This window comes from Acidovorax sp. GW101-11A03 (assembly GCF_059424825.1).
This window is the reverse complement of the sequence record NZ_JBWKZU010000013.1, coordinates 1-56,846: the sequence shown is the minus strand read 5'-3', so window position 1 is coordinate 56,846 and position 56,846 is coordinate 1. Positions and strand designations below refer to the sequence as shown.

Here is a 56,846-nt window from a genome sequence, read left to right as displayed (position 1 = left end):
TCATCATCGCGATCTTCGTGATCGGCATCGTCGGGCTGGTGCTGGAGTTCGCACTCATCAAGCTGGCCACCGCATTTACTTTTGAAGAGGTGAAAGCATGAACACGACCACCACGGCAGCATCCACACACCCCTCCATGAGCACCAAGTTCATCGAGATCCACGGCGTTGAGCAGACCTTCAAGACCGCCAAGGGCCTGTTCCCGGCATTGCGTGACATCAACCTGACCATCGCCAAGGGCGAGTTCGTGGCGCTGATCGGCCACTCGGGCTGCGGAAAGTCCACGCTCTTGAACCTGATCGCGGGCCTCACCACCCCCACCAACGGCGCGCTGTTGTGCGCCAACAAGGAGATCAAGGGCCCAGGGCCTGAACGTGCCGTGGTGTTCCAGAACCACTCGCTGCTGCCCTGGCTCACCTGCTTCGACAACATCTATCTGGCCGTGGAGCGCGTGTTTGGCGCCAAGGAAACCAAGGCCCAGCTTAAGGCCCGCACCGACGCCGCACTGGCGCTGGTGGGCCTGACCCACGCGGGGCAAAAACGCCCCGGTGAAATCTCGGGCGGCATGAAGCAGCGCGTGGGCATTGCCCGGGCCCTGTCCATGGAACCCCAGGTGCTGCTGATGGACGAGCCCTTCGGCGCCCTGGACGCCCTGACCCGCGCCAAGCTGCAGGACGAGTTGCTGGAGATCGTGGCCCGCACCCAGAGCACCGTGGTCATGGTGACCCACGACGTGGACGAAGCCGTGCTGCTGTCCGACAAGATCGTGATGATGACCAACGGCCCCGCAGCCACGATTGGCGAAGTGCTGACCGTCAACCTGGCCCGCCCCCGCAAACGCGTGGAGCTGGCCGAGGACCCGCAGTACGTGCACTACCGCAAGGCAGTGATCGACTTCCTCTACACGCGCCAAGGGCACGTCGAAAAAGCCGCTTGAACGGACGGGTCGATGGCGGCCCGATATCCAAAACAAAGGGCTCTAACGCAACATCGTCAGAGCCCTTTTTCCATGGCCCACATCAGGTCAGAGCGGTAGCAAGCGCGCAGCCCAGACCAGTGTCCCCGCGCAAGGGCCGCCCCGCCGCGCCGGGGGCGTCCCCCTTCCCGAATGGCGCAGCCATTCGAGAGAAGGGGGAAGGCGCGCAGCGCCTCAGGGGGTTGCCCCCTTAATGCGTTCCAGTGATGTAGTGCTCCAACTGCTCGATGATGAATTTCTGCTCGGAGATGATGTCCTTGACCAGGTCACCGATCGAGATCATGCCCACGAGCTTGCCGTTGTCCACCACGGGCAGGTGGCGCAGGCGGCCCGTGCTCATGATCTGCATGCACTGCTCGCTGGTCTGGTCGGGCCGCACAAAACGCACGGCAGAGGTCATCACATCCCGCACCTGCGTGACGGACGAGGTGCGCCCCATAAGGGCGATCTTGCGGGCGTAGTCCCGCTCCGTGAAGATGCCCGCAATGGCCTCGCCCTCGGTTACCAGCAAGGCCCCGATGCCCTTGTCGGCCATGAGCTTGAGCGCATCAAACACCAGTGCCGTGGGGGCAATGGTGTGCACGGTGGTGTCCGGTTTGGACTGAAGAATCTTGGCGACGCTGGTCATGGAAACCTCCCTCGTGAGAACAGAAACAGGCCTGGGGAGCCTCCACGCGGACCTGGCAGTCCGCCCCAGTCTGCAGCGCACAGCTGCCACTCAATTCGGGCTGAAGCCCCCTGGAGAGATTTCAGCCCATAAGCCCCGCGCGCGCAACCCGCGCAAGCCCGATTTGCCAGGCTTTTTGCCCCTGTGTCGCAGCCGCGATGCATATGTTTCGCCACTGTTGCATTCGGCGGAACGCGAAACAAACTGAAAAGAACCGAAACGGTGACGAGACGACGCCAAGGCGCGGGCTGGGCACGATACATCCCATGTCCAACGCACTTCGAAAGGATCCACCGCCCACTTTCCTGGCCCCCGCGCCCATCGCTTGCGCCCCCAACGGCCTTGTGGCCGCACAGGAAACAAGCACCTGGATTGTTTCCAATACTGGAACAGTTAATTCGCGACCCAATGGTTTTTCTGTGAACACCATCGGCGTACAGTTCAACCCATCGATGAGCCGATCCCGCAAGGCGACTCACCGAACCCAGGGTTGAAGCAGTTTTTGTTTTGTTTTCCTCCTGGTTTTTTTGAGACGCTTTTTTTAAGGACTTATCCATCATGAACAACACCGCCCGTTTCCTCTCCATCGCCGCTGTCGCTGCTTTCGCCTCTTTTGGCGCCCACGCTGACGAAGCCGATGCTTCGCAGTTCGCCACCCAATTCGAAACCAACCGCACCCGCGCTGAAGTGCAAGCCGAAGCCGCCACCGTGGCCCAGACCCGCTCGATCGAACCCGCTGGTTCGCGTGTGGTGACCTACAAGAGCACCGCTGACCGCGCTGCTGTGCGTGCCCAGGCTGCCGACGCTGTGCGCACCGGCCAGATCGCTTACGGCGAGCGTGGCTGAGCTGAATCCGCTGGATTCAACACCCACATTCCCCGATCAATTAGTACCCTAATTTTCTGAATTTCACCGGAGTTTCACCATGAACAAGACCGCACGTTTCCTGTCCATCGCCGCTGTGGCTGCTTTCGCTTCTTTTGGTGCCCAGGCTGACGAAGCCGATGCTTCGCAATTCGCCACCAAGTTCGACACCAACCGCACCCGCGCCGAAGTGCAAGCCGAAGCTTCGGCTGTGCCCCAGACCAGCGGTGCCATCCCCGTCGGTTCGCGCGCTCTGGTCTACACCTCCACGGCTGACCGCAGCGCCGTGAACGCCCAGGCCGCAGACGCCCTGCGCACCGGCAAGATCTCGTCCGGCGAAATCGGCTCCCTGTAATTGATCCCGCCTCCACCGCCAAGCGGTGTGGGCAGGCAGTTGCCAATGCAAAAGGCCGGGGCCCCGAAAGGGGCTCCGGCCTTTTTTGTCTTGAACACGGTACAGGCGCAGCAAAAGCCAGCGCCCGCCTCCCCACCGGGGCTTACTTCGCTGCGCGTGCCTGCGCCACAGCGCCCTGCACTTCCTTCCACAGGGCCTCGCCCACGTTGGCGGCGATGCCAGCGTTCACGGCGGCAAGCTTTTCGCGCATGCGGCTGGCTTCGGCGGCGGGCAGCTCGTTCACCTGCATGCCCTTGGCCTTCAGGTCGGCCAGGGCCTTGTCGGCTTCCGCTCGGGTGTCCTGGCGCTCGAAGTCGCGGCTCTTCTTGGCGGCGTCCAGCAGCACCTTCTGCTCAGCCTTCGACAGGCCATCCCAGTACTTCTTGCTCACCAGCACGATCCAGGGGCTGTAGACGTGGTTGGTCACGGTGAGGTACTTCTGCACCTCATAGAACTTGCTCGACAGAATGGTGTTGTAGGGGTTCTCCTGGCCGTCCACCGTCTTGGTTTCCAGCGCGGTGAAGAGTTCGGAGAACGGCAGCGGCACGGCGTTTGCGCCCAGGGTCTTGAAGCTATCGAGGAACACGTTGTTTTGCATCACCCGCAACTTGATGCCGTCCATGTCTTCCAGCTTGTTGACGGGGCGCTTGCTGTTGGTGAGGTTGCGAAAGCCGTTCTCCCAGTACACCAGGCCGACCAGGCCCTTTTCCTGCAGCTTGTCCATCACCTTCTGGCCCACGGGGCCATCCAGCACCACGTCAGCTTCCTTGGCGTTGTTGAACAGGAAGGGCGTGTCCCAGATCGCCATTTCTTTGGTGATGCCGACCAGCGTGGCGGTAGAGCCCACCATCATCTCCTGCGCGCCGCCGATCAGCGCCTGCTGCATCTGCACGTCCGAGCCCAGTGCAGCAGCACCGATGGCACGCACCTTCATCTTGCCGCCAGAGGCCTTCTCGACCTCTTCGGCAAACAGTTTGGTGGCGCGGCCCTGGTTGGACACCTCGTTAAGGCCGTAGCCAAAACGGATGATGCGCGGCTTGAAGTCTTGCGCAGCCACCTGGAACGAGCAGGTGATGGCGGCCACCGACAGGGCGGCGAGCAGGGTACGGCGGAAAGTTTTCATGGTTGTCTCCATTGGCGAGGGGAAAGGAAAAAGAGAGTGAAGGGAAGTCAGCGCAGCCACACCACAGGCGCAGTCACGATCTGGGGAAACACGACCAGCAGCGCCAGGATCAGCACGTAGGTGAAAAGGAAGGGGTTCACCCCCTTGATGACGCTGTGCATCGAGATACGCCCCACCCCGGCCACCACATTGAGCACCGTGCCCACCGGCGGGGTGATGAGGCCGATGGCGCCGTTGAGCACGAACATCAGGCCGAAGTACACCGGGTCGATCCCCGCCTTGACGGCGATGGGCAGCATCACGGGCGCAAAGATCAGGATGGTGGGCGTGAGGTCCAGCGCCGTGCCGATGAGCACCAGCACGATCATCATCACGGCCATCAAGAGGCGCGGGTTCTCCACCAGCGGGCCCAGCCAGCTGGTCAGCACATTGGGCAGGTCGGCCAGCGTGATCATGTAGCTGGCCACCTGGGCGCCGGCGCACAAGAACATCACGATGGAGGTCGTCTTGGCCGCGCGCACCAGCACGCCGTAGATGTCGGCCACCTTCATCTCGCGATGGATGAACAGCGCCACCACCAGCGCATAAAACGCAGCCACCACGGCGGCCTCGGTGGGCGTGAACACGCCGGTCTTCATGCCGCCGATGATGATGAGCGGCATCAACATGGCCCAGAAGGCGCGGGCCGTGGCGCGCAGGCGGTCCTTGGCGGGCAAGGGCTCGCCCTTGGGCAGGTCCAGACCACGCAGCACCCAGCGCCAGGCAAAGATCAGGCCCACGCCCATCATCAGCCCCGGCACGATGCCCGACACAAACAACGCCGAGATTGAGGTGTTGGTAGTCACGCCATAGATCACGAACGGCATGGACGGTGGAATGATCGGCGCGATGATGCCACCCGAGGCGATCAGCCCCGCCGACGTGTTCATGGGATAGCCCTGCTGGCGCATCATGGGCAGCAGGATGGTGGCCAGCGCTGCCGTGTCGGCCAGGGCCGAGCCACTCATGCTGGCCATCAGCACCGCAGCGCCAATCGCCACATACCCCAGGCCACCCCGGATATGCCCCACCCAGGCCTGCGCCATGTCGATGATGCGGCGGCTGATGCCCCCCGAGTTCATCAGCTCACCCGCCAGGATGAAGAACGGCACGGCCAGCAGCGGAAAGCTGTCCACCCCGGCCACCAGGTTCTGCGCGAGCAGCTGCGCATCCCAGAAATCGAGCACCCAGGCCATGCCAGCGCCCGTGAGCACCAGGGCCAGGCCCATGTTCATGCCCGTACCCATCAGCACCAGCATGCCCAGCGAAAAGACCACAAAGGCCATGGCTTCCGGCGTCAGTCCCAACATCACTCCACCTCCGCGCCGTGGCCCAGGTCCAAGGGCTTGCGTTGAATCAATTCAATGGTTGCCATCACACCAATGGCCACCGCACACAAAAAGGCCGGCAGCGGTAGCAAGGCCGCCGGGTAGGCCATGACGACGGAGCGGCTGCCCATGCCCACCACCACCTGCTGCCAGGCGCCCCAGGCCAGCATGGCGCAGGCGGCCATCACCAGCAGCCGGATGACGGCGGTGAGCGAGGCAAATGCCATGGGGCGTTTGGCCAGCAAGCCCGCCAGGCTGGTGAAGGCCATGTGCTCACCCGCCGGGTAGGCCGCTGCGGCGCCGATGAACACCATCCAGACAAACAAGAGGCGCGACAGCTCTTCGCTCGCGGCCACGCCGCTGCCAAAGCCGTAGCGCAGCACCACATTGATGAACACGGCCACGGCCATCACGCCCAGGCAGCTGGCCATCAATACCTGGGAGACCCGGGCAAAGCGGCTCTGTGGCGTTGCGGGTTGTGCGGGGGAACTCATGCGGCCTCCTTCGTTGCCAGCCAGCTGGATGCCAGTTGCTGCAGGGTGGGCAGGTCCAGCAGCGCATCCAGGCGCAGCACGCCCGCCTCACCCACGGGTGATTCCAGCGTGGCGAACTGGCTGTCCACCAGCGCGCTTGAGAAAAAATGGGTGCCCGCACGGGCCGCCACACGCTGGCCTGCGTGCGCGCGGTCAATCTCCAGAAAGGCGAAGCGCAACCCCGGGCAAGCGCTGCGCAGGCGGTCGCGGTACGCCTTTTTGAGCGCCGAGCAGGTCAGCACCGCCCCCTGCGGCTGGGCCTGCAGCAACTGCCCGAGGGTGGCCAGCCAGCCTTCGCGGTCGGCGTCGGTCAGCGCAATGCCCTGGCGCATTTTTTCGCGGCTGGCGGGGCTGTGGTGGTCATCCCCTTCGATCAGGGGCAGGCCTTCGGCCTGGGCCAGCGCAGCCCCCAGGCTGGACTTGCCACAACCGGCCACTCCCATGACGACCAGATAAACCGATGACGGCGTAAAACTCATATTGGTAGCGCTATCCAATGAATCTAAAAAAATGCATCTCTACAGATGCCTCCAAAATACCAGTGCTGATCACGCCAATGCGCCAAAAAAGACGCTGGCTGTCTTGCCCGGGCGTTTGGACAGCGCTATCCTAACCAGATCATTACCCATCCCCATGAGGGTTAACCCTTGAACAAATCCGAGACCCGGCGCCGCTCCAGCGGGCGCATCACGCTGAGCGACGTGGCCAAGGCGGCGGGCGTCAGCCCCATCACGGCGTCCCGCGCATTGCGCGGCGAGCGCGGCGTGGCGCAAGAACTGGTGCAGCGGGTCAAGGATGCAGCCCAGCAACTGGGCTATGTGCCCGACCCCGCCGCCCGCGCGCTGGCCTCGCAGCGCAGTGTGCAGGTGCCGGTGCTGGTGCCCCTGCTGTCCAACGCCCTGTTTGTGGACGTGCTCGAATCCGTGCACCGCACGCTGTTCCCCGAGGGTTACCAGGCCCTGATCGGCGTGACGCACTACGACCCGCAGGAAGAAGAACAGCTGCTGCGCACCTACCTCGCCCACCGCCCGGCGGGCCTGCTCGTCACCGGCTTTGACCGCACCGAAGCCGCGCGCCAGCTGATCGCAGCCAGCGGCGTGCCTTGTGTGCACCTGATGGAAATGACCCCGGCCCCTGGCGTGTTCTGCGTGGGGTTTTCGCAGCAGGACGCGGGCCACAGCATGACGGCCCACCTGCTGGCGCGCGGGTATCAAAACGTTGCCTTCGTGGCCGCCCAGCTGGACCCGCGCACCATGCAGCGCGCAGAAGGCTACCGCCGCTGCCTGCGCGAAGCGGGCCGCTACGACCCCAAGCTGGAACTGCTGAGCCCCCAGCCCTCGTCCATGCGCCTGGGCGGCGAACTGCTGGAGGAGCTGCTGCGCACCCGCCCCGGCGTGGATGCCGTGTTCTTCTGCAACGACGACCTGGCCCAGGGCGGCCTGCTGGCCGCACAGCGCCTGGGCCTGTCGGTGCCCGGCCAGGTGGCGATTGCGGGCTTCAACGACCTGGCAGGCAGCGACCAGATGCTGCCGCCGCTGACCACCGTGCGCACGCCCCGCTCCGCAGTGGGCGAGGCCAGCGCGCGCATGCTGCTGGCGCTGATGCGCGGCGAGGTGCCGGCGCACAACTCGGTGGATCTGGGGTTTGAGCTGACGGTGCGCAAGAGTACATAAGCCCCCTGACCCGCTGCGCGTCGTCCCCCGAGGCGGGCGCCACCCGTGGCCAAGCGATGACGTCGCGCCTGTTTTTAAGAACGGCGGGAAACCTGGGCCGACTCATGCCGGCCGGTATCCCAAAAAACAGAACCGTTCACGCTGGGCTTGTCGAAGCGCCGCGCGAGGCTTCGACAGGCCCTGCCTGAACAACTCTGCCGGGTCGAACGCCAATCAATCAGCCTCACACCGCCGCCAAGGCGCGGCTGGACGACGACGCGCCCTGGCTGCCCTTCATCTCCTTGCGCAGCGCCACCGCATCGCGCACCTGCGCTGGCGCCGAGGCGTCGATGCGGAACACCTGCACGGTCTCGGTCATGGTCTGGGCCTGGCCGTTGAGCTGCATGGCCGAGGCGGCGTTTTCCTCGACCAGCGCCGCGTTCTGCTGCGTGATGGTGTCCAGCTGCGCCACGGCAGAGTTGACCTGCGAGATGCCGCTGAGTTGCTCGTTCGAGGCGCTGTGGATCTCGCCGATCAGTGTGTTCACGCGGCGCACCAGCTCCAGCGACTCCGCCATCGTCTTCTGCGCGGCGTCGGTCTTCTCGTGGCCCTCGCTCACCTTGTTGGCGGAGTCGTCGATGAGCTGGCGGATCTCCTTGGCGGCCGACTGCGTACGGTGCGACAGGCTGCGCACCTCCGATGCCACCACGGCAAAGCCGCGCCCCTGCTCGCCCGCACGGGCCGCCTCCACCGCAGCGTTCAGCGCGAGGATATTGGTCTGGAACGCGATTGAATCAATCAGCTGCGTGATCTCGCTGATGCGGTTGGACGCTGTCTGAATCTGCTTCATGGTGTCGGCCACGCCATCTACCGCGCTGCTGCTGCGCTCGGTGACCTGGGTGGCCTGCGTGGCCAGCACAGTGGCCTGGCGGGCAGATTCTGCCGTCTGCTTGACGGTGCCGGTGATCTCTTCCATCGATGCCGCCGTCTGCTGCAGGTTGCTGGCCTGCGCCTCGGTGCGGGACGAGAGGTCCTGGTTGCCCTGCGCGATCTCGCGGGTGGAGAGCTGCATGTGCTCACTTTCCTGGCGCGCATCCCGCACGATGGACAGCAGGTTCACGTTGAGCTGCGCCAGCGCCTTTTGCAGCTGCCCCATGGTGTCGGTGCGCGTGGCCGAGAACTTCTGCGTGAGGTCGCCCGCCGCCATGCGGTTGGCCCAGCGCAGCATCTCCAGCAAGGGCAGCACTGTGACCCGGTGCAGGTACACCGCCATGGCAATGGCGGCCACCACCACGCCCAGCCAGGCCACGCCCGCCCCCAGCGTCATCGCATGCCCGCCCAGCGCAGCGGCTCCCCACGACAACAGCACCAGCAGCAGGGTGCACAGGGCGATCTTGCCCAGGGGCCCGGGCTGCAGTGCCGTCATCAGGCGGCCCATGAAGGTGTCGGTGATCAGCTGCCCGCCGCGCAGCACATGCACCAGCTTGCCCGCCTGCTTTTCGGCCTGCATGGTGCGGTAGAGCTGATCGGCCGCCTGGATCTGCTCGCGCGTGGCCTCGGTGCGCACCGACATGTAGCCCGTGGGCTGGTCACCCTGCATGAGCGGCGTGACGTTGGCCATCACCCAGTAGAAGGAGCCGTCCTTGCGCCGGTTCTTGACCGGTGCCGACCAGGGGATGCCTTTGGCGATGGTCTCCCACATGTCGCGGAAGGCCTCTTCGGGCATGTCCGGGTGCCGGATCATGTTGTGGGGCTGGCCCAGGAGTTCTTCTTTTTCGTAGCCGCTGACCTCGATGAACATCGGGTTGCAGTACAGGATGCGGCCCTTGAGATCGGTGGTGGACACCAGAGTCTGGCCTTTGGGAAACGCATATTCGTGCGTGCTGACGGGCAGATTGACGCGCATGAAACCCCTCCTTATGGAAAACCTTGTCACCCCAGAAAAAAACTGAACTGAAAAAAGCCTCGGAAAAGTCGGGTTCATCCTATGGTGAAAAATTTGTTTCTCAAACAAATAAATCGCTGCGTGCTGCAGATTCACCAAAATGGTGCATTCATCCAACACTTTGCCCCAAAGCGTGGCAACCCCACTCCCAAACGCTCATATTTTTATAGCTACAAACTAAATATGGACGCGCGGTAATGGCTATTTTTTAATCAAGCCTTCGGAGCACCCTGGCTGGCATAGGCATTGCTTGCAGATTGGTGCGGCCAACGCTGGCCGTGTATCAGCCCGGTGCAATGGCGGATTGGGCGAACAGGACGATGGCGTCTTCATGGAATGCAACCTGGCCACAAGGCCTGCGCGATCCATGCAGGCGCCTTTTTGTTTTTTGCCCCGGCTGAGGCGCAGCCTCCAGCCTTCCCTATCTCCTTCTTGCGCGCGAACTGCGCACGATCGCCATGCTTCAATTCCGCGAGTTCCTCAAGTCCGGCCACGCCCCCACGCTGTGGTCGTCCTTCCTCTACTTCGGCTTCTCGTGCGCTGTCTGGGTGATCAACGGTGCCATGGCGCCGTTCATCCGCGACAGCTTCCAGCTCACGCCCACACAGATGGGCATGATGCTGTCCATCCCCATCTTTGCCGGTGCGCTCATGCGCTTTCCGCTGGGCATCCTGGCGCAGTACATCGGGCGCAAGAACGCCACGCTGGTCGAGATGGCGGGCATTTTTGTGGCCATGGGCTATGGCTACCTGTTTGTGCACGACTACGGCGACCTGCTGGCCATGGGCATCCTGCTCGGCGTGGCCGGAGCCAGTTTTGGCGTGGCGCTGTCGCTGGGCTCGGGCTCGTTCCCGCCGCGCTACAAGGGCCTGGCCATGGGCATCGTGGGCGCGGGCAACGTGGGCACCGCCGTGGCGGCCCTGCTGGCCCCGGCGCTGGCCCAGAAGTTCGGCTGGCAGGCTGTGTACGGCTTTGCCGCGCTGAGCGTGGCCGTGCCCGCCATCGTGATGGCGGTGTATGCCAAGGAGCCCTCGGACCTGCCAGCCCATTCGAGCTTCCGCGAACACATCGCCTGCCTGTTTGAAAAAGACGGCTGGGCATTCAGCCTGATCTATGCCGTGACCTTTGGCGGCTTCATTGGCCTCACCACCTTCTTGCCCAGCTATTTTTACGACCAGTTCAACGTGAGCAAGGTGCAGGCAGGCCAGCTCACCATGCTGGCGGCCTTTCTGGGCGCGGCGCTGCGCATCTTTGGCGGCTGGCTGTCGGACCACTGGGGCGGCGTGAACACGCTCACGGCCGTGCTGGCCATCACGGCCGTGAGCATGGTGCTGTGTGGCCTGGCCGAGAACTCGCTGCCCATCACCATGCTGCTGTTCCTGGTGTGTTTTGCGGCGCTGGGCGCGGGCAATGGCGCGCTGTTCCAGCTGGTGCCCCTGCGCTGGCCGCTGACCACGGCAGTGGCGGGTTCGATGATTGGCGAGATCGGCGCCCTGGGCGGCGGCCTGATCCCGAGCGGCATGGGCCTCTCGCGCCAGTACACCGGCACCTACCTGTGGGGCTTTGTGGGCATTGCGGTGTGCGCGCTGGCCATGCTGGTGCTGTTGCGCGTGATGCAGATCCGCTGGACGCGCACATGGGCGGAAAAGGGCGGTCGGGCACGCAGTGCCTGAGCTGGCGCAGCCAGCCAATGCGCAGCATTGCCCGCGCTTTCACTAGAAAGGTGGACGTGCGCGCAGCGCATGACCGGCGCAGCCGTTAAGGCGCACAGCGCCTTTCCATCTTTCGCATCCCCCAACCGTTCGGGCTGAGCCTGTCGAAGCCAGGTGCCAGGCTTCGACGAGCTCAGCCCGAACGGTGGGTCGATTTTCAAGAGGAAAAATGGCCTCTGCGCCTATCCAGCAAGCGCACGCAGCTATTCTTTTAGGAGTAACTCCAACGCCCCACCCTTACCTCGGCAAAAACAACAGCCAATAAATCAGCAGCAGATTCACCAGCACGCTCACCGCCAGCGCGATCTTCCACAGGGCTGTGGCGTCACGCTGCATCAGCGGCTGCGGGCCGGGGGCTGACAGGGGGCGGGATGCGCCGCGCTCCAGCGCCAGCAGCAGTTCCTCGGCGGTCTCGAAGCGCTGAGCGCGGCTGCGGGCCACGGCCTTCAGGGCAATCTGGTCCAGCCAGATGGGCACGCCGGGGTTGTGGCGGCTGGGGGGCAGCGGGTCGCGGTGGTAGCGGCCCAGTTGGTACTGCACCACCTCGCCATAGGGCAGGCGGCCGTGGCTCAGCAGCTGGTAGAGCGTGACGCCCAGCGCAAACAGGTCGCTGCGCGCGTCGGGCAACTGCCCTTCGGTGTCGCCGCTTTTTTCGTAGCCGGGCCATTGCTCGGGGTTCATGTAGCTGGGTGTGCCCGCGTGCAGCTGGCGCGTGGCCTCGGGCTCGCGGCCGGACAGGGCCACGCCCAGGTCCAGCACGCGCAGTACGCCGTCATCGCCCAGGTGCAGGTTGTCGGGCTTGATGTCGCGGTGCACCACCCCCTGGCGGTGCAGCCAGCCCAGCACGCGCGCGGCCTGCACCACCACCGACACGGCTTGCGGTATGGGCAGATGCTGGCGGCTGCGCAGGCGCTGGCCCAGGGTTTCGCCCGCGTGCCAGTCGTACAGCAGGTAGAACGCGCTGGCGCCCGGTCCGCCTCGCCCGTCATCGGCGGGCCAGGTGTGGAGCCACGCCAGATGGGCGGCGGCGTGGCCGGACTGCATGCGCCGCGCCACCCAGGCCTCGTGCGCGAGCGTGGCGCGCTCCTCGGCATCGTGGGCGCGCGTGGGCAGCAGGGTCTTGAGGGCATACAGGCGCTGCGTGGCGCCGTCGCGCACCTGGTACAGCCGGTGAATGCCGTTGTCGGCCACGATGGCCGTGACCGTGAGGCCGTCCACGGTATCGCCCACCTTGAGCAAGGGCAGCACGGGCAGGTCCTGTGCACGGCGGGATTCGTCCTGCAGCGTGGCCTCCAGCGCGCCCTGCACCCGCACCACCAGCGCGGTCACGTTGTCGCTGCTGCCCCGGCGCAGCGCGGCCTGCACCAGCTCGTCGCTGAGTGCCTGGGCCGCCACGCCCTCCTGGCGCAGCAGCTGCCGCAGCTCGCGCTCGGGCAGACTGCCGTGCACGCCGTCGGACAGCAGCACAAACAGGTCGCCGCTGTGCAGCTCGCCCTGGCTGTAGTCCACCACCACATGGTCGTCGAGCCCCATGGCGCGGGTGAGCTGGTGCGCAAAGTCGCGCTGCGCCATCACATGGTCGGCCGTGAGCAGCTGCAGCCGCCCGCCGCGCAGCAGGTAGGCGCGGGTGTCGCCCACATGGGCCAGCGTGTACGACTGGCCGCGCAGCACCAGCGCCGTGAGCGTGGTCAGCCCCACGGCGGGCTGGCGGCGCCGGTTCATGGAGGCGAGCCAGCCGTTGTGGGCATTCAGGATGCGGTCCAGCGCCACGGTGGTGTCCCAGGTCTCGGGGGTGGCGAAGTAGTCGCCCACCAGGGTGCTCACCGTGGTCTGGGCGGCCTCGCGGCCCTTGCCGCCCGTGCTCACGCCATCGGCGATGGCGGCAATGGCGCCGCGCTCGCGGTCGCGCCCCTGCCCCACCACCAGGGCGGCAAAGTCCTCGTTCACCTCATTGCGGCCGGCCAGCGAGACCTGGCCCACATCCAGTTCAAAGCTCATGCACCAGCTCCACGCAGGTTCTGTGCCCAAGGTGGTGCATGCCGGGGCGTGGCCGTCCGCACCACCCTGCGCCTTGGACGGCCCTCGCCCCGGAACACCCTCCTGGTTCACCCCAGTTCAGTGCAAAAAATCTGGCACGGCCATTGCTTAACAGGGGCAAGGGCCAGGCAGGCCCACGCAATTCAGCAGTGCAAAGGCGCACGGAGGAGTTGTACGGACGAAGGCGTCCCCACATGCGGTTTCGAGACCTCGAAGCAGCATCGTGTGGACGCCTTTTTTGTTTTGCGCATCGCTCCGGCGATGGAACCGATGGAGTCATGATGAAAAAGCTCAAACTGGTGATGGTGGGAAACGGCATGGCCGGTGTGCGCACGCTGGAAGAGCTGCTCAAGATCGCCCCCGATCTGTATGACATCACGGTGTTCGGTGCCGAGCCCCACCCCAACTACAACCGCATTCTGCTGTCCCCCGTGCTGGCGGGCGAGCAGACCATCGACGAGATCATCCTGAACGACTGGTCCTGGTATGCCGACAACCACATCACGCTGCACACCGGCTTCACAGTGACCGACGTGGACCGCGTGCGCCGCGTGGTCAGCGCCACCAGCAGCGACGGCACGGTGATCAGCGCCGAATACGACCGCCTCATCCTCGCCACCGGCTCCAACCCCTTCATCCTGCCCATCCCCGGCAAGGACCTGAAAGGCGTGCTGGCCTACCGCGACATTGCCGACACGCAGGCCATGATCGACGCCGCCGCCACCTACAAGCACGCAGTGGTCATCGGCGGCGGCCTGCTGGGCCTGGAGGCCGCGAACGGCCTCATGAAGCGCGGCATGACCGTGAGCGTGGTGCACGTGATGCCCTCGCTGATGGAGCGCCAGCTGGATGACGTGGCGGGCAAGATGCTGCAGAAGTCGCTGGAAGACCGTGGCATGCGCTTCTTGATGGGTGCGCAAACCCAGGAACTGGTGGGCAACGCCGAAGGCCGCGTGGCCAGCGTCAAGTTCAAGGACGGCACCGAGGTGCCCGCCGACCTGGTGGTGATGGCCGTGGGCATCCGCCCCAACACGGCTTTGGCCGAGAAGATGCGCTTGCATGTGAACCGCGGCATTGTCGTGAGCGACACGCTGCAGACCACCACCGACGCGCGCATCTACGCCGTGGGCGAATGCGCCGCACACCGGGGCATCGCCTATGGGCTGGTGGCCCCGCTGTTCGAGCAGGGCAAGGTGCTGGCCAACCATCTGGCGGAGTTCGGCATCGGTCGCTACCAGGGCTCGCTCACGTCCACCAAGCTCAAGGTGACGGGCATCGACCTGTTCTCGGCCGGAGACTTTCAAGGAGGAGACGACACCGAGGAGATCGTGATGAGCGACCCCTTCGGCGGTGTGTACAAAAAGCTCGTCATCAAAGACGACAAGCTGGTGGGCGCCTGCCTGTATGGCGACACGGTGGACGGCAGCTGGTACTTCAAGCTGCTGCGCGACGGCCGCAGCGTGAGCGACATCCGCGACAAGCTGATGTTTGGCGAATCGCACCTGGGCGACACAGGCCACCATGGCCAGAGCAAGGCTGCCGCGATGCAGGACAGCGACGAGGTGTGCGGCTGCAACGGCGTGACCAAGGGCGCCATCTGCAAGGCCATCAAGGACAAGGGCCTGTTCACACTGGACGAGGTGCGCAAGCACACCAAAGCCAGCGCGAGCTGTGGCTCGTGCACCGGGCTGGTGGAGCAGATCATCATGTTCACCGCCGGTGGCGACTACAGCGCCACGCCCAAGACCAAGGCCATGTGCGGCTGCACCGACCACGGCCACCAGGCGGTGCGCGACGCGATCCGCAGCAGCAAGCTGGTGACCATCTCCGACGTGTTCAAGTTCATGGAATGGAAGACACCCAATGGTTGTGCCACCTGCCGCCCGGCGGTGAACTACTACCTCATCAGCACCTGGCCCAAAGAGGCCAAGGACGACCCGCAGAGCCGCTTCATCAACGAGCGCAGCCACGCCAACATCCAGAAAGACGGCACCTACAGCGTGATCCCCCGCATGTGGGGCGGCGAGACCACGGCCGATGAGCTGCGCCGCATTGCCGATGCGGTGGACAAGTACAAGATCCCCACCGTCAAGGTCACAGGCGGCCAGCGCATCGACCTGCTGGGCGTAAAGAAGGAAGACCTGGTCAATGTGTGGCGTGACATCGGCATGCCCAGCGGCCATGCCTATGCCAAGGCGCTGCGCACCGTGAAGACCTGCGTGGGCAGCGAGTGGTGCCGCATGGGCACGCAGGACAGCACGCAGATGGGCAAGGATCTGGAGCGCGCCATGTGGCGCATGTACGCACCGCACAAGGTCAAGTTTGCCGTGAGCGGCTGCCCGCGCAACTGCGCCGAGGCGGGCATCAAGGACGTGGGCATCATCGGTGTGGACAGCGGCTGGGAGATGTATGTGGCTGGCAACGGTGGCATCAAGACCGAGGTGGCGCATTTCTTCACCAAGCTGAAAACCGCCGAGGAAGTGCTGGAGTACACCGGCGCGTTCTGCGAGCTGTACCGCCAGGAGGGCTGGTACCTGGAGCGCACCGTGCACTACGTGAGCCGCGTGGGCCTGGACTACGTGAAGAAACGCATTCTGGAAGACCACGCAGGCCGCAGGGCGCTGTGGGAGCAGTTGCAGTTTGCGCTGGATGGCGAGCCCGACCCCTGGTTTGAATTTGACAAGGCGGCCGTGGACACGCGCCAGTTTGCGCCCCTGGGCGCCTGATCGGAAAGAAGGAGCCCACCATGCAACGCCGTACCCTTCTGACCTCTGCGGGCTACACCACGGCCTGGGGCGCCCTGGGCCTTCTGGTGCCTGGGGGCAAAGCCCAGGCCGAGGTGGCCGACCTGAACGACGCCATCAACAAGGCCGGGCGCCAGCGCATGCTGAGCCAGCGCATGGGCAAGGCCTGGCTGGCCCTGGCCCACAAGTCCGACACCCCGGCGGCACGCGCCGTGCTGGAGCAGTCCCTGGCGCTGTTCGAGCGCCAGTTGGGAGAATTGAAGGCCTTTGCGCCCTCGCCTGCCATCCGCGACACCTACGTAAAACTCGAAGGCGCCTGGGCCGACCACAAGGCCACGCTGATGGGCACCACGCCCTCGCGCGACGGCGTGGCCGCGCTGCTGCAAGCCGACGCCAAGGTGCTGGCCCTGGCCCACCAGGGCACTTCGCAATACGAAGCCGCACTGGGCAAGCCCGTGGGCCACCTGGTGAACGTGGCCGGGCGCCAGCGCATGCTGAGCCAGCGCATGGCCAAGTTCTGCCTGTCGGCCATGCTCGGCGTGGACACGGCCGCCGCCACGACCGAGATCGCCAAGGCGCGCGACGAATTCCTGAAGGCCACCGAGTTGCTGCGCAACGCCTCACAGGCTACCGTGCGCATCCGCCAGGAGCTGCTGCTGGCCGACAGCCAGTGGGTGTTCTTCGACGCGGCCCTGCAGCGGCTGGGCAACGCCAGCAACACCTTCCGCCAGGTGTCCGAAGTGTTCGTGAGCAGCGAGAACCTGCTGGCCAGCATGGACCGCGTGACGGGCATGTATGCCGCGCTCGGCACCTGAGCACCGGCTACCACGTCCGCCCCACACCACCACAAAAACATCCCCCTAGACCACCCCATGACCACGAACCACCCCACCCCCGACTGGAAGCTGATCTGCAGCGTGGAAGACATCCCCGTGCTGGGCGCACGCCGCGTGGCGCGCCCGCTGGGGCTGGATGTGGCGGTGTTCCGCAACGATGCGGGCGGCGTGTTTGCGTTGCTGGACCGCTGCCCCCACAAGGGCGGCCCGCTGTCGCAAGGCATCGTGTTTGGCACACAGGTGGCCTGCCCCCTGCACAACTGGACCATCGGCCTGTGCGACGGACAGGCATCCGCCCCCGACGAGGGCTGCACGCCGAAGTTTGCGGTGAAGGTGGAGAACGGCGCGGTGTACCTGGACAGCCATGAACTGGCCACGCTGGCCACCGACCTCGCCCGCCCCATTGCAGGGCCAGCGCGGCGCACCGCCACGGCATGAAACGCCGTGGCCGCACCACAGGCCGCCAGCACCAAAATGCTATAAATTACATAGCAATAAGCGCTTTATAGACGCGCGTAAGCACCCAAAAAAGATCACAAATCCAGGCCCCTCGCCATGCAAGAAACCAAATCCACCTGCCCCTACTGCGGCGTAGGCTGCGGCGTGATCATCGAAAGCAACGGCCCCCAGATCACCGGCGTGCGCGGCGACCCGAACCACCCCGCCAACTTTGGCCGCCTGTGCACCAAGGGCTCGACCCTGCACCTCACGGCCAGCAGCCCCATCACGCTGCAGACCCGGCTGCTGCAGCCCCAGCGCCGCGCGCACCGCGCGGATGCACCCCAGTCGCTGTCGTGGGACGCCGCCCTGGGTCTGGCCACTGACCAGTTTGCCAGCATCATCCAGCAGCACGGCCCCGACGCCGTGGGCTTTTACGTGAGCGGCCAGCTGCTCACCGAGGACTACTACGTCTTCAACAAACTCGCCAAGGGCCTGATCGGCACCAACAACATCGACACCAATTCGCGCCTGTGCATGAGCAGCGCGGTGGCGGGCTACAAGCAGACCCTGGGCGCTGACGCGCCACCCGCCTGCTACGACGATGTGAAACACGCGCAGTGCCTGTTCATTGTGGGCAGCAACGCGGCCTGGGCGCACCCCATCTTGTTTCGCCGCATTGAAGACGCACGCGCCGCCAATCCCGGCATGAAGGTCATCGTGGCCGACCCGCGCCGCACCGACACGGCCGGCATGGCTGACCTGTTTTTGCCCATCCAGCCTGGCAGCGACGTGATGCTGTTCAACGGCATGCTGCACCTGATGCTGTGGGAGGGCTGGACCAACGCCGAATACATCGCCGCGCACACCACGGGCTTTGACGAGCTCAAGGCCCTGGTGCGCGACTACACACCCGAACGCGTGGCGCAGATCTGTGGAATTTCGGTGGCCGATCTGAACACCGCCGCGAAATGGTTTGCGCAGTCCAAAGCCACGCTCAGCCTGTACTGCCAGGGCCTGAACCAGAGCAGCAGCGGCACGGCCAAGAACGCAGCGCTCATCAACCTGCACCTGGCCACCGCACAGATCGGCAAGCCCGGCGCGGGCCCGTTCAGCCTGACCGGCCAGCCCAACGCCATGGGCGGGCGCGAAGTGGGTGGCCTGGCCAATCTGCTCAGCGCCCACCGCGACCTGGCCAACCCGCAGCACCGCGCCGAAGTAGCTGCGCTCTGGGGCGTGGCCGATGTGCCATCCAAACCTGGCAAGACGGCCGTGGAGATGTTCCAGGCTGCCGCCGACGGCGAGATCAAGGCGCTGTGGATTGCCTGCACCAACCCCGCGCAAAGCATGCCCGACCAGGCCACCGTGCGCCGCGCACTGCAGCGCGCCGAGTTTGTGGTGGTGCAGGAGGCCTTTGCCACCGCCGCCACCTGCGCCTATGCCGACCTGCTGCTGCCCGCCACCACCTGGGGCGAAAAAACCGGCACCGTGACCAACAGCGAACGCCGCATCTCCCGCGTGCGCACTGCCGTGCCCACCCCCGGCGAGGCCCGCCACGACTGGGCCATTGCGGTGCAGTTTGCACACCAGCTGGAGGCCCGCCTACGCCCCGGCCAGCCCACGCTGTTCCCCTACACCACTGACGACGCCGACCAAGGCGCCGAAACTGTGTGGAATGAGCACCGCGAGAGCACCCGAGGGCGCGACCTGGACATCACCGGTCTGTCGTGGGACATGCTCGAATCTGCAGGCCCCCAACAGTGGCCATTGCCTGAGGGATCCACCACGGGCAAGGCCCGCCTGTACGAAGACGGCATCTTCCCCACCGCCGATGGCCGCGCCCGTTTTGCCGCGCACGCATGGCAACCTACAGCCGAGCAGCGCGAATCGCGTTACCCCTTCAGCCTGACCACGGGCCGCCTGCGCGACCAGTGGCACGGCATGACCCGCACCGGCACCCTGGGCCGCCTCTTCGGCCACGTGGCCGAGCCCAGCGTGCAGCTGCACCCGCAGGACATGGAGCGGCGCGGCCTGAAAAACGGCGACCTGGTCTATGTGACGAGCAAGCGCGGCACCATCGTGGTGCCCGCGCAGGCCGACACCACGGTGGGCCTGTCGCAGGCCTTCATGGCCATGCACTGGGGCAGCGAATTCTTGAGCGGCTGCTCGTCCACCGGCGAGCGGCTGGCGGGCGTGAACACGCTCACCACGTCAGCCTACTGCCCCACGTCCAAGCAACCCGAACTCAAGCACGCGGCCGTCAAGGTGCTCAAGGCCGAGCTGCCCTGGACGCTGCTGGCCATGGCCTGGTTGCCCGCCGACAGCGCCCAGGCCACTCGCGAGGCGCTGTCTGCGCTGATGGCGCAGTTCCCGTTTGCCAGCTGTGTGCCCTTCAGCAACAACACGCCGTTGAGCGAACCGGGCCGCGAGCGCGTGGGTGTGCTGCTGCGCGCCGCTGCGCACGAGGCACCGCCCGACGCCACCGTGGAGCGCATCGAATCCCTGATGGGCCTGACTGGCGCCGACACGCTGCGCTATGCCGACAAAAAACGCGGCCAACGCCGCGCCGCGCGGCTGGCTCGCCATGGGGACACCACCACGCTCGAAGGCATCGTGCTCGCGGGCGACACCAGCGCCGAAGGCTGGCTCAAGACCCTGCTGCAGGAAGAACTGCCCGCCCAAACCTACGGCCGCCTGCTGCTGGTGCCTAGCGCCAAGGCGCCCGTGGCCGTGCAGTCGCGCGGCAAGTCGGTGTGCACCTGCTTCAACGTGACGGACGCGGCCATCACCGCCGAACTGGCGCACTGCCACGGCACCGACGATGACCGGCTGGCGCAGCTGCAAGGCAAGCTGCGTTGCGGCACCAACTGCGGATCGTGCCTGCCAGAGCTGAAACGCATGGTGCGGGCCACGGGGCCGCTGGCGACCAAGCCCATGGCGCAGGCCGTCATATAACCAAAAGTTGTCTTGCTTGCAGGAAAATAGCCCTCATACCTACAAACCCCACAAGGACTTGTGCAACAGGGCTGCAGTTAGGCGCTTTCGGCGCAGACAGTACGCCTGTACGGCAAGCCGAAACAACGACGCTGAAGCCCTGTTTCACAAGTCCCGCCACCAAGAACCATGGGCATCAGTCAGTACATCAAAGAGATTGGGCGCGGCGCGCGCGGCGCCAAGCCGCTGTCGCGCGAGCAGGCCACCGACCTGTTCGGCCAGGTGCTGGACGGGCAGGTGAGCGACCTGGAGATCGGCGCCTTCTGCCTGGCCATGCGCATCAAGGGCGAGACGTCCGAGGAGATGTGCGGTTTTCTGGACGCCACGCACAGCCGCCTGGCACCGCTGCCTGCCACCGACCGCCCGCTCATCGTGCTGCCCAGCTACAACGGCGCGCGCAAGTTGCCGGTGCTGACCCCGTTGCTGGCGCTGCTGCTGGCGCGCGAAGGCCTGCCCGTGCTGCTGCATGGCATGCGCACCGAGGCGCGGCGGGTTCTGGCTTCGGATGTGCTTCTGGCGCTGGATGTGCCTGCGCTTAAAGCTCCTGAAAAGATAGCAAACGGCACCGTGCGCCATATCCACACCCAGCACCTGCACGCGGGCCTGGCGCGCCTGCTGGCCGTGCGCGAGGTGGTGGGCCTGCGCAACCCGGGGCACAGCGTGGTCAAGCTGATGAGCCCCTGCGCGGGCGCCTCGGTGGTTGTCACGGCCTACACACACCCCGAGTATTTTGAAATGCTGCAAACCACCTTCCGCACGCTGGGCATGAGCGCCCTGCTCTCGCGCGGGCTGGAGGGCGAGGTGGCCACCGACCCGCGCCGCACACCCCGCTACGACGGTTTTGTGCGCGGCGTGCACCAAGTGCTGGATGCACAGCAACCCGGCACCGCCAGCGAGGTGCCCGGCCTGCCCGCCGAGATCGACGTGGCCACCACGGCCACCTACACGCGCCGCGTTCTGGCGGGCGAGTTGCCGATCCCCCCCGCCATCGAGCGACAGGTGGAACATATCTTGCAGCTGGCTGATCAAACTGCTTCGGAGACATCCCCATGAGCCGCCCCACGCCTTCCACCACACCGCCCACGGCCCAACCGCACCTGGGCACCGGCGGCAGCTGCACGCTGGTGGGCGCAGGCCCGGGTGACCCGGAGCTGCTGACGATCAAGGCTCTCAAAGCCATCCAGGCCGCCACGGTGCTGCTGGTGGATGATCTGGTGAGCGATGCCATCGTGGCCCATGCATCGCCCACGGCGCGCATCGTCTACGTGGGCAAGCGTGGCGGCTGCAAGAGCACGCCCCAGGCCTTTATCGAAAAGCTGATGCTGATGGCCGTGAACGAAGGCGAAAACGTGGTCCGGCTCAAGGGCGGCGACCCCTTCATCTTCGGCCGGGGTGGCGAAGAGGTGGAGCACCTGCGTGCCGCTGGCGTGCAGGTCACCGTCATCAACGGCATCACCGCAGGGCTCGCGGGCCTGACCTCGCTGGGCGCGCCGCTCACGCACCGAGAACATGCCCACGGCGTGGTGTTTGTCACCGGCCACGCCAAGCCCGGCGACGCGGGCACCGACTGGCGCCAGCTGGCCGCCACGGCGCGAGACGCCAAGCTCACGCTGGTGATCTACATGGGCGTGAGTGGGGCCGCCACCATCGAGCAGGAACTGCTCACCGGTCTGCCTGCAGACACACCGGTTGCCATCATCCAGCACGCCAGCCTGCCGCACCAGCGGCACGCCGTCACCACCCTGGGCACGTTACACGCCACCATCACGCGCGAGGGGCTGGCCAGCCCTTCGGTGATCGTGGTGGGCGATGTGGTGCGGGGCGTTGCATTGGCTGTGCAAGACGCCAGCGCATTGCCGTTGCAGGCCCTGCGCGCGGGCTGAGCAGGCACCGCCATCCTCATCTTTCCATCGGCCCGCCTGCGTTCTGCGCAGGGCGGTGCCGGGTCGCGCGCCATCGCGATGCAGCGCGCGCCGATGCACACCCAGGCACATCGCGCATGCATGTTTGCACAGACATCACGCCCCCACACAGAGCCACATTGACAGCACCGCATTGGGTCATCCCAACCGCACATCTTGGCCCGGGTATTGCTTGAAAGAACGTATCTGAATGCAACCCGCACAAGGAACACCATGGCAGCCTTTCCCCTCTCCGCACGCACCTCCAGCATGCCTACGCTGTCGTCTTCCACACAGGCTCCCTCGCGCGACGCGGGCATGTCACTCGTCAACATCGCGGCACGTCAGCGCATGCTGTCGCAGCGCATGGTGTTGCAAACCGTTCTGGCCGCACGCGGCAGTGACCTGCACCTGAAAGCGGCCCGCAGCTCGCTCACCCTGTTCACCGACAGCCAGGCGCGGCTGTTGGACACGCCGCACCACCTTGATGCCACCAGCGCAGAGATCATCCGCAAGGCCTACCATGGCCCCCAGGGCGTGGGTGCCACCATCGATGCGTTTGCACAGCAGGTGGGCACGGCCCTGGACCTGGCCGAGCGCCAAAGCCCGCGCGTGGAAGATGCACTGGCCCGCCTCGTGGAAACCACCGACGGCGTGCTCGACGCCCTCAACACCGCCACCACGGCGTTTGACCAGGTGAGCAAGGCCCAGTCCGAAACCTTGATGAAAGAGCTGGCGGGCATCGTGGCCTCGATCCAGACCGTGGCCCGCGAGGCCAAGGTGGTCAGCTTCAACGCCCAGGTGATGGCCGCCCGCGCAGGCCAGCACGGCCGCGAGTTTGCCGTGGTGGCGAATGTGCTATCCGGCATCACCAACGAGATCGATGGCCTGTCACTGCAGGCGGTGTCGCTGGCTGGGCGCAGCCGCGCAGGGGCTTGATGCCCCGATCACCAGGCCACGCGATCCCACGCGGTGGCCCGTCGCTCACATGCGCTTACAAGCAGGAGGCAAACCACTGCAGTTTCGCTGCAGGCGCCACCTATCATTCCTGAAAACATCGGTGTCCACGAGATGCCCCCTTGGCCCCACACCGCGTGCGTGGCCCATTCAGGAAGAGAGGATTTCATGAAGCTCACCCACCTATGCCAGAGCTTGGCCCTTGCCGGCTGCCTGCTCCTTGGCAGCAACGCGGCCTGGAGCTACGGCATCCAGGCGGGCAAAGTGGTCAACGATGCGGGCCAAGCCATTCAGCTGCGCGGCGTGAACTGGTTTGGGTTTGAAACCAACACGCATGTGGTGCATGGCCTCTGGGCCCGCAACTGGAAGGACATGATCACGCAGATGCAGGCCCAGGGCTTCAACGCCGTGCGCCTGCCGTTTTGCCCCGCCACCCTGCACGGATCGGCCCCACCAAGCAGCATCGACTACGGCCGCAACACCGATCTGCAAGGCCTCTCGGCCATCCAGGTCATGGACAAGGTGGTGGGCGAGCTGAGCGCGCGCGGCATGTATGTGCTGCTGGACCACCACACTCCGGATTGCCAGACCATCAGCGAGCTTTGGTACACCCCCAGCTACAGCGAGCAGCAATGGATCAGCGACCTGCGCTTTGTGGCCCAGCGTTATGCGGGCGTGCCTGGCGTCATCGGCATCGACATCAAAAATGAACCCCATGGCGCGGCCACCTGGGGCACGGGCAACAACGCCACCGACTGGAACCGCGCCGCGGAGCGTGCGGCCGCAGCGGTTCTGCAACTCGCGCCGCAATGGCTGATCGCCGTCGAAGGCATTGGCGAGAACCCCAGCTGCTCCAGCAGCAGCGCGCATTTCTGGGGCGGCAACCTGGAGCCCCTGGCATGCACCCCCCTGAACATTCCAGCCAACCGCCTGCTGCTGGCACCACACACCTACGGGCCGGACGTGTATGTGCAATCGTACTTCAACGCCTCCGACTTCCCCAGCAACATGCCCGCCATCTGGGAGCAGCATTTCGGCCAGTTTGTGCAGGCTGGCTATGCGGTGATGCTGGGCGAGTTCGGCGGCAAGTACGGCCGGGGTGATGCGCGCGACGTGCAATGGCAGAACGCGCTGGTGGACTACATGGTCACCAAGGGCATGCGCAGCGGTTTCTACTGGTCGTGGAACCCCAACAGCGGCGACACCGGCGGCATCCTGGACGATGACTGGACCACCGTGCGCACAGACAAGGTCCAACTGCTGCAGCGCCTCTGGGGCGATGGCACCACAACACCTGCCCCCACGCCAACGCCCACCCCGACTCCCACTCCAACCCCCACGCCGGTTGCCAATTTCTCGGTGGTGCAGACGGTGAACAGCGACTGGGGCTCGGGCTACTGCCAGCAGGTCCAGGTCATCAACATGGGCAATGCCACCGGCAACTGGGCCATCAGCGTCCCGGTGAGCGGCACCATCAACAACCTGTGGAACGCCACCTGGTCCCAGGTGGGTGGCAACCTCAGCGCGTCGGGCGTGAGCTGGAATCAGACGCTTGCTCCCGGGGCCTCAGCAGAATTCGGCTTCTGCGCCGCCCGCTGACCAACCATCACCCCATGAACAAGGGCCCCTGTCATGCAGGGGCCCTTTTTTATCTCACTGCTATTTTCTCTACCCACCGGCCGTCTCGCGCACCTGCCGGAACCGCTCCGCCAGCTCCTTGCGCAAGGATTTGCGCAGCAGGGCCGCATCCCAGCGGCGGCGTTCGTCGGGGGTGGAGGGCGACAGCGGCGGCACCTGCACGGGCTTGCGCGACTCGTCCACAGCCACCATGGTGAAGAAGCAGCTGTTCACATGCCGCACCACCTGCGAACGGATTTCTTCGGCCACCACCTTGATGCCCACTTCCATCGACGAACTGCCCGTGTAGTTCACGCTGGCCAGAAAGGTCACCAGCTCGCCCACATGGATGGGCTGCAGGAACATCACCTGGTCCACGCTCAGCGTCACGGTGTAGCAGCCCGAATAGCGGCTGGCGCACGAGTAGGCCACCTGGTCCAGCAGCTTGAGGATGGCGCCACCGTGCACGTTGCCCGAAAAGTTGGCCATGTCGGGCGACATGAGCACGGTCATGCTCAGTTGGTGTGAAGGGATGTTCATGCAGCGATTTTAGGAAGCCGCGCGCGCTGCGTCGCGCGCAAATGGAGTCATAGGCATTGCAGGTGGCGGCTTCGCTACACTCGCGCAGCACCTGCTGACCGGTGCAAGGAGGAACCGATGATCGAACTAGAAAAACTCAACGAATTCACCGAAAGCCACGGCGCGCTGCGCACCGGCAAGGGGCTGGTATCGGGCGTGATTGCGCTCACACTGGCCATCCTGTGCTTTCTGGGCGTGCTGGCTTTCCACTTTCCCGAGTACCTCACCACGCCGCAGCTGCGCAAGAGCTACGACGTGGCGGTGATCCGCAACATCATGCTGGTGGCCATGGCCATTGCGGGCGGCATCTCGCTGGTCAACATCCTGTTCAACCGCGCCCGCTGGCTGGCCACGTTTGCGTTTGCCATGGTGGCCCTCACGGCCTTCCTGGGCGGCCACAAGGTGGAGGTGGACCCGAACTTCCCCGACAACACGCCCTACATCGGCCTCGACTGGTTCATCCTCGACCTGCTGGGCAGCTCGCTGATCTTCATCTTCATCGAGAAGCTGTTCGCGCTGCGCAAGGACCAGCCCATCTTCCGCGCGGAGTGGCAGACCGACTTTCACCACTTCATCGTCAACCACATGGTGGTGGGCTTTGTGCTGCTGGCCACCAACCTCATCGTGCACAAGTTCTTTGGCTGGGCGGCCAGCGACGGTATTCGCGGCTGGGTGCAGGGCCTGAACTTCTGGGTGGCGCTCTTCCTCATCGTGCTGGTGGCCGACCTGGTGCAGTACTGGACCCACCGCGCTTACCACGAGGTGCCCGTGCTATGGCGCCTGCATGCCGTGCACCACAGCGTCAAAAGCATGGACTGGATGGCCGGATCGCGCCAGCACATCCTGGAACTGCTCATCACCCGCACCCTGGTGCTGGCCCCCATCTACGTGCTGGGCTTTTCCAAGGAAGTGATCGACGCCTACATCGTCATCGTGGGCTTTCAGGCCGTGTTCAACCACGCCAATGTGAGCGTGCGCCTCGGGCCGCTGCGCTACGTGCTGGTCACGCCCAACTTCCACCACTGGCACCACAGCCAGGACCAGGAGGCGCTGGACAAGAACTACGCCGCGCACTTCGCATTTCTGGACTACCTGTTTGGTACCGCCGTCAAAAGCACCAAACTCTGGCCCGAACACTATGGCGTGCTGGGTGACTACGTGCCCAACGGCTTCGTGAAGCAGTTCAAGTTTCCGTTCACCTGGAAAGGCTGAGGACGGAGGCCGACAGCCTCTGCCCACACCCGGCCGACGGCCTACAAGGCGCTGAGCTCCTCTTCCAGCTGCCTCAGCTGCTCACGCAACTCATTGCTGCGGGCATCACACGCCGCTTTGTCCTTGGCGGCGGCCGCTGCAAGGTCCTTCGGAAACTGATTGCCCGACGGCAGAGTGCTGCGCCGCAAAGGGCCTGCCTGGGTCGTGGCTTCCGCAGGCTGTGCCGTGCATTCTTGCTGGTTGCGCGCAAGGGCGGCGCGCGCCTGCGGGATGCCCTGGGTCTGTAGGTACTGCTTGCGCTGCCACGATGCGCCGAACGCCCCCTCCTTACCCGCAGAAGGTGCAGGCCGGACCGGGGTCGCCCCCTGGATGGCAGGCCGCACGTCGATCTTCTCGCCCTCGCCCACACAAGGCGCGTCCTGAAACGAGACCTTGCCATTGGCATCCGTGCATTTGTTGACAGCCCAGACCGGGGCCAAAAAGCCCAGCGCCAGGATGCAGGCAGCGTAGCGGATCGGATTCATGACTCAGTCCTCGTCGGTTGGATGGCACATGCTACCGCGCAGCCTGACACAGACCGGCGCGTATAGCCACGCAGGGGAGACAAGAGCTTGTCCCTCACATGACGCGCCCGGGTACAAACCCGGTGGGCGCGCAGCCTGCAGCCCTCCTACGATGCGTGGCCCCACTTCGCGGCCATGGCCACCCGCACCAGGAGACTCTGCGCGATGACAACCCCCACTGTTTTTCCCACCGGCCAACACCCGCCCCAGGCGCACCGCCGCAGCCTGGTGTTCGCATTGGCAGGGGGTATGGCCTTGGCCAGCCTGCCCGCCCGGGCGCAGCCCGCTGCGGGTAAAGGAGACATCCTGATCGGCCGCTCCACGGCCTTGTCGGGTGGCATGGCGCCCTTTCTGTCTCCCATCCACGAGGGGCAGGACGCCGCCATTGAAGATGCCAACGCCAAGGGAGGCATCGGCGGCCGCAAGATCCGGCTGGTGACGCTGGACGATGGCTTCGACCCGCGCCGCGCACTCGACAACGCCAAACAGCTGAGCGAAAAAGACGGCGTGCTGGCCCTGTTCGGTGTGTCGGGCACATCGCAGGTCATGACGCTGCTGCCTTACCTGGCGCAGGCCAAGCTGCCACTGATCTCCGTGTACACAGGCAGCCCCGCCATCCGTGCGCAGCAGCACCCCTATCTGTTCACGACCCGCGCCAGCTATGCCGACGAGCTGGTGAAGATCGTGCGCAACCTCGTGGCGGTGCAGACCTCGCGCATCGCCGTGGCCTATGAGAACAACGACTTCGGCAAGCTGCTGCTGCCCCTGGTCGAAAAAACCATCGCGGCCGAGGGCGCGGCCCTGGCCGGGTCGCACGCACTGGCATCGTCGGGCGACGACGCCAACGATGCAGCCAAGGCACTGGCAGCGCAGAAGCCCCAGGCCGTGCTGCTGGTGGCGGCAGGCCCGTCGGTGGTGGCCTATGTGCGGGCCAACCGCGCACACCTGGGCGTGCCCATCTACACCCTGTCGCTGGGCGCAGGCACCGCCGTGCTCCAGGCACTGGGCGACGATGCACGCGGCCTGGCCGTGGCACGCACGGGCCCCTCGCCCAGCAAGCCCACGATTGCGCTCACGCGCGACTTCCAGGCATCGATGAAACGCCACGACAAGCCTGTGGACTACGACCGCTACACCGGCTACATGGACGCACGCGTGCTCATCGAAGGCCTGCGCGCCGCTGGCCCCAGCGTCACACGCGCCAGCCTGGTCCAGGCCATGGAAGGCCTGGGTAATCTGGATCTGGGCGGCTTTGGCTACCAGTTCAGCGCGCAGAACCACCATGGCTCCAACTATGTGGACATCGCCGTGGTGGGGTCTGGCGGGGTGTACCGGCAGTAAGAACCTTCTCCCCGGCATGCGCTCAGCCCTGTGTGGCTGCCTTGACCCGTGCCCGGCCATGTGCCAGCCCGTTGTGCCATTGCGACAAAACGGCAGGTATCGTGCTGCAGAACAATTAGTTGTCAACAATTATTCTCATTCGCGTTTACAATTTTTACAACTATTCCCAGCCAGCCGTGCGTCCCGTAGGAAAAGCGCTGCAAGCCAGCCAGTCACCGCTTTTCCCTCTGGAGCCCGTTCATGTCCGCACCCCGCAGGCGCTTTGTCTGTGCCGTTCACCCCCTGGCCATCGCTGCCACACTTGCCGCCAATCTGGCGGGTGCCGCCTGGGCCCAGCAGCCCGCAGTCACAGACACCTCTTCGGCCACCACCACCGACCAGGTCGTGGCGCCCAAGGCACTCGATAGCGTCACCGTGTCGGGCGCGCGCGAAAGTGCTTCCACCCGGCTGCAGCTCACGCCGCGTGAAACCCCGCAGTCCGTCAGCACAGTCACCCGCGCGCAGATCGAGCGCCAGTCGCTCACCAGCATCGACAGCGTACTGCGCAACGTGAACGGCATCGCCGTGAGCTTCTACGACACGCAGCGCCCGCTGTACTACGCGCGCGGCTTCCAGATCACCGACTTCCAGACCGACGGCCTGCCCAGCTATAGCAGCAGCACCAACCAGGAGTTCGACACCGCGCTGTACGAGCGCATCGACATCGTGCGCGGCGCCAACGGCATCCAGACCGGTGTGGGCGTGCCTTCGGCCACCATCAACATGATCCGCAAGCGCCCGCAGCGCGAGTTCGCCGCCTCCGTGGCGCTCACGGCGGGTTCGTGGAGCCTTTACCGGGGCGAGTTGGACATCAACGCACCGCTCAACAGCGACGGCAGCGTGCGCAGCCGCCTGGTCGTGGCCCCGCAGAAGAAAGAGAGCTTCCGCGACCGCTACTCCGAGGACAAGACCGCCCTGCTGGCAGCGGTGGAAGCCGACATCGGCACTGCCACCGTGGTGTCGGCGGGCTACCAACGCCAGTCCAACGACCCCAAGGCGCCGATCTGGGGCACCATCCCCCGTTTTGCCACCACGGGCGCGCCCATCGACCTGCCGATCTCCACAAGCTTCTCGCCATCGTGGACGCGCTGGGAGCGCACCTCCGGCACGCTCTACGCCACGCTGGATCACCAGATCAACGACGACTGGAGCCTGAAGGCCGCGCTGAACCACACCGAGGGCGACACCTTCCGCCTGAGCACCTACGGCTATGGCGCCACCACCGCCAAGGCGCCCTTCATCAACCCGGTGACGGGCGCAGGCACCACGCTGTATGCCGCTGTCAACGGCGGCAGCGAAAAGCAGGACACGGTGGATGCCTACCTGTCGGGCAAGTTCGAGCTGGGCGGCCGCAAGCACGACCTGGTGGTGGGCATGAGCTCCACGCGCACCGCCACGCGCACCGATGGCTACACCTCCGTGGCGGGCTGGAGCTATGTGATCCCCAACATCTACACCTGGGACGGCAACGCGCCTGCGCCCACGTACTCCAGGACTGGCGCCTGGCGCACGCAGATCACGCAGCAGACGGGCCTGTTCGCCTCGGCACGCTGGCGCGTGGCCGACCCGCTGTCGGTGCTCACCGGCCTGCGGCTGACCGACTGGCACCGCCACTCCGACACCTATGGCACCACGGGCTCCTATGCGGGCCGCTCGGCCATTCAGGACGAGAACCGCAAGGTCACGCCCTTCATCGGCGCCGTGTACGACATCACGCCCACCCTGTCGGCCTATGCCAGCTACGCGCGCATCTTCAACCCGCAGAACTACAAGGACCGCAACAACAATCCGCTGTCGCCCGTCATCGGCAGCAACGCCGAGGCCGGCCTCAAAGCCGAGCTGTTCGAGCGCCGCATCCAGGCGCACTTTGCGGTGTTCCAGACGAAGCAGGACAACTTCGGCGTGCGCGACAGCGCCATCACCACCCCGCTGCCCGACGGCACCCTGCCCTACGTGGCCGTGAACGGCACGAAGTCCACCGGCTTCGAGCTGGAGTTCGCAGGCATGGCCACCCGGCAGTGGCGCGTGAGTGCAGGCCTCACCCGCGCCAAGGTCACGCGTGCCCCCACCGACCTGATCTACGCCAACATGCCGGACTACCTGCTGCAACTGGGCACGGACTACCAGCTTTCGGGGGCCCTGGCGCCGCTGTCGGTGGGCGGCAACCTGACCTGGCAAAGCGCCATCGAAGGCTTCAACATCCCGCACCCCAGCGGCACGGTAACGGTGAAGCAATCGCCCAAGGCCATCCTCAACCTGCGCGCGTCCTGGCAGTTCAACCCCAAGCTCAGCGCCACGGTGGCCGTGAACAACGTGACCAACCAGAAGTACTGGGCCAACCTGGACTACGGAAACTACGCCGACCCGCGCAACCTGAGCGTGACGTTGCGCGCGGCGTTCTGATCGCCATACGACACACAAGAGGGAGAGAGGGGCGACTGGGGCCTGCCCCGCACCGGCATCCACATGCTTACTGCTGAGCAGGCCCCGGGGCAGCCAGGGGACAATCACGCCTTTGTCCCTTTTGATACCTCCCCGTGTCCCTTCCATTTTTTGACGCCATCATCATCGGCGCCGGCGCAGCCGGCCTGTTCTGCGCGGGCCAGGCGGGCCAGCGGGGGCTGAAGGTCTTGCTCATCGACCATGCCGACAAAGTGGCGGAGAAGATCCGCATCTCGGGCGGCGGGCGCTGCAACTTCACCAACCGCGACCTGGACCCGACCGCGCCGCACAAGCATTTTGTGGGGCAGAACCCGCAGTTCTGCCGCTCGGCGCTGTCGCGCTACACGCCGCAGGATTTCATTGCGCTGGTGGACAAGCACGGCATTCCCCACCACGAAAAACACAAGGGCCAGCTGTTTGCCGACCGCTCGGCCGAGGACATCATTGCCATGCTGCTGGCTGAGTGCGCAGCGGGCGGGGTGACCCATTGGCAGCCTTGCGCTGTCAAAAACATAGCTTTTTTGGCCGCTACCGCGCATCCATCAAGCGTTGATAGCTATCAAATTGATACCGACCGGGGCCCGGTGCAAGCGCGGTCGCTGGTGATTGCCACGGGCGGGCTGTCGATCCCCAAGATCGGCGCCACGGACTTCGGCTACCGGCTGGCGCAGCAGTTCCAGATCCCGCTGGTGGAGCGCCGCCCGGGCCTAGTGCCGCTGACCTTTGACGGTGCGGGTTGGGCACCCTATGCCCAGTTGGCAGGGCTGGCGCTGCCGGTCCAGATCAGCACCGGCGCCAAGAAGAATCGCATGGCGTTTGACGAAGACCTGCTGTTCACCCACCGGGGCCTGTCGGGCCCGGCCGTGCTGCAGATTTCGAGCTACTGGCAGGAGGGCACGCCGCTGGCCATCAACCTTGCGCCCACGGTGGATCTTCCCGCTGCGCTGGCGAAGGGCAAGTCGCGTTCGCGCAAGCTGATTGCCAACGAGCTGGCCACCCTGGTGCCCAGCCGCCTGGCCGACGCCTGGGCCAGCCGCGAAGCCGACTGGCAGCGCCCCATCAACGAAGCCAGTGACAAGGCCCTGGCGCGCCTGGCCGAGCAGCTGGCGCGCTGGGAGCTGACGCCCACAGGCACCGAGGGCTACAAGAAGGCCGAGGTCACGCTGGGCGGCGTGGACACCAAGGCGCTGTCGCAGCAGACCATGGAGTGCAAGGCGCAACCCGGTCTGTTTTTCATTGGCGAGGTGGTGGACGTGACAGGATGGCTGGGCGGCTACAACTTCCAGTGGGCCTGGGCCAGCGCGCATGCGTGTGCGCAAGCGCTGCCGCTGGCCGGTGGTGCATGACGCATCACTGAAGCGAAAGACACCGCCAGGACAACGCGCCTACACTCCGGCCAGCCCACCGGGCTTTCACCCCGGGCGTCTTTTCATCAGGGGACCGGCATGGATGCGATGGAGCGCGCAGAAAAATTGCAGGCCGCCGCCACGGCCGTCGGTGCCCTCGTAGCGTTGGTGCCTGCGGCGAGCATCGGCGGCAACATCTTTGTCGCCATCCTCGCAGCGCTGGGTGTCGGATCGTTGGCCGGGGGCGCAGTCATGCTGCGCTGGCTGCTAACCGACGAAGGCGACGCCTACCTGCGGGCCGACTCGCGCACCTCGGGTCGCTCCACGTCACGCCCCGCCGTGTGGCTGGGCAATCTGGCGCCGGGCGTGATCCTGACCGGACTGGCGGTTTTGCTCCACCTGCGCCTGAGCTGACCCCAGCAAGCCCCGCAGCGCGGCGCGGCGTCACCCCATCAGCGGTGCGGGTTGTGTGCTGGTGGCATCCAACGTACGCAACGAGGCCCCCTGCAGCAAACGATGCTGCAGCGCCCAGGCCTCCAGGTGGTCCAGCGGCAAGGGGCGGCTGAAGTAATAGCCCTGCAGCTCCTCGCAGTCCAGCGCGCCCAGCACCTGGGCCGTGGCCAGGTCTTCCACGCCTTCGGCCACGATCTTGAGCCCCAGCGTGTGGCCCAGCGCGATGATGGCGCGGGTGATGGCCATGTCGGCGGGGTTGGTCAGCATGTCGCGCACAAAGGACTTGTCCACCTTGAGGCGATCGATATCAAAGCGCTTGAGGTAGGCCAGGCTCGAATAGCCCGTGCCGAAGTCGTCGATGGAAAGCTGCACGCCCAGTGCCTTGAGGGCCGCCAGTTGCTGCGCGGCGGCATGGGCGTTGTCCATGAGCTGCGATTCGGTGATTTCCAGCTCCAGCCGGTGGGCGGGCATGCCGGTGCGGGCGAGCAGCGCCTCGATGTCGGACACCAGCGCAGGGTCGGACAGCTGGGCGGCCGAGAGATTGACGGAGATCGACACATCTGCCAGCGGGTGCGCGCCCTGGCCCTGGGGCAGTGCCTGCCAGCGCACCCACTGCTCGCAGGCCTGCTGCAGCACCCAGCCGCCAATCGCGCGGATCATGCCGCTTTCTTCGGCGATGGGGATGAACTCGCTGGGCGGGATGGCGCCCAGCACCGGGCTGTTCCACCGCAGCAGCGCCTCCACCCCCAGCAGGCGCGCGCCCTTGGCGGACAGGCGCGGCTGGTAGTGCAGGCTCAGCTCGTTGCGCTCCAGCGCGCGGCGCAGCTGCTGCTCCATGGTCTGGCGTGCCACGGCACGCAGGTCAGTTTCCATCGAGTAGAACAGCGCCATGTCGCGGCCGGTGGTCTTGGCCTCGTACATGGCGGCGTCGGCGCGGCGCATGAGTTCGTCAATGTCGCTGCCGTCCTCGGGGTAGACCGCAATGCCCACGCTGCACGACACGTTCAGCTCATGCCCTTCCACCGGATGGCTCTGGCGGATGAGCGGGATCAGCCGCCGCTCCACCAGCTGCTGCACGTCCTCGCGCCCGGCCACGTCGCGCATCACCACCACAAACTCGTCGCCGCCCAGGCGGCTCACCGTGTCACGGCTGCGCACGGCCTGCGTGAGGCGCGCGGCCACCGAGCGCAGCAGGCCGTCGCCAATGTGGTGGCCCAGCGTGTCGTTGATGGACTTGAAGCGGTCCAGGTCGATGAACAGCACGGCCACCTTCTCGCCGGTGATGGGTGCCTGGGCCAGTGCCATCTGCAGGCGCTGCACACACAGCGAGCGGTTGGGCAGTTCGGTGAGCACGTCGTGGTGCGCGAGGAACTGGATGCGTTCCTCGTTGTGCTTGCGGTCGGTGATGTCGATGGCAATGCCGATGTGGTTGGCCACGGCGCCCCCCTTGCCCTCGCGCACGGCCGACACCATGAGCCAGGCCGGGTAGGTCTCGCCCGAGCGGCGGCGAAACCGCACCTCGCCCTGCCACGACTCCTTGTCGGCCATGGTGCGGCGGATCTGCGCCGACAGCGGCTCGCCCCCGGCTTCTTCCAGCAGCGAGCCCAGGCCTTCGCCGATGAGTTCGTAGAAGTCGTAGTGCGTGCTGCGGCAGAACGCCTTGTTCACGCTGATGATCTGCTGATCGGCGTTCATGATGATGATGCCCTCGGACGAAGCCTCGAACACCTTGGCCCACAGCTCCAGGCGCTGCTCCATCACCTTGAGCACGTTGATGGGCGTGAACGCGGTGAGCACCGAGTCGCGCCCCTGGAACTGCAGGCGCCGCGCCGACAACACGGCCCACGAAGGCTCGGGGCTGCCCTTCCAGCGCACTTCAAATTCATCAACCGAGCCCTGGTCCGCCAGGCGCTGAAAGAACCGCGCGCGCACGCCAGGCTCCAGCCCCACGGCCCAGGGGTCGGTCTTGCGACCACCCAGCCAATGGGCGGCGGGCGCGTTGGAGTGCAGCACCTCGTGCTCGGGGATGGACGTGACCACCATGGGGATGGGGAAGGCCTCCACCAGCTCGCGCTGCGCCTCGGCCGCGCGGGCGCTGGCGGCAAGCTCCTGCTGCAGCACGCGGTCGCGGTCGAGCTGCGACAGCATCTCGTTGAACGCGGTGAACAGGCGGCCGATTTCGTCGCGGCTGTTCCACTGCGCGCGCAGGGTGTGGTCGCCGCTCTTGCGCACCTCGTCAGCCACCCGCGCCAGCTGCTGCAGGGGCTTGGCGATCTGGCGTGCCACCAGCGTGACGAGCGAGAGGATGCAACCCAGCAGCACCAGGGCCGTGCCCAGGTGCAGCCACATGCGCGCAAACAGGCTGTCCACCCGCTGGTTCAACAGACGCTCCAGGTCCACGATGCCCACCGACCAGGCATCGCGCAGCGCGCCCAGCACCTGGGCCTGCTGCGCGCCCACCTGGGCCAGCGTCAGGCGCGATTCGCCAGCGGCAATGCCCTGCAGCAGGGCCTGCAGGCTCGCCAGCGACGCCTTGAGCGCCTCGCGCTGCGGGCCCAAGGCCGCGCGCATCTCGGGGGACCCTGCAATGAAGGCCTGGTTGTAGTCCGACTCAATGCCCTGCGCCACCGCGTCCAGCCGCCCCACCAGCGTGAGCAGCTCCGAGTTCCACTGCGGCCCCCGCGCCGAGGGCGCCGCACTCAGAAAACTCACCGTGTCGTGCACCGCCTGCAGCAGCTCCGGAAAGCGCAGCACCACCAGCGACATCACGTAGTAGCTGTCCAGGTCCGGGTCCAGGATCAGGTTGGACTGGTTGCCCACGGTGGTGAGCAGCTCGCGCCCCTCGCGCAACAGCTGGCTGCGCTGCAGGGTGAGCGACGGGGTATTGCCCCCGGCAGATGCCCCCGGGGCGGGCGATGCCGTGCCGGGCAACTGCTCCAGCGCGGTGCTGAAGCGCTGGCCTGCATCGCCTGTGTGCAACTGCTCGTCATGGGCCTCGCGCACCACGGCCAGCCGGGCCAGCACCTCAGCCACCGGCGGTGGCTGCTGGGACGCATCCAGAAACTGCCCCAACAAGCCGTCGCGCACCACCGCCGCATAGGTGGTGCCCACGATCTCCTTGCGCGTGAAGTCGATGGCCAGATACTTCTCATGGATCAGGATGCTGGAGACGTAGATCACCGCCGTCAGGTCCAGCAGATAGATGAGCATGAGCTTGCGGCCCACACTGAGGCGGCCCAGCCAACCCGATACGCGGCGCATGAATGCCATGGTGTTGTGGCGGGGCCGCCCGGGCGGATGGCCAGGGCTCCCCACCGATGAGTAGGAGTGTTACAACATGAAGCAAATTTCGCGCCATTGCGGACCTGGCAGCAGCTCCGGACGCCATCCTGGCGCGCTGCCCCACAGAAAGGCGGACAGCCCTTGAGCCACCGGCGCGGATAGAGGCTATAATCTCCGGCTTTGCTGGCAATGCCCCGTCGGCCAAATACTAGTTACAGACGGGGAAACCGCTTTGTACGGACTTGAGGCCCGATCTCCCCAAGCCCCTCTGCAGGCACATTTGGAAAACATTAGCTAATGACTACGATCCGCGTAAAAGAAAACGAACCCTTTGACGTTGCCCTGCGCCGCTTCAAGCGCACCATTGAAAAGCTCGGCCTGCTGACCGACCTGCGCGCCCGTGAGTTCTACGAAAAGCCCACCGCCGAGCGCAAGCGCAAGAAGGCTGCTGCCGTGAAGCGTCACTACAAGCGCGTTCGCAGCATGCAACTGCCCAAGAAGCTGTACTAAGTACCGCTTTGGCCCCGTTCTGATACGGAGTGCCGACAAACCCGCGCTAGGGACGCCAAGCGCGGGTTTTTGTTTTTGGGGTTTGCCAAAAGGCTTTCTGGCGTCGTTGCAACGCCTTGCCGTAGCAGCACTACTGTCTGCGGCGTTGACGCCTAGCCAGAAAGCCTTTTGGCAAACCCCTGTTCTTGTCTAAAACCAACCAAGGAAGCCGCCATGAGCCTCAAGGACCAGATCACCGAAGACATGAAAACCGCCATGCGCGCCAAGGACAGCGAGCGCCTGGGCACCATCCGCCTGCTACAGGCCGCGATGAAGCAAAAGGAAGTGGACGAACGCATCGTGCTGGACGACGCCGCCGTGGTGGCCATCGTGGACAAGCTCATCAAGCAGCGCAAGGATTCCATCACCGCGTTTGAAGGCGCGGGCCGCCAGGATCTGGCCGACAAGGAAAAGGCCGAGATGGCCGTGCTGCAGGCCTACCTGCCCGAGCGCATGTCGGCCGAAGAAACGCTGGCTGCCGTGAAGGCCATCGTGGCCGAAATCGGCGCCTCGGGCCCCGGCGACATGGGCAAGGTGATGGGCGTGGTCAAGACCCGCCTGGCGGGCAAGGCCGACATGGGCCAGGTGTCGGCCGCCGTGAAGGCTGCGCTGGCGGGCTGATCGCCCCCTCACCACCACCCCATCAGTATCTTTTTGATAGCTGCTACCGCTTGCCAGACGGGCGGTAGCGGCTATTTTTTCTTCAAACGAGAGTGCTTGCGCCCGCGTCCGCACCCCGCGCCATCCACCCGGCGCGGAAATGCGCCTGCAGAAACTCCACGCACACCCGCACCTTGGCTGACCGCTCCAGCCGCGTGGGGTACACGGCCCACACATTGGCTTCTTGCTGCCACTGCGGCAGCACCTGCACCAGCCGCCCCGTCTGCAGGTGCGCGCCTACATCCCACTGCGAGCGCAGCACAATGCCGCGCCCATCCACCGCCCACTGCACGGCCATCTCGCCGTTGTTGGCCGACAGCGGGCCGCGCACCTTGACCGATTCTTCCTGCGCGCCGCTGCGCAGGCGCCACACGCCAAACGGGTGGTCGCGCTCCTTGATCACCAGGCAGTCGTGCGCGGCCAGGTCGGCCACGCTGCGCGGCGCGCCCTTGCGCTGCAGGTAGGCGGGCGCCGCGCACAACACGCGGTGGTTGTCCGCCAGGCGGCGCGCGATGAGGTGCGGGGCAATCTCGTCGCCCACGCGCACGTCCAGGTCAAACCCTTCACCTGCCACGTCCACCAGCCGGTCGAACACTTCCAGGCGCACCTGCAGCCCCGGGTGCTGCTCCACCAGCCGCGACAGCGCGGGCGCCACGATCTGGCGGCCAAAACCAAAGCTGCTGCTCACCCGCAGCAGGCCGCGTGGCTCGCTGCGCGTCACGGCCACCTCCTGCATCAGCTGCTCCATGTCGTCCAGGATGCGCTGCGCCCAGTGGAACACCCGCTCGCCCTCCTCCGTCACTGCCACGCGGCGGGTGGTGCGGTGCAGTAGCTTGACCTGCAGATCCTGCTCCAGCAGGCGGATGCGCTTGCTCACGTAGGCGGGTGAAGTGCCCAGCTCGGTGGCGGCACCGCCAAAGCTGGCCTTGCGCACCACGGCCGTGAACACGCGCAGATCTTCTGCAGCAGGATTTTTATGCACGATATGTAAATGATGAAGCCACAGTCGGCGGATTGTAGTTTTCAACAGCACTGGGAACAATGCACGCCAAACCGTTGGCTGCGCCTTGCAGCAGCGCTCCTCCACACCCCGCAAGGACTGCTTGATGACCTCTTCCGCCCCCGCCAAAACCTACCGCATCGCCCTCATTGCCGGAGACGGCATTGGCAAGGAGGTGATGCCCGAAGGCCTGCGTGTGGTGCAGGCCGCTGCAGCGCGCTTTGGCATTGCGCTCGAAACCACCGCCATCGACTGGGCCAGCTGCGACTACTACGCCGCGCACGGAAAAATGATGCCCGACGACTGGAAGGCACAGCTGTCGGCCATGGACGCCATCTTCTTCGGCGCCGTCGGCTGGCCTGCCACCGTGCCGGACCACGTGTCCCTGTGGGGGTCCCTCCTCAAGTTCCGCCGCGAGTTCGACCAGTACATCAACCTGCGCCCGGTGCGCCTGTTCGAAGGTGTGCCCTGCCCGCTCGCGGGCCGCCAACCCGGCGACATTGACTACTACGTGGTGCGCGAGAACACCGAGGGCGAGTACACGTCCCTGGGTGGCCTCATGTACGAAGGCACCGACCGCGAAATCTGCATCCAGGAATCCGTCTACTCCCGCCACGGTGCCAACCGCCTGCTCAAATTCGCGTTCGACTTGGCCCAGAGCCGCGCCAGAAAACACGTCACCCTGGCCACCAAAAGCAACGGCATCGCCATCAGCATGCCCTGGTGGGACCAGCGTGCCGACGACGTCGCCCAAGGCTACCCCGAGGTCACGCTGGACAAGCAGCACATCGACATCCTCACCGCCCGCTTTGTACTGCAGCCCGGCCGCTTTGACGTGGTGGCCGCCACCAACCTGTTTGGCGACATCCTGAGCGACCTGGGCCCCGCCACCACCGGCACGATTGGCCTCGCGCCCTCGGCCAACCTCAACCCCGAGCGCACCTTCCCCAGCCTGTTCGAGCCTGTGCACGGCTCGGCGCCGGACATCTACGGCAAGAACATCGCGAACCCGATTGCCATGATCTGGTCCGGCGCGCTGATGCTGGACTTCCTCACCCAGGGTCAGGGCGCAGGACGCGCGGCGCACGATGCCATCGTCAACGCCATCGAAGAAGTTATCAAGAGCGGCCCGCGCACACCGGACCTGGGCGGCACGGCCAGCACCACGCGGGTGGGTGAGGCGATTGCGGCGCGGGTGGCTGGGCACTGAGCCACAGCCCTCACCCAAACGCTCCTATTTCAATAGCTTAAAAGGCATACCCACCGCGCGGAAACAGCCCTTTTTGCTTGAAACAGCGGCTATGTGGCAATGTCCTCGTGCAGACAGAGGTAGTTGCCCTCGGTGTCCTTGAACCACGCGGCCTTCTCGGCACCCAGCACACACACGTGATTGACGGTCTTGAGGCCCGGGAAGTCGTAGTCCTCGAAGACCACCTTCGCGCGTTTCAGCGCGTCGATGGTGGCCGCTATGTCGGCCACCTGGAAACTGATGGCCGTGTGGTCGGCCTTGGTGCCTTCCGGCTTGGGGAACAGCGCCAGTGTGCTCCCCCCCACGGCATAGACAAACTTGCCATCGGGCCGGAACCCTCCGGGTTTCAGGCCCAGGCAGCCCTCGTAGAAAGCACGGGCGCGGTCCATGTCCATCACGGGCAGCATGGTGGTTACGGAAGCATCGGACAACATACCAAGTCCTTTCGCTCAATCCGGCCCCGGGCCTTGCAGCCCCTGGTGTGCACCAGGCCCCGGTCCGGGCCGCCTGACCGGTTGGTGCAGTCTAGGCCGATCTCCGCCGCCTGAACAGTACAGGCATTGCAGGCAGTGGGGAGGCCCGCTCCCATCACCCCCCATGGGGCGGCACCCTGAAGTTATCGCTGATGTGTTTTTCCGCCCGCGCCAGGGCCGCGCCCAGCGCCTGCAGCCACCGCCCACCCAGGCGCCGCACCCGCCGGGGCCAGCGGCCCCCACGGGCCAAGTGCTGTGGCACAACCCCCGGCGGCTGGCAGGCCTGGGATTGGCGGGTGGTGCTTTCGGGGTCCAGACGGGTGGGATGCAACATGGCCCGCATGCTCAGGCTTGGCTTACCATCTGTAAAGTTGAATTCAATGAAGCCTTAATTCATAAAAACTGATGCGTAACTTCAACCTGGACCACCTGCAGACGCTGATTGCCATCGCCGACCTCGGCAACTTTGCGGCGGCCGCGCAGGCGCTGCACCTGGCGCCGCCTACCGTCAGCCTGCACATCAAGGAGCTGGAATCGCGCCTGCAGGCCGACCTGGTGGTGCGGGGCCGACGGCAGGCCGAGCTGACCCCGGCCGGCGAAGTGTTGGTGCAAGAGGGGCGCCAGCTGCTGCTTGCCTGCGACGACCTGATGGAGCGCGTGCGCCGCCGCGCCTCGGGGCGCGAGGGCATCGTGCGTGTGGGGGTGTCGGCAGGCGTGAGCACGCGCCTGCTGCCGCGCATGCTGGAGGCGCTGGCGGTGCGCTGCCCCGGTGTGGAGATCCGGCTGGAGGCCGTCGGATCGGCCGAGTCCATGCAGCGGCTCAAGGCAGGCACGCTGGACATTGGCATCATCGCCAGCCCCCAGCCGCCTTTGGCCGAGGTACGCCAGACCCCTTGGCGCAACGACCCCATGGTGGCGTTGCTGCCTGCGGCCTGGGACGCGCCCGCGTTCGCAACCCCCGACTGGCTGGCCACTCGCCGCTGGGCGTCGTTTGCGCCCGCCACGCAAATGCACGGGCTGATTGCCAACTGGTTTGGCCAGGCGGGCCACCACCCACGCCCCTTTCTGGCGCTGAGCTACCCCGGCGCGCTCAAGAGCCTGGCCGTGGCCAGCCAGTGCGCCGCGCTGCTGCCGATGGAGGAGGTGGAGGACCTGCAGGGCACGCCTGGCGTGCAGATCCGCCCTCTGCAGCCCCTCCTCATGCGCCCCATGGCTGTGGCGCACCGCCACCAGCCACCGCCCTCACCTGCGGTGGAGGGCGTGCTGCAACTGCTGGCCGAGTTTGCGGACTGTGGGGAGTAACAGCTGGGCTTGCCGCCTGCCATCACACGGGTGGCAAGACCGGAGCGCCTGGGGCACGCCGCGCCGCAGGCCGCCGAAAATAGGGCTGCAAAAACAGGTACAGCCCTGTCCACAGCAGCAGCGCCAGCGGCGGCAGGGGTGCATAGGTCACCCAGTCGGGCGGGTTGCCCGAACCCATCCCCCGAGCCACGAAATTGGCGATGACAGTCAGCGTGAACGCCATCGACACCCAGCGGTGAAACCGCCGAATGCCCACACCGGCGCTCATTGCGCACCTCCGGCGGCGAGCTGGATCATCTTCCAGCCATTGCCCGCCGGGTCCCGAAAACCCGCATCCACATTGCCGTACCGGTCCACGGGCTCCTGCGTGAACTCCACACCCTGGTCGCGCAGCCGGGCATACGCAGCGCGGCAATCTGCCACATGCAGCACCAGCGGCGGCATGGCGCCCTTGGCGACCATGGCGCGCAGCATCTGCGCCGTGGCCTCGTCGTGGATGGGCGGGCCGGGTGTGAACAGCCCCAGCTGAAAGTCCGGCTGATCGGGGTGCTGCACTGTCAGCCAGCGGTAGGGGCCGTTGCGCACGTCCGTGTGCACCTGAAACCCGAGCTTGCCCACATAGAACGCGAGCGCCTCGTCCTGGTCGTCCACATACACACCCACCACACCAATGCCTTGGTTCTTCGTCATCAGATCTCCTTGGTTGCTAAGAGCCTGTTTAAGGTCTTTTTGGAGATCGCATTGGAGTGCAATCGGGAGGAGTGGATGCTTCGGATGCGCCGCATGGGCTCGTGCCCATGCAAGCAGCCGGGGCTTCCAATCGCCCGATTTCACTCCAACCCTTCGGGCAAGTGCCTTGCCGGGCTGTCTGCGGCGTTGCAGCGCTTGCCAATAGCCGCGCTATTGGCTGCCCACCGCGCCTTGCATCCCATCCCGGCAAGGTACTTGTGCGACTCCAAAAAGACCTTGAACAGGCTCTAGGACCGATTTGTACCTTCCGCCAGGCGGCGGCGCTTCTCCAAAACTGCTGTGGTGAGGTCGGGACGTTGCGCGGCCTTCAAGACACAGGCGGGCACCCGGTCCAGTGGCGTGGCATTGGCCTGGGCCTCCCTGCGCACCGCACTGGGGCTCTTCCCCGTGATGTCGCGAAAGATGCGCCCGAAGGTCCCCAGGCTCTCCCAGCCGGTGGCAAATGCAATCTCGGTGATGTGCAGCTCCGTGTCGCGCAGCAGCGTGGTGGCCTGCTCGATGCGGCGGGTCAGCAGGTAGCGGTGGGGCGGAATGCCAAACGCCTGCCGGAACGAGCGGGCGAAGTGCGCCTCCGACACGCCGCTGACCTCGGCCAGCCGCTGCACAGGCCAGGCCTCGTGCGATGCGGCGTCCATGCGGTCCTTGGCGCGCAGCAGGCGGCGCAGCAAGGCCGGGTCTTGCGGCGCAATGGCCGCACCCGATGTCTGCTTCGATGGCGCAGAGGGCGCGCTGGAGGGCAATGGGTGCGGGTGCTCAAAGGGCATGCGCGAAGCATATCGCCTTGGGTTCTGGCGACCCGCCCGACTGTCCCGGGCATGGATCGCGGCTGGCACGCACACTCGGGGTCGCTTTTCAGGCTACTTGCACATCGCCAAAGACTTCGAGCGCCTGACCATTCAGCGCCCGCAGCGTATCGGCAGGGTCCACCGCCTCGCCCAAGGCCAGCGCACCGCTGCGCTGGTACGTCGGGGCCATCAGGCGCTGCGCGGCCTCCAGCACCAGGGGCGCCGTGACAGCATAGATGTCCTGGCCGCGCACACCGGCCGTCCGCACCACGCCGTTTTGCACCAGCCGCACCACCAGCTCAAAACGCTGGGCCGACCGGCCGCTGCCATCCACCGCCGTGGGGGGTGGGGTACTTGCATCGCGGATGTCGGCCAGGGCCGAGCGGTTGATGAGCGAGCGGATGGTGTCGGCCTGCAGGTGGCGGGCCAGGGTGATGGTTTCGCTGAACGGCAACTCGACCATGGCATAGGTCGCCAGGGGCGCGGCAAAAGTCCAGTCGGGCACGTCGGCGGCGGGCACCAGCGGCACCAGACGCCCGCCCTGCACCACCTGGCGCTGCGCCTTGTTGCGCTCGCCCGTCAGGCGCGTGCCTTCGGTGGGCCACCAGCGGTCCAGCCCCATGGCGACGGTGATCTCGTCGATGGGTCCGGGCGCGGCGAGCGCGCTGGCCAGCAGGTCGGCCAGGCCGCCATAAAACCCGGCAGCGGGGACCACCGCGCGCCCGGCAGCCACGGCGGGCGCCTGTAGATCGGCAAAGGTGGCCTGGGCGCTGGGCTGCTCGGCGGTCACGTCGATGTAGTGGGCGCCCGCCTGCAGCGCGGCCTCCGCCACCGGGGTGGCCGTGTCCATGAAGGGCCCCGCGCAGTGGATGACCACGCCACAACCGGCAAAGGCCTGCACCAGCGCCGCCGGGTCGTCCAGCGCCGCCACGCGGCACTCCACCCCCGAGGGAAACAGCGCAGCCAGCCGGGTGGCATTGCGCCCCACGGCCACCACGCGCAGGCCACGGCGCAAGGCCTCCTGCACCACAAACTGGCCGGTATGGCCGCTGGCACCGTACACCGCGATGGAAGAAACAGAGGATGTCATGGAGAACCTTTCGGGAAAGAAGTGGAGGGAAAAATTGACGATACAGACCTGTCTGTTGTTTGAAGATTACAGACAGGTCTGTATCATGTCAAGCATGGCTGCACATTCTTTTTCCCATCCCCTCCCGACAACCGCGCCAGGCGCCCGCCCCAAACCCGAATCACGGCCCACGTCACGGCGCGCAGCGAAGGCCTCCAGCGAGCCCGTGCAGGACGTGCGCGAGCGCATCCTCGACACAGCATCGAGCCTGTTCTACCAACGCGGCGTGCGAGCCGTGGGGGTGGACCTGGTGGTGGCCGAAGCGGCCGTGGCCAAGACCAGCCTGTACCGCTACTTCCCCACCAAGGACGACCTCATCGTGGCGTTTCTGGAGCGTGAGGACGTGGAGTTCTGGGGCCTGTGGGATGCGGTGGCGGCGCAGCATGCCGAGGACCCCGCAGGCGAGCTGCAGGCCCATATGCAGTGGATCGGCGAGCGGCTAGGCCGCTCCAACTACCGGGGCTGCCCGCAGATCAACGTGGCGGCCGAATTTGCCGAGCAGGACCACCCTGCCCGCTTGGTGGCCCGGCAGCACATGGTGACGCTGCGCGGCCGCCTGCACGGCATTGCCCAGCGGCTGGGCGTGCCCCGGCCCGAGGCCCTGGCGGCCCAGCTGGCTGTGCTCATCAATGGGGCTTTTGTGAGTTCAGGCCTGCTCAGCGGCGAGGAGGCAACACCTGTGCTGCAGGCCGCGGTGCAGGCCTTGCTGGCGGGTGCGCGGGCAGGTAATACGTAGCGCAACAACTGCTCAAAAACAAAAAAAAGGCCCTCGTTTTTCGCGAGGGCCTACTTGCATCAGCGCGGCACTTTGCGGCGGCTGCGCTGCGAACCAGGCATCAGCTGCCTGCGACCTTCATCCGGTTCACCAGAATCGAACCTACCGTCTTGGCGCCGTAGTTGTAGGCATCCGCGCCCACGGCCTCAATGCCCTTGAGCATGTCCTTCAGATTGCCCGCGATGGTGATCTCGTGCACGGGGAAGGCGATCTTGCCGTTCTCCACCCAGAACCCGCTCGCGCCGCGCGAATAGTCGCCCGTCACGTAATTCACGCCCTGGCCCATCAGCTCCACCACAAACAGACCCGTGCCCAGCTTTTGCAGCATGGCGTCCAGGTTGTCGCTGGCCTGGGTGAGGCGCGAGGTCATCACCAGGTTGTGGGAGCCCCCGGCGTTGCCCGTGGTCTTCATGCCTAGCTTGCGCGCCGAGTAGCTCGACAGGAAGTAGCCCTCCACCCGCCCGCCCTTAACCACCTTGCGCGGTGCCACGCGCACGCCTTCTTCGTCAAACGGCGAGCTGCCCTTGCCACCCAGGATGAAGGGGTCTTCGAGGATGTCGATGTGCTTGGGGAAGACCATTTTGCCCAGCGAGTCGAGCAAGAAACTGCTCTTGCGGTAGAGCGCGCCGCCACTCACGGCCTGCACAAACCCTCCCAGCAGGCCTGCGGCCAAGGTCGATTCGAACAGCACGGGGCATTGCGTGGTGGGGATCTTGCGGCTGCCCAGGCGGCTCAGCGCTCGCTGCGCGGCGTAGCGGCCCACGGCCTCGGGCGATGCCAGTTCGGCGGCATTGCGCATGGAGCTGTACCAGGCATCGCGCTGCATCTCGCCGTTCTTGCCGGGCAGGGACGCAATAGGTGCCACCGAGAAGCTGTGGCGCGAACTGGCATAACCACCGCGAAAGCCGCGCGTGTGGGCGCTGAAGAAATGGCTTTGCTGGGCGGACACGCCAGCACCTTCGCTGTTGGTGATGCGGCGGTGTGTCTTGAACGCAGCGGCTTCGCAGGCCTTGGCCATCTCGGCCGCTTCTTCGCTGGTGATGGCCCAGGGGTGGAACAGGTCCAGGTCACGGTGCGTGTCGGCCGGGGCGATGTCATCGGCGTCCGGCAGGCCTGCCATGGGATCTTCGGCCGTGAAACGGGCGATGTCGTAGGCTGCCTGCACGGTCTGCTCGATGGCCTTGTTCGAGAAATCGGAAGTGCTGGCATTGCCACGGCGTTTGCCAAGGTACACCGTCACGCCCAGCGATTTGTCGCGGTTGCGCTCCACGTTCTCCAGCTCGCCCTTGCGCACGCTGACCGACAGGCCGCAGCCTTCAGACGCCTCGGCGCCAGCGTCGGTGGCGCCCAGCTTCTTGGCATGCGCCAGGGCGCGGTCCACCAGCTCTTCAAAAAACGGGCGGCTGTAGCTGAAGCCGCTGTCGGGGGTGGGGGAGGTGGCTGCTGCGGGCGCAGCAGCCAGCGCGCCGGGGGTGCGCGGGGCGCGTTTGGAGGGTTTATTCATAGCGGCGGCTATGATACTTGCCACTTTGGCGCACTCGCTGCCACCTCTCTCTTTGCCCCCACCCCATGTCACGCAAACCCAAAAAAGGCTACTTTGTGAAGGGCCATTTTGTTGCCGAAGGCAGCGAACTGGACATTCAACTCAAGGCCGAACTCAAAGGCACGCCCGATGCCAGCCGCACCGATCTCAAACGCGAGAGCGATGAACTGCAAGACCTGGGCAAGGAGTTGCTGACCCTGCGCGCCGACCTGTTCGACGCCGTGGGCCTGCCCGACAAACTGGTGGAAGCGCTGGCCGAGGCCAAGCGCATCACCAACTTTGAAGGCAAGCGCCGCCAGATGCAGTACGTGGGCAAGCTCATGCGCAAGCTGGAGCCCGAACTGGTGGACGCCGCCCGCCAGGCCCTGGAAGAGCAACACAAGGGCTCTGCCACCGAAAAGCTGCAGCTGCACCTGGCCGAACAATGGCGCGACCGGCTGATTGCCGACGACGACACGCTGGCCGCCTGGATGGCCGAGCACCCCACCACCGACACGCAGCAGCTGCGCGCGCTGATCCGCCAGGCCCGCAAGGACGCCCAACCTGCGGGCAAGGAGGCCAATGTCCAGGTCTCGCAAGGTCTGGCCCCGCGCAAGGGCCGCGCATACCGCGAACTGTTCCAGCTGGTGCGCGAGCACCTGGGTGGCACGGGCATGGCAGATGCCAGCGACACCGATGAGGACAACGACGATGAGTGAAGCCATCCACGACGCCGTCAAGATCGGCATCGTCTCCATCAGCGACCGCGCCAGCACCGGCGTCTATGAGGACAAGGGCCTGCCTGCGCTGCAGGACTGGCTCACACACGCGCTGCACAATCCCATCACCTTCGAGCCGCGCCTCATCCCTGACGAACAGGCCGGCATCAGCGCCACGCTGATCGAGCTGGTGGACGCCGGTTGCGCCTTGGTACTCACCACCGGCGGCACCGGCCCTGCGCTGCGCGACGTGACGCCCGAGGCCACACTGGCCGTGGCGCACAAGGAGATGCCGGGCTTTGGCGAGCAGATGCGCCAGATCAGCCTGAAGTTCGTGCCCACCGCCATCCTCTCGCGCCAGGTCGCCGTGGTCCGTGGGCAAAGCCTGATCATCAACCTGCCGGGCCAGCCCAAGGCGATTGCCGAGACACTGGAGGGGCTGAAGGATGCGGACGGACAGCAGATCGTGCCGGGCATCTTTGCCGCCGTGCCGTACTGCATCGACCTGATCGGCGGGCCGTATCTGGAGACGCGCGACGAGGTGTGCAAAGCGTTCCGGCCCAAGACAGCCATTCGCGCACCGCGCACGGCCTGACCAGAGATCATTCAAAGAAAAATAGCTGCTACCGCCCGTCCATCAAGCGATAGCAGCTATATTTTCAGGAGCAGAACAATTCAGCGGACCGGGCTGCCTACTTGCCCACCAGCTCGTTGAGCTTGCCCGCCTCGAACTGCTCCTTGAGCGCCGCGTCGCAGGGCACGCAGTCCTTGGCCTGCTGGTTGGCTGCCGAGAGCTTTTCGATGGCCTGCCACAACAGCGCGATCTGGTGCTCTTGCGATGAGGCGTTGTCGATCAGCCCGCGCATGGCCTGCGAGAGCGGATCGTCCTCCTGCGTGATGCCATAGGCCGTGAACTTGCGCGCCTGCTGCGGCTCGGTCACATCAGCGCTCTGCCCCGCCTTCGACGGAATGATCCGCGCCGGGATGCCCACCGCCGTGGCGCCCGCGGGCACGGGCTTGATGACCACGGCGTTGCTGCCGATCTTGGCGCCGTCACCCACTTCAAAGCCGCCCAGCACCTTGGCGCCCGCGCTCACCACCACATCCTTGCCCAGCGTGGGGTGGCGCTTGGCGCCCTTGTACAGCGAGGTGCCGCCCAGGGTCACGCCCTGGTAGATGGTGCAACCGTCGCCGATCTCGGCAGTCTCGCCCACGACCACGCCCATGGCATGGTCGAAGAACACGCGCTCGCCGATCTTGGCGCCAGGGTGGATCTCGATGCCGGTAAGCCAGCGCGAGAAATTGGAGATGAAGCGGCCGGGCCATTTGAGGCCGTTGTTCCAGCACCAGTGCGCGGGGCGGTGCAGCCAGATCGCGTGCAGGCCCGGATAACAGGTGATCACCTCCCACGTGCTGCGCGCGGCAGGATCGCGGTCGAGGATGCACTGAATATCGGAACGCAGGCGGGCAAACATCGGTTCTTTTGGTTATGTGTTTATGGGCTGCACAGTCTATCGTTTCGCCTGCGCCGTCTCGATCATGGCTTTGGCGACACCTCTCAAGATGTGGATTTCCTCGGGGCTGAGCTGCGCGCGGTTGAAAAGCTGGTTAAGGCGGGGCATGAGCTTCTTGGGCGCGGCCGGGTCCAGAAAACCGATGGAGGTGAGCGCCTGCTCCCAGTGGCCCAGCATGCCCGCCACCTGCGCGGCATCGGCCAGCGCGCGGGCAGGCGTGGCGTCCTGCACCGCAAACCCGCCCAGCGCCTGGCGCCATTCGTAGGCAATCACCTGGATGGCCGCGCCCAGGTTGAGCGAACCGAAGCCGGGATTGGTGGGAATCGACAGCGCCACATGGCAGCGGTAGACATCCTCGTTGGTCATGCCAAAGCGCTCGGAACCAAACAGAAAGGCCACGCCCGCCTGACGGGCGGCTCCGGGCTCAGAGGCCTCTGAATTTGAAGTATTTTGGGCCTCTTGCGCGCATCCATTCTTCCTTGATAGCTCCTGATTCAATAGCATTTCAAAGTGGGCACGCGGCGCAGCCGTGGGCGGACCGAAGTCGCGTGGCGTCATGGCCGTGGCGCACAGGTGGCTCATCCCGTCCAGGGCCTCGTCCAGCGTGTCCACGATGCGCGCGTTGTTCAGCACATCCAGGGCGCCACTGGCGCGCTGGATGGTTTCCTCGCGCCTGAGCACGTTGGCCCAGCGGGGCGCCACCAGCACCAGGTCGTCGAAACCCATGGTTTTCATGGCGCGGGCGGCGGCGCCCACATTGCCGGCATGGCTGGTGTTGATCAGGACAAAACGGGTCTTCATGGGCGGGCGGGGCGAGAGGGGAAAAGCGGCCGGTTAGGCAAAAAAGGGCACTGCGGGTAAAATCCCGCCCTCTATTGTCGCCGCCCGCATCGCCGGGACGGGTCTGACCTCCCCGCTCATCCTGTACGCAGACGCCCGCGCCGCCCCGGCCGTGCGCTGCCAACCACCACAATCTATGTCGTCCAATCTGCACCCCATGCTCAACGTGGCCATCAAGGCTGCACGCGCCGCCGGCGCCATCATCAACCGCGCGGCCCTGGACGTGGAATCGGTGCGGATCTCGCAAAAGCAGATCAACGACTTTGTGACCGAGGTGGACCACGCCTCCGAAAAAATCATCATCGAGACGCTGCTGACGGCCTACCCCGGCCACGGCATCCTGGCCGAAGAGTCGGGCAAGGAATACGGCGCCAAGGATTCGGAATTTGTCTGGATCATCGACCCGCTGGACGGCACCACCAACTTCATCCACGGCTTTCCCGTCTACTGCATTAGCATCGCGCTGGCCGTGAAGGGCAAGGTCGAGCAGGCCGTGGTGTACGACCCCACCCGCAACGACCTGTTCACCGCGACCAAGGGCCGCGGCGCCTACCTGAACGAGCGCCGTATCCGCGTGAGCAAGCGTACCCAGCTCAAGGACTGCCTGATCTCCACCGGTTTCCCCTTCCGCCCGGGCGACAACTTCAAGAGCTACCTGAACATGATGGCCGACGTGATGCAACGCACCGCCGGCCTGCGCCGCCCCGGCGCCGCCGCGCTGGACCTGGCCTATGTGGCTGCGGGCTTCACCGACGGCTTCTTTGAAACCGGCCTGTCGATCTGGGACGTGGCCGCAGGCTCGCTGCTGGTGACCGAGGCCGGTGGCCTGGTGGGCAACTTCACGGGCGAGGCCGACTTCCTGGAGCAACGCGAGTGCCTGGCGGGCAGCCCGCGCATCTATGGCCAGCTGGTGCCCATCCTGGGCAAATACAGCAAGTTTGCGAGCGCTGGCGACAAGGCGGCTGTGCGCCAGGCGGCTGCGGCAGACGCACCCGAAGCCGGGAACACCCCAGAGGCAGAAGGCGCTGCGGACGCCGCTGAATCGGTGGCTCCCCAAGCAGACGCCGCCAAGGGCGAAGACGCGCCGTTCTAAATCCATCCATCGCGCACAGCGGTGAAGCCGACGCACGATGACCCCTGGTGAGGTCTGGTAGCTGGACCGTGCAGCGGGCGAGACGCACACCAGGGCAGCCGCGCAAGGGCCGCCCCGCCGCGCTGGCTGCGTCCCCCTTCCCGAATTGCGCAGCAATTCGAGAGAAGGGGGAAGCGACGAAGTCGCTCAGGGGGTTGTCCGCTACGCCGGGTCCGGGTATTTCTGGGCAATGCTGCGGAAGTCTTCCGCAATGTCCACAAACGCGTCCACCATGTCGGGGTCAAAGTGCGTGCCCTTGCCACGCACGATGGTGCTGCAGGCCTGATCGTGTGAAAACGCGGGCTTGTACACACGTTTGCTGATGAGCGCGTCGTACACATCGGCCACGGCCATCAGGCGTGCCGACACCGGGATCGCATCACCCGCCAGCCCCTGCGGGTAGCCCGTACCGTCCCACTTTTCCTGGTGGCTGTAAGCGATCTCCTTGGACACGCTCAAAAACGCCACGCGCATGCCCAGGCGCCGCTCGGCCTCTTCGATGGCGTCGCGGCCCAGCGTGGTATGGGTCTTCATCACTTCAAACTCTTCCACCGTGAGCTTGCCGGGCTTGAGCAGGATGCTGTCGGGGATGCCGATCTTGCCAATGTCGTGCAGCGGGGCGGACTTGTAGAGCAGCTCGATCATGCGGTCGTTCAGCACATGCTCGAAGCGCGGGTGGTGGCGCAAGCGCTCGGCAAGCGTCTTCACATACAGCTGGGTGCGGCGGATGTGGTTGCCGGTTTCGTTGTCGCGCGTCTCGGCCAGCGAGGTCATGGCCATGATGGTCACGTCCTGGATGGCCTGCACCTCCAGGGTGCGCATCGCCACCTCGCGCTCCAGGTAGGAGCTTTTGTCGCGCAGAAAGTCGGCCGTGGCCTTGAGCGCCAGGTGGGTGTTGACGCGTGCCAGCAGGATGGGCGGGCTGATGGGCTTGGTGATGTAGTCCACCGCGCCCAGTGCCAGGCCCATGCGTTCGTCGTCGGGGTCGGAGCGCGCGGTCAAAAAGATCACTGGGATGTCGCGCGTGGCGGCCGCTGCCTTCAGGCGCCGGCAGACTTCGTAGCCATCCACCTCGGGCATCATGATGTCCAGCAGGATCAGGTCGGGTGGTGTGCCCGACTGGGCGATCTTGATCGCCTTTTCACCATGGTTGGCCACTTTCACCAGGTAGTGCTCGCGCAGCAGGCTGCCCATCAAGGTGAGGTTCTCGGGCGTGTCGTCCACCACCAGCACCGTGGCGATCGGCTTGTCAACGAGTGTCGCCTGGGGGGCGGCAAAGGGCGCGTTGTCCATGGGTGTCCTGCTTGTAATGCCGTTGTAGGGTGCCGTTGGCGGGCCGTTCAGGAGAGTGGGGCCGCCAGGGATTCGGAACCCGGCACGGCTGCCATGGCCTCCAGGGCCAGCTCAAAATCAAAGTTCAGGGTGTGCATCTCGACGGTCTTGAAAACGTCCCCCAAGGCCGCGCCCAGAGTTTTACCATTGTGTTGGAAAAATTCCGTGGCTGCAGGGTCATCCTGCTCCAGCAGATGGCGCAGGCGCTGCACGGCCTGCGCTACCGCCTCCGCCGCCAGCTCCTCGCCCGGTTCCGGCACAGCAGGCACGGGCTCCGCCACCACCACCGACTCCACCACCCACGCCTGCAGCCCAGTGAGCAGCGGCACCAGGGCCGCGCGCAGCTCGGCCAGCACGTGGACGATGGCCTCGTTGCCATGGCGAAACCGCAGCGCATGCTCCAGCGCCTGGGCGCGCTCCGACACGGCAGGCGCCCCGATGTTGGCGGCCACCGACCGCAGTGTGTGGGCCAGGCGCTCGGCCACGCCCAGGTTGTTGGCGGCCAGGGCCTGCTGCAGCTCGGCCAGCACCGGTGCCTGCCCCTCGGCAAACCGGCGCAGCAGCTCAACATAGAGCACCGGCTTGCCCAGTGCGCGCTGCAGGCCCAGGGTCGTATCGAGCCCGGCCACGGTGGGCAACGGCACGGATGGGGGTGGCACGTCGGGCTTGCGCGTCAACGGCAGCAAGGCGGCGTCTTCACCCGTGAGCCCGGAGGGCACTCCGGCCTTGGCAGCGGCAGCCCCCAGGCCAGCGCGGGGCCGTATCCAGCGGCCCAGGGCCGCCCACAGGGCTGCGGGTTCGATGGGCTTGGCCACATGGTCGTTCATGCCCGCCGCAAAGCAGCGCTGGCGGTCGGCCTCCATGGCGTTCGCCGTCATCGCAATGATCGGCAGCTGGGCATGCCGGGGGTTGCTGCGCAGGGCCCGGGTGGCGGTTTCGCCATCCATGACGGGCATCTGCATGTCCATGAGCACGGCGTCGTAGTGCTTGCGCTCGATGCGGTCGATGGCGATCTGGCCGTTTTCGGCCACGTCCACGGTAAACCCGGCGTCCAGCAGCAGCTCCATGGCCACCATCTGGTTGAGTTCGTTGTCTTCCACCAGCAGCACCTGGGCGCCCCGGATCTCCAGCGGCAGCTCATCGGCTGCCGGTGCGGGGGCGGCGGTGCGGCGCCCGGCGGCCGTGGAATGCTCCAGCGGCTGCATGAGGGTGTCGAACAGCACCGAAGCGTTGACCGGCTTGATGAGCACGGTCTCGATGCCCTGGGCCCGCGCGGCGCGCATCACGTCCTCGCGGCCATAGGCGGTGACCATGAGCATCTGCGGCACCTTGGGCATGCCCAGGCTGCGGATGTGACCCGCCAGCTCCACACCATCCATGCCGGGCATGTGCCAATCGAGCAGCAACAGCCCAAACGGCTTGTGCTGCGCCATGGATTCACGCAGCCGGTCCAGCGCTTCCAGGCCGGAGTGTGCCTGCTCGACCTCAAAACCCATGGCGTGCAGCATGTCGGACAACACCGTGGCCGCCGTATGGTTGTCGTCCACCACCAGCACGCGGCTGCCGCGCAGGTCGGGTGGCGGCAGCAGCACCCGTGCCGCTGCACCACGCTCCAGTGGCAGGGCCACCCAGAAGGTGGACCCCTTCCCAAACACGCTCTCGACCCCCACCTCGCCGCCCATGAGTTCGGCCAGGCTCTTGCAGATCGCCAGCCCCAGCCCGGTGCCGCCGTAGCGGCGGGTGGTGGAGGTGTCGGCCTGCTGGAAGCTCTGGAACAGGCGCCCCATCTGCTCTTGCGTCAGACCAATGCCGGTGTCGCGCACCTCAAACCGCAGGCGCACCTGTTGGCCAGCCGACGCCAGCAACCGCACGGCAATGCTGATCTCGCCCGACTCGGTGAACTTGATGGCGTTGTTGGCGAAGTTGATGAGGATCTGGCCCAGGCGCAGCGAATCCCCCACAAGATTGGGCGGCACGTCGCTGGCCACATCGCAGACCAGCTCCAGCCCTTTGGCACCCGCCTTGTAGCCCACCACGTCAGACACGCTCTCCAACATGCGGTCCAGCAGGAACGGCTGGCGCTCCACCACCAGCTTGCCCGCCTCGATCTTGGAGAAGTCCAGGATGTCGTTGATGACGCCCAGCAGATGCTGGCCCGCCTGCTGGATCTTGCTCACGTAGTCGTGCTGGCGCGGGCTCAGGCCCGACTTGAGCGCCAGGTGCGACATGCCGATGATGGCGTTCATCGGCGTGCGGATCTCGTGGCTCATGTTGGCCAGGAAGTTGGATTTGAGCGCGGTGGACTCCTCGGCCAGCTCCTTGGCGCGGCGCAGCTCCTGTTCGGCGCGCTGGCGGTCGGTGATGTCCACAAACGTGCCGATGGTGCCGCCGGGGCTTCCGTCTGCGCGCCGGAACCCATGCAGCCAGAACAGCGTGTGGTGCATCTCGCCGTCGGCATAGGGCAGATCCACCTCGCGGTGCACCGACTGCCCGCCCGCCAGGACCAGTGCGTTGTCGCGCTCGAACAGCACGCGCGAGGCGTGGGGCAGGAACTCCAGGTCCATCACGGTCTTGCCCACCAGGGTTTCGCGCTCCACACCAAAGGCCTGCTCGTAGGCACGGTTGACGCCCACATAGCGCCCGTCGGCCCCCTTGTAGAACAAGGGCACGGGGATGGCGTCGATCAGGGCCTGCTGGAAGTCCAGCTGCCCGGCCACCTGCTCTTCGAGCAGCTTCTGGTCGTGGATGTCCACATTGACCCCGACCACCCGCACTGGCCGCCCCTGCCCGTTGCGGAAGATGCGAGCGGCCTCCAGGAACCAGCGCACCTCGCCATCGGGGCGCACGATGCGCCAGGAGTCGCGCAAGTGGTCTTCGGTTCCGGCCAGGCAGCTGTCGAAATAGGCCGCCGCCTGCGCGCGGTCCTCGGGGTGCAGGCAGTTGAGCCAGAAATCGCGGCCATCGGGCTGGGTGCCAGGCGGCAGGCCCATCATCTGCGCGAGCTTGTCGGACCACAGGATCTCGCCGGTCAGCAGGTTCAGGTCGAACACGCCGATCTTTCCGGCCTCCTGGGCCAGCTCCAGGCGCTCCTTGGCCTGCTGGATGGCCAGCTCGGCCCGCCGCTGGTCGCTCACATCCTCGATCACCCAGATGGAGGCGGCACCGAAGTCGTCCATCTTGAGACTGCGCCCTGCCAGCCGCGCCTCGAAGCGGCTGCCGTCCAGGCGGAACAAGGTGGCCGTCTCGCGCAGCGCCTGGCCAGAGGCCAGGCTGGGCGCCACCCGGGCGGTGAACAGGTCCGAGTGGCCCGGACCACCAAACAGCACCGACACCCCAAGCCCCAGCAGTTGCGAGGCCGTGCCGCCCATGAGTTCGACAAACGCCGGATTGAACTGCCGGAAATGCCCATCGCACACCAGCACGATGGGCGGAGCGTTGTCAAAGATGGCCGTCTGCTGCTCCAGCAGTTCGTTGAGCAGGCGCTCGCGCCGCTCCAGCTCCTTCTGGGCCTCGATGCGCGCGGACACATCCTCGTGCAGGCCCACGATGCCGATGCGCCGCCCCTTGCCATCGAACACCGGCGACAGCGTGGCTTCGTCGTGGTAGGTACTGCCGTCCTTGCGCCGGTTCACAAAATGGCCCTGCCACGACTGCCCCGACAGCAGCGTGGACCACATGACCTGGTAGGTCTGCGCCGGGGTTTGGCCGCTGGAGACCAGCGATGGCTTTTTGCCACGCACTTCCTCCAGCGTGTAGCCGGTGTTGCGCTCGAACTGGGGGTTGACCCAGTCGATGTAGCCTTCGCCATCGGTGATGACCACCGAGACCGGGCTGCTCTCCAGCGCTGCGCCCAGCACGCGGAACCGCTCCAGCGCCGACGCCACCCGTGCGCGGCTGCGCAGCAAGTCCAGCAGCAGCAGGCCCAGCAGGCTGATGACCACAAACGCGACAGCCCCTACCTGGACCCGCTGGGCAGGGGTCATCAGGGTGCTGATGTCGTCGAGCATCACCAGTTGCCACTGGCCCCCGGGGTCGTTCCATTGGATGGCGCGGTGGGCCACCGCATAGGCCACGCCGTTGAGCACCACCTCGCCCGCATCGGCAGCAAACGGCAGGGCCGAGGCCACGCCTTTCTCGAAGAACTGCCCGAACTGGCCCGATGCGCGCAGAGCGTCAATGCGCGCCTGGGTCAGCGGCGGGGCCACGGCAAACTGCCATTCGGGGCGCGTGGAAGAAAACACAGCCCCCTGGGGCGAGAGCAGCACCGTGGGCAACCCCGCCCGCTTGAGCAGCAGGTCCACCGGCTCGAAACCCTGCTTGAACATCACCACCCCGATGATGGAGCCGGTCGGCGTGTCGCCTTCATACAGCGGTGCGGCGTAGTACAGGCCCCGCTCCTGCGTGTTGCTGCCAACGGCGGGGTACACGCTGACGGCCCCCCGGATGGCCTGCTGAAAATATGGCCGGAACGCCAGGTTGAGCCCCGTGGACCGGGTGCCTGGCGTCTCATGCGCCACCACCGTGCCATCGGCCGAGATCACATAGACGCCGTTGACCAGAAAACGCCCGCGTGCCACGGCCAACTTCGCCAGTGCGTCGGGATTGTCCGGGGGCAGATGGCCCAGGGCCATGTCCTTGAGCAAGGGTTCGCTCAGGCCCAGCAGCGAGACCGCACCCAGCATGGAGCCGCCCGTGGTCTGGCTCATCAGGGCCTCGGCCGTCTGCTGTAGCAGGCGCGACCGCTCGGCCGCGCGCTCGGTGCTCCGCCACTGCAGAGCCCCTTGCACCACCAGCACGGCCCCTAACAGGGCGGCCGCCAGCACCAGGAGTAATCCACGGATTCCGGGGGCCTCGCGGTCCAGCAATTTGTCAAAAAACATGCCTACGCCTTCACGTGCAACACACACCAGCGCTCGGTCATGCCGTCTGTGGCGACCACCGCACGTTGACTTGCCGCAGCCCCGTCAGCGGTGTGGGTGCAGGAAAACATCCATTTCCCCCACCGGCCCGGGCCGCCCAAACAGATACCCCTGGAACCCCTCACACCCGTGCAGCCTCAGAAAGCTCAGCTGCCCCGTCGTCTCCACCCCCTCCGCCACCA

48 protein-coding genes (1 of these 48 running past the window's edge) are annotated in these 56,846 nt (G+C 65.9%); 27 read left to right on the top strand and 21 right to left on the bottom strand.

Features of this window, described 5'->3' with window-relative positions; all coding sequences use genetic code 11:
• Positions 1-101, top strand: the 3' end of a protein-coding gene (gene ntrB / locus AC07Z7_RS07995) for a nitrate ABC transporter permease (RefSeq protein WP_494765930.1). The gene continues 868 nt to the left of window position 1, outside the view; the window shows 101 of its 969 coding nt (coding positions 869-969); its start codon lies off the left edge, out of view; the stop codon is at positions 99-101.
• Positions 98-937 (top strand): ABC transporter ATP-binding protein, encoded by an 840-nt coding sequence (locus tag AC07Z7_RS07990; protein WP_094287031.1) that lies wholly within the window; start codon positions 98-100, stop codon positions 935-937. Before ntrB ends, AC07Z7_RS07990 begins: the two co-directional genes overlap by 4 nt.
• Before the next feature lie 229 nt (positions 938-1,166).
• Here AC07Z7_RS07990 and AC07Z7_RS07985 read toward each other — a convergent pair whose 3' ends face one another.
• Positions 1,167-1,604, bottom strand: coding sequence for a CBS domain-containing protein (locus AC07Z7_RS07985; RefSeq protein WP_063462898.1), 438 nt, complete (start codon positions 1,602-1,604; stop codon positions 1,167-1,169).
• Between the two features lie 597 nt (positions 1,605-2,201).
• On the opposite strand from AC07Z7_RS07985, the gene AC07Z7_RS07980 reads away from it, so the two are divergent.
• Together AC07Z7_RS07980 and AC07Z7_RS07975 are read left to right on the top strand one after the other, a co-directional pair.
• Positions 2,202-2,489: a DUF4148 domain-containing protein gene (locus AC07Z7_RS07980; protein WP_094290672.1), complete on the top strand. Its 288-nt coding sequence runs from the start codon at positions 2,202-2,204 to the stop codon at positions 2,487-2,489.
• A gap of 79 nt (positions 2,490-2,568) precedes the next feature.
• A complete protein-coding gene (locus tag AC07Z7_RS07975) occupies positions 2,569-2,862 on the top strand; it encodes a DUF4148 domain-containing protein (protein WP_108617669.1) in 294 nt (97 codons plus the stop codon).
• Positions 2,863-3,004: 142 nt separating this feature from the next.
• Here AC07Z7_RS07975 and AC07Z7_RS07970 read toward each other — a convergent pair whose 3' ends face one another.
• From AC07Z7_RS07970 to AC07Z7_RS07955, 4 genes are read right to left on the bottom strand one after another with little or no spacing between them, the layout of a single operon-like run.
• A complete protein-coding gene (locus AC07Z7_RS07970; RefSeq protein WP_094287025.1) occupies positions 3,005-4,024 on the bottom strand; it encodes a TRAP transporter substrate-binding protein in 1,020 nt (339 codons plus the stop codon).
• A gap of 47 nt (positions 4,025-4,071) precedes the next feature.
• Positions 4,072-5,373 (bottom strand): TRAP transporter large permease, encoded by a 1,302-nt coding sequence (locus AC07Z7_RS07965; protein ID WP_240515585.1) that lies wholly within the window; start codon positions 5,371-5,373, stop codon positions 4,072-4,074.
• Positions 5,373-5,885 (bottom strand): TRAP transporter small permease, encoded by a 513-nt coding sequence (locus AC07Z7_RS07960; protein WP_494765929.1) that lies wholly within the window; start codon positions 5,883-5,885, stop codon positions 5,373-5,375. Before AC07Z7_RS07960 ends, AC07Z7_RS07965 begins: the two co-directional genes overlap by 1 nt.
• Positions 5,882-6,367 (bottom strand): gluconokinase, encoded by a 486-nt coding sequence (locus AC07Z7_RS07955; protein WP_435366927.1) that lies wholly within the window; start codon positions 6,365-6,367, stop codon positions 5,882-5,884. Before AC07Z7_RS07955 ends, AC07Z7_RS07960 begins: the two co-directional genes overlap by 4 nt.
• A gap of 204 nt (positions 6,368-6,571) precedes the next feature.
• Here AC07Z7_RS07955 and gntR point away from each other — a divergent pair, with 204 nt between their 5' ends.
• Positions 6,572-7,597: an HTH-type transcriptional regulator GntR gene (gntR, locus tag AC07Z7_RS07950; protein ID WP_494765928.1), complete on the top strand. Its 1,026-nt coding sequence runs from the start codon at positions 6,572-6,574 to the stop codon at positions 7,595-7,597.
• A 223-nt stretch (positions 7,598-7,820) separates the two neighbouring features.
• On the opposite strand, the gene AC07Z7_RS07945 is transcribed toward gntR, so the two are convergent.
• Entirely contained in the window at positions 7,821-9,482 is a 1,662-nt protein-coding gene (locus AC07Z7_RS07945; protein WP_252658494.1) for a methyl-accepting chemotaxis protein, read from the bottom strand.
• 497 nt (positions 9,483-9,979) lie between these two features.
• Between AC07Z7_RS07945 and AC07Z7_RS07940 the strand changes: the two genes are divergently transcribed.
• The gene (locus tag AC07Z7_RS07940; RefSeq protein ID WP_252658495.1) at positions 9,980-11,194 is read left to right on the top strand and encodes an MFS transporter; all 1,215 of its coding nucleotides are present in this window, start codon (positions 9,980-9,982) and stop codon (positions 11,192-11,194) included.
• A gap of 276 nt (positions 11,195-11,470) precedes the next feature.
• Here AC07Z7_RS07940 and AC07Z7_RS07935 read toward each other — a convergent pair whose 3' ends face one another.
• The gene (locus AC07Z7_RS07935; RefSeq protein ID WP_094287013.1) at positions 11,471-13,231 is read right to left on the bottom strand and encodes a bifunctional protein-serine/threonine kinase/phosphatase; all 1,761 of its coding nucleotides are present in this window, start codon (positions 13,229-13,231) and stop codon (positions 11,471-11,473) included.
• A gap of 320 nt (positions 13,232-13,551) precedes the next feature.
• Between AC07Z7_RS07935 and nirB the strand changes: the two genes are divergently transcribed.
• The 8 genes from nirB (at position 13,552) to AC07Z7_RS07895 (ending at position 24,739) form a co-directional block, all read left to right on the top strand.
• Complete coding sequence (gene nirB, locus AC07Z7_RS07930; protein WP_494765927.1) at positions 13,552-15,996, top strand: nitrite reductase large subunit NirB; 2,445 nt, start codon at positions 13,552-13,554, stop codon at positions 15,994-15,996.
• A 20-nt stretch (positions 15,997-16,016) separates the two neighbouring features.
• Positions 16,017-16,829 (top strand): type IV pili methyl-accepting chemotaxis transducer N-terminal domain-containing protein, encoded by an 813-nt coding sequence (locus tag AC07Z7_RS07925; RefSeq protein WP_494765926.1) that lies wholly within the window; start codon positions 16,017-16,019, stop codon positions 16,827-16,829.
• A 57-nt stretch (positions 16,830-16,886) separates the two neighbouring features.
• Positions 16,887-17,288, top strand: coding sequence for a nitrite reductase small subunit NirD (gene nirD, locus AC07Z7_RS07920; protein WP_494765925.1), 402 nt, complete (start codon positions 16,887-16,889; stop codon positions 17,286-17,288).
• Positions 17,289-17,405: 117 nt separating this feature from the next.
• On the top strand, positions 17,406-20,243 hold the full coding sequence (locus AC07Z7_RS07915; RefSeq protein ID WP_494765924.1) for a nitrate reductase: 2,838 nt from the start codon (positions 17,406-17,408) through the stop codon (positions 20,241-20,243).
• A gap of 168 nt (positions 20,244-20,411) precedes the next feature.
• Positions 20,412-21,335, top strand: a complete 924-nt coding sequence (gene ybiB, locus AC07Z7_RS07910) for a DNA-binding protein YbiB (protein WP_094287005.1) — start codon at positions 20,412-20,414, stop codon at positions 21,333-21,335.
• The gene (cobA, locus tag AC07Z7_RS07905; protein WP_494765923.1) at positions 21,332-22,165 is read left to right on the top strand and encodes a uroporphyrinogen-III C-methyltransferase; all 834 of its coding nucleotides are present in this window, start codon (positions 21,332-21,334) and stop codon (positions 22,163-22,165) included. The genes ybiB and cobA overlap by 4 nt, the downstream gene beginning before the upstream one ends.
• 252 nt (positions 22,166-22,417) lie before the next feature.
• Positions 22,418-23,122, top strand: a complete 705-nt coding sequence (locus AC07Z7_RS07900; RefSeq protein WP_494765922.1) for a methyl-accepting chemotaxis protein — start codon at positions 22,418-22,420, stop codon at positions 23,120-23,122.
• A 186-nt stretch (positions 23,123-23,308) separates the two neighbouring features.
• Positions 23,309-24,739 carry a cellulase family glycosylhydrolase gene (locus tag AC07Z7_RS07895; protein WP_494765921.1) on the top strand — a complete coding sequence of 477 codons (1,431 nt, stop codon included), beginning with the start codon at positions 23,309-23,311 and terminating at the stop codon, positions 24,737-24,739.
• A gap of 69 nt (positions 24,740-24,808) precedes the next feature.
• Here AC07Z7_RS07895 and AC07Z7_RS07890 read toward each other — a convergent pair whose 3' ends face one another.
• Positions 24,809-25,297: an acyl-CoA thioesterase gene (locus AC07Z7_RS07890; protein ID WP_094286998.1), complete on the bottom strand. Its 489-nt coding sequence runs from the start codon at positions 25,295-25,297 to the stop codon at positions 24,809-24,811.
• A 117-nt stretch (positions 25,298-25,414) separates the two neighbouring features.
• On the opposite strand from AC07Z7_RS07890, the gene AC07Z7_RS07885 reads away from it, so the two are divergent.
• A complete protein-coding gene (locus AC07Z7_RS07885) occupies positions 25,415-26,548 on the top strand; it encodes a sterol desaturase family protein (protein WP_494765920.1) in 1,134 nt (377 codons plus the stop codon).
• Positions 26,549-26,589: 41 nt separating this feature from the next.
• On the opposite strand, the gene AC07Z7_RS07880 is transcribed toward AC07Z7_RS07885, so the two are convergent.
• Positions 26,590-27,072 (bottom strand): DUF4124 domain-containing protein, encoded by a 483-nt coding sequence (locus AC07Z7_RS07880; RefSeq protein ID WP_494765919.1) that lies wholly within the window; start codon positions 27,070-27,072, stop codon positions 26,590-26,592.
• A 204-nt stretch (positions 27,073-27,276) separates the two neighbouring features.
• Between AC07Z7_RS07880 and AC07Z7_RS07875 the strand changes: the two genes are divergently transcribed.
• The 4 genes from AC07Z7_RS07875 to AC07Z7_RS07860 all read left to right on the top strand — a co-directional run bounded on the left by AC07Z7_RS07875 (position 27,277) and on the right by AC07Z7_RS07860 (position 32,693).
• Positions 27,277-28,452 carry an ABC transporter substrate-binding protein gene (locus AC07Z7_RS07875; RefSeq protein ID WP_494765918.1) on the top strand — a complete coding sequence of 392 codons (1,176 nt, stop codon included), beginning with the start codon at positions 27,277-27,279 and terminating at the stop codon, positions 28,450-28,452.
• A 240-nt stretch (positions 28,453-28,692) separates the two neighbouring features.
• Positions 28,693-30,894 carry a TonB-dependent siderophore receptor gene (locus AC07Z7_RS07870; protein ID WP_494765917.1) on the top strand — a complete coding sequence of 734 codons (2,202 nt, stop codon included), beginning with the start codon at positions 28,693-28,695 and terminating at the stop codon, positions 30,892-30,894.
• Positions 30,895-31,028: 134 nt separating this feature from the next.
• On the top strand, positions 31,029-32,279 hold the full coding sequence (locus AC07Z7_RS07865) for a BaiN/RdsA family NAD(P)/FAD-dependent oxidoreductase (protein ID WP_494765916.1): 1,251 nt from the start codon (positions 31,029-31,031) through the stop codon (positions 32,277-32,279).
• Between the two features lie 99 nt (positions 32,280-32,378).
• Positions 32,379-32,693, top strand: coding sequence for a hypothetical protein (locus AC07Z7_RS07860; protein WP_494765915.1), 315 nt, complete (start codon positions 32,379-32,381; stop codon positions 32,691-32,693).
• 30 nt (positions 32,694-32,723) lie between these two features.
• On the opposite strand, the gene AC07Z7_RS07855 is transcribed toward AC07Z7_RS07860, so the two are convergent.
• Positions 32,724-36,002, bottom strand: a complete 3,279-nt coding sequence (locus AC07Z7_RS07855; protein ID WP_494765914.1) for an EAL domain-containing protein — start codon at positions 36,000-36,002, stop codon at positions 32,724-32,726.
• 309 nt (positions 36,003-36,311) lie between these two features.
• Between AC07Z7_RS07855 and rpsU the strand changes: the two genes are divergently transcribed.
• Positions 36,312-36,524, top strand: coding sequence for a 30S ribosomal protein S21 (gene rpsU, locus AC07Z7_RS07850; RefSeq protein WP_007833691.1), 213 nt, complete (start codon positions 36,312-36,314; stop codon positions 36,522-36,524).
• Between the two features lie 213 nt (positions 36,525-36,737).
• Entirely contained in the window at positions 36,738-37,184 is a 447-nt protein-coding gene (locus tag AC07Z7_RS07845) for a GatB/YqeY domain-containing protein (RefSeq protein WP_055400197.1), read from the top strand.
• 82 nt (positions 37,185-37,266) lie between these two features.
• On the opposite strand, the gene AC07Z7_RS07840 is transcribed toward AC07Z7_RS07845, so the two are convergent.
• Entirely contained in the window at positions 37,267-38,205 is a 939-nt protein-coding gene (locus tag AC07Z7_RS07840) for a LysR substrate-binding domain-containing protein (RefSeq protein WP_494765913.1), read from the bottom strand.
• A gap of 124 nt (positions 38,206-38,329) precedes the next feature.
• Here AC07Z7_RS07840 and AC07Z7_RS07835 point away from each other — a divergent pair, with 124 nt between their 5' ends.
• Positions 38,330-39,433 carry a tartrate dehydrogenase gene (locus AC07Z7_RS07835; RefSeq protein ID WP_494765912.1) on the top strand — a complete coding sequence of 368 codons (1,104 nt, stop codon included), beginning with the start codon at positions 38,330-38,332 and terminating at the stop codon, positions 39,431-39,433.
• 89 nt (positions 39,434-39,522) lie between these two features.
• Here AC07Z7_RS07835 and AC07Z7_RS07830 read toward each other — a convergent pair whose 3' ends face one another.
• Positions 39,523-39,906 (bottom strand): VOC family protein, encoded by a 384-nt coding sequence (locus AC07Z7_RS07830; RefSeq protein WP_121419388.1) that lies wholly within the window; start codon positions 39,904-39,906, stop codon positions 39,523-39,525.
• 444 nt (positions 39,907-40,350) lie between these two features.
• Here AC07Z7_RS07830 and AC07Z7_RS07825 point away from each other — a divergent pair, with 444 nt between their 5' ends.
• Positions 40,351-41,247 carry a LysR family transcriptional regulator gene (locus AC07Z7_RS07825; RefSeq protein WP_494765911.1) on the top strand — a complete coding sequence of 299 codons (897 nt, stop codon included), beginning with the start codon at positions 40,351-40,353 and terminating at the stop codon, positions 41,245-41,247.
• A gap of 22 nt (positions 41,248-41,269) precedes the next feature.
• On the opposite strand, the gene AC07Z7_RS07820 is transcribed toward AC07Z7_RS07825, so the two are convergent.
• The 4 genes from AC07Z7_RS07820 to AC07Z7_RS07805 all read right to left on the bottom strand — a co-directional run bounded on the left by AC07Z7_RS07820 (position 41,270) and on the right by AC07Z7_RS07805 (position 43,872).
• Complete coding sequence (locus AC07Z7_RS07820) at positions 41,270-41,515, bottom strand: hypothetical protein (protein WP_494765910.1); 246 nt, start codon at positions 41,513-41,515, stop codon at positions 41,270-41,272.
• Positions 41,512-41,937: a VOC family protein gene (locus AC07Z7_RS07815; RefSeq protein ID WP_494765909.1), complete on the bottom strand. Its 426-nt coding sequence runs from the start codon at positions 41,935-41,937 to the stop codon at positions 41,512-41,514. Before AC07Z7_RS07815 ends, AC07Z7_RS07820 begins: the two co-directional genes overlap by 4 nt.
• Positions 41,938-42,224: 287 nt before the next feature.
• Positions 42,225-42,761, bottom strand: coding sequence for a helix-turn-helix domain-containing protein (locus AC07Z7_RS07810; RefSeq protein WP_494765908.1), 537 nt, complete (start codon positions 42,759-42,761; stop codon positions 42,225-42,227).
• Between the two features lie 88 nt (positions 42,762-42,849).
• Positions 42,850-43,872 carry a saccharopine dehydrogenase NADP-binding domain-containing protein gene (locus AC07Z7_RS07805; protein WP_494765907.1) on the bottom strand — a complete coding sequence of 341 codons (1,023 nt, stop codon included), beginning with the start codon at positions 43,870-43,872 and terminating at the stop codon, positions 42,850-42,852.
• Positions 43,873-43,966: 94 nt separating this feature from the next.
• Here AC07Z7_RS07805 and AC07Z7_RS07800 point away from each other — a divergent pair, with 94 nt between their 5' ends.
• Complete coding sequence (locus tag AC07Z7_RS07800) at positions 43,967-44,647, top strand: TetR/AcrR family transcriptional regulator (protein ID WP_494765906.1); 681 nt, start codon at positions 43,967-43,969, stop codon at positions 44,645-44,647.
• 100 nt (positions 44,648-44,747) lie between these two features.
• Here AC07Z7_RS07800 and pmbA read toward each other — a convergent pair whose 3' ends face one another.
• Positions 44,748-46,190, bottom strand: a complete 1,443-nt coding sequence (gene pmbA, locus AC07Z7_RS07795) for a metalloprotease PmbA (RefSeq protein WP_494765905.1) — start codon at positions 46,188-46,190, stop codon at positions 44,748-44,750.
• A 65-nt stretch (positions 46,191-46,255) separates the two neighbouring features.
• On the opposite strand from pmbA, the gene yjgA reads away from it, so the two are divergent.
• Positions 46,256-46,927 (top strand): ribosome biogenesis factor YjgA, encoded by a 672-nt coding sequence (gene yjgA / locus AC07Z7_RS07790; RefSeq protein ID WP_252658520.1) that lies wholly within the window; start codon positions 46,256-46,258, stop codon positions 46,925-46,927.
• On the top strand, positions 46,920-47,522 hold the full coding sequence (gene mog / locus AC07Z7_RS07785) for a molybdopterin adenylyltransferase (RefSeq protein ID WP_494765904.1): 603 nt from the start codon (positions 46,920-46,922) through the stop codon (positions 47,520-47,522). Before yjgA ends, mog begins: the two co-directional genes overlap by 8 nt.
• A 97-nt stretch (positions 47,523-47,619) precedes the next feature.
• Here the strand turns inward: mog and cysE are convergent, their stop codons facing one another.
• Positions 47,620-48,402 (bottom strand): serine O-acetyltransferase, encoded by a 783-nt coding sequence (gene cysE, locus AC07Z7_RS07780; protein ID WP_494765903.1) that lies wholly within the window; start codon positions 48,400-48,402, stop codon positions 47,620-47,622.
• Positions 48,403-48,438: 36 nt separating this feature from the next.
• Entirely contained in the window at positions 48,439-49,242 is an 804-nt protein-coding gene (locus AC07Z7_RS07775) for an RNA methyltransferase (RefSeq protein ID WP_494765902.1), read from the bottom strand.
• 175 nt (positions 49,243-49,417) lie between these two features.
• Here AC07Z7_RS07775 and AC07Z7_RS07770 point away from each other — a divergent pair, with 175 nt between their 5' ends.
• The gene (locus AC07Z7_RS07770) at positions 49,418-50,374 is read left to right on the top strand and encodes an inositol monophosphatase family protein (protein WP_494765901.1); all 957 of its coding nucleotides are present in this window, start codon (positions 49,418-49,420) and stop codon (positions 50,372-50,374) included.
• A 201-nt stretch (positions 50,375-50,575) separates the two neighbouring features.
• Here AC07Z7_RS07770 and AC07Z7_RS07765 read toward each other — a convergent pair whose 3' ends face one another.
• On the bottom strand, positions 50,576-51,706 hold the full coding sequence (locus AC07Z7_RS07765) for a response regulator (protein ID WP_494765900.1): 1,131 nt from the start codon (positions 51,704-51,706) through the stop codon (positions 50,576-50,578).
• Between the two features lie 47 nt (positions 51,707-51,753).
• Positions 51,754-56,625 carry a PAS domain S-box protein gene (locus AC07Z7_RS07760; protein ID WP_494765899.1) on the bottom strand — a complete coding sequence of 1,624 codons (4,872 nt, stop codon included), beginning with the start codon at positions 56,623-56,625 and terminating at the stop codon, positions 51,754-51,756.
• Between the last annotated feature and the right edge of the window lie 221 nt (positions 56,626-56,846).

Bases quoted from the DNA above. Each gene is read 5' to 3' on its own strand.
- ybiB (WP_094287005.1), top strand. From the start codon at position 20,412: ATGGGCATCAGTCAGTACATCAAAGAGATTGGGCGCGGCGCGCGCGGC.
- AC07Z7_RS07880 (WP_494765919.1), bottom strand. From the start codon at position 27,072: ATGAATCCGATCCGCTACGCTGCCTGCATCCTGGCGCTGGGCTTTTTG.
- AC07Z7_RS07970 (WP_094287025.1), bottom strand. From the start codon at position 4,024: ATGAAAACTTTCCGCCGTACCCTGCTCGCCGCCCTGTCGGTGGCCGCC.
- mog (WP_494765904.1), top strand. From the start codon at position 46,920: ATGAGTGAAGCCATCCACGACGCCGTCAAGATCGGCATCGTCTCCATC.
- cysE (WP_494765903.1), bottom strand. From the start codon at position 48,402: ATGTTTGCCCGCCTGCGTTCCGATATTCAGTGCATCCTCGACCGCGAT.
- AC07Z7_RS07990 (WP_094287031.1), top strand. From the start codon at position 98: ATGAACACGACCACCACGGCAGCATCCACACACCCCTCCATGAGCACC.
- AC07Z7_RS07770 (WP_494765901.1), top strand. From the start codon at position 49,418: ATGTCGTCCAATCTGCACCCCATGCTCAACGTGGCCATCAAGGCTGCA.
- nirD (WP_494765925.1), top strand. From the start codon at position 16,887: ATGACCACGAACCACCCCACCCCCGACTGGAAGCTGATCTGCAGCGTG.
- AC07Z7_RS07955 (WP_435366927.1), bottom strand. From the start codon at position 6,367: ATGGGAGTGGCCGGTTGTGGCAAGTCCAGCCTGGGGGCTGCGCTGGCC.
- AC07Z7_RS07925 (WP_494765926.1), top strand. From the start codon at position 16,017: ATGCAACGCCGTACCCTTCTGACCTCTGCGGGCTACACCACGGCCTGG.
- rpsU (WP_007833691.1), top strand. From the start codon at position 36,312: ATGACTACGATCCGCGTAAAAGAAAACGAACCCTTTGACGTTGCCCTG.
- AC07Z7_RS07830 (WP_121419388.1), bottom strand. From the start codon at position 39,906: ATGTTGTCCGATGCTTCCGTAACCACCATGCTGCCCGTGATGGACATG.
- AC07Z7_RS07775 (WP_494765902.1), bottom strand. From the start codon at position 49,242: ATGAAGACCCGTTTTGTCCTGATCAACACCAGCCATGCCGGCAATGTG.
- AC07Z7_RS07935 (WP_094287013.1), bottom strand. From the start codon at position 13,231: ATGAGCTTTGAACTGGATGTGGGCCAGGTCTCGCTGGCCGGCCGCAAT.
- AC07Z7_RS07980 (WP_094290672.1), top strand. From the start codon at position 2,202: ATGAACAACACCGCCCGTTTCCTCTCCATCGCCGCTGTCGCTGCTTTC.
- AC07Z7_RS07945 (WP_252658494.1), bottom strand. From the start codon at position 9,482: ATGCGCGTCAATCTGCCCGTCAGCACGCACGAATATGCGTTTCCCAAA.
- AC07Z7_RS07875 (WP_494765918.1), top strand. From the start codon at position 27,277: ATGACAACCCCCACTGTTTTTCCCACCGGCCAACACCCGCCCCAGGCG.
- AC07Z7_RS07870 (WP_494765917.1), top strand. From the start codon at position 28,693: ATGTCCGCACCCCGCAGGCGCTTTGTCTGTGCCGTTCACCCCCTGGCC.
- pmbA (WP_494765905.1), bottom strand. From the start codon at position 46,190: ATGAATAAACCCTCCAAACGCGCCCCGCGCACCCCCGGCGCGCTGGCT.
- AC07Z7_RS07810 (WP_494765908.1), bottom strand. From the start codon at position 42,761: ATGCCCTTTGAGCACCCGCACCCATTGCCCTCCAGCGCGCCCTCTGCG.
- AC07Z7_RS07760 (WP_494765899.1), bottom strand. From the start codon at position 56,625: ATGTTTTTTGACAAATTGCTGGACCGCGAGGCCCCCGGAATCCGTGGA.
- AC07Z7_RS07895 (WP_494765921.1), top strand. From the start codon at position 23,309: ATGAAGCTCACCCACCTATGCCAGAGCTTGGCCCTTGCCGGCTGCCTG.
- AC07Z7_RS07940 (WP_252658495.1), top strand. From the start codon at position 9,980: ATGCTTCAATTCCGCGAGTTCCTCAAGTCCGGCCACGCCCCCACGCTG.
- AC07Z7_RS07890 (WP_094286998.1), bottom strand. From the start codon at position 25,297: ATGAACATCCCTTCACACCAACTGAGCATGACCGTGCTCATGTCGCCC.
- AC07Z7_RS07855 (WP_494765914.1), bottom strand. From the start codon at position 36,002: ATGGCATTCATGCGCCGCGTATCGGGTTGGCTGGGCCGCCTCAGTGTG.
- nirB (WP_494765927.1), top strand. From the start codon at position 13,552: ATGAAAAAGCTCAAACTGGTGATGGTGGGAAACGGCATGGCCGGTGTG.
- AC07Z7_RS07915 (WP_494765924.1), top strand. From the start codon at position 17,406: ATGCAAGAAACCAAATCCACCTGCCCCTACTGCGGCGTAGGCTGCGGC.
- AC07Z7_RS07815 (WP_494765909.1), bottom strand. From the start codon at position 41,937: ATGACGAAGAACCAAGGCATTGGTGTGGTGGGTGTGTATGTGGACGAC.
- yjgA (WP_252658520.1), top strand. From the start codon at position 46,256: ATGTCACGCAAACCCAAAAAAGGCTACTTTGTGAAGGGCCATTTTGTT.
- AC07Z7_RS07975 (WP_108617669.1), top strand. From the start codon at position 2,569: ATGAACAAGACCGCACGTTTCCTGTCCATCGCCGCTGTGGCTGCTTTC.
- AC07Z7_RS07835 (WP_494765912.1), top strand. From the start codon at position 38,330: ATGACCTCTTCCGCCCCCGCCAAAACCTACCGCATCGCCCTCATTGCC.
- AC07Z7_RS07965 (WP_240515585.1), bottom strand. From the start codon at position 5,373: ATGTTGGGACTGACGCCGGAAGCCATGGCCTTTGTGGTCTTTTCGCTG.
- AC07Z7_RS07860 (WP_494765915.1), top strand. From the start codon at position 32,379: ATGGATGCGATGGAGCGCGCAGAAAAATTGCAGGCCGCCGCCACGGCC.
- AC07Z7_RS07900 (WP_494765922.1), top strand. From the start codon at position 22,418: ATGGCAGCCTTTCCCCTCTCCGCACGCACCTCCAGCATGCCTACGCTG.
- AC07Z7_RS07805 (WP_494765907.1), bottom strand. From the start codon at position 43,872: ATGACATCCTCTGTTTCTTCCATCGCGGTGTACGGTGCCAGCGGCCAT.
- AC07Z7_RS07800 (WP_494765906.1), top strand. From the start codon at position 43,967: ATGGCTGCACATTCTTTTTCCCATCCCCTCCCGACAACCGCGCCAGGC.
- cobA (WP_494765923.1), top strand. From the start codon at position 21,332: ATGAGCCGCCCCACGCCTTCCACCACACCGCCCACGGCCCAACCGCAC.
- AC07Z7_RS07985 (WP_063462898.1), bottom strand. From the start codon at position 1,604: ATGACCAGCGTCGCCAAGATTCTTCAGTCCAAACCGGACACCACCGTG.
- AC07Z7_RS07820 (WP_494765910.1), bottom strand. From the start codon at position 41,515: ATGAGCGCCGGTGTGGGCATTCGGCGGTTTCACCGCTGGGTGTCGATG.
- AC07Z7_RS07765 (WP_494765900.1), bottom strand. From the start codon at position 51,706: ATGGACAACGCGCCCTTTGCCGCCCCCCAGGCGACACTCGTTGACAAG.
- AC07Z7_RS07845 (WP_055400197.1), top strand. From the start codon at position 36,738: ATGAGCCTCAAGGACCAGATCACCGAAGACATGAAAACCGCCATGCGC.
- AC07Z7_RS07885 (WP_494765920.1), top strand. From the start codon at position 25,415: ATGATCGAACTAGAAAAACTCAACGAATTCACCGAAAGCCACGGCGCG.
- AC07Z7_RS07825 (WP_494765911.1), top strand. From the start codon at position 40,351: ATGCGTAACTTCAACCTGGACCACCTGCAGACGCTGATTGCCATCGCC.
- AC07Z7_RS07960 (WP_494765929.1), bottom strand. From the start codon at position 5,885: ATGAGTTCCCCCGCACAACCCGCAACGCCACAGAGCCGCTTTGCCCGG.